The sequence below is a fragment of the Novosphingobium sediminis genome (genome assembly GCF_007991615.1).
In the GTDB taxonomy this organism is placed as follows: Bacteria; Pseudomonadota; Alphaproteobacteria; order Sphingomonadales; family Sphingomonadaceae; genus Novosphingobium; species Novosphingobium sediminis.
Genome location: NZ_BJYR01000030.1, coordinates 1 through 51,303, shown reverse-complemented (window position 1 = coordinate 51,303; position 51,303 = coordinate 1). Strand labels below are relative to the sequence as shown.

Annotated in this window: 41 protein-coding genes and 6 pseudogenes; 25 read left to right on the top strand and 22 right to left on the bottom strand. The window is 62.0% G+C overall.

Annotated features, from left to right (window positions below; translation table 11 throughout):
• From NSE01_RS19310 to NSE01_RS19300, 3 genes are all read right to left on the bottom strand, one after another.
• Window positions 1-693: ArdC family protein (locus tag NSE01_RS19310; RefSeq protein WP_147161234.1), on the bottom strand; the 693-nt coding region annotated here is incomplete at its 3' end.
• A complete protein-coding gene (locus tag NSE01_RS19305; RefSeq protein ID WP_092960232.1) occupies window positions 690-2,354 on the bottom strand; it encodes an ATP-binding protein in 1,665 nt (554 codons plus the stop codon). The genes NSE01_RS19310 and NSE01_RS19305, both read right to left, overlap by 4 nt.
• 77 nt (window positions 2,355-2,431) lie before the next feature.
• The gene (locus tag NSE01_RS19300) at window positions 2,432-4,486 is read right to left on the bottom strand and encodes a ParB/RepB/Spo0J family partition protein (RefSeq protein ID WP_011608097.1); all 2,055 of its coding nucleotides are present in this window, start codon (window positions 4,484-4,486) and stop codon (window positions 2,432-2,434) included.
• A gap of 256 nt (window positions 4,487-4,742) precedes the next feature.
• Here NSE01_RS19300 and NSE01_RS19295 point away from each other — a divergent pair, with 256 nt between their 5' ends.
• Window positions 4,743-5,201, top strand: a complete 459-nt coding sequence (locus NSE01_RS19295; RefSeq protein WP_011608098.1) for a helix-turn-helix domain-containing protein — start codon at window positions 4,743-4,745, stop codon at window positions 5,199-5,201.
• Window positions 5,202-5,220: 19 nt separating this feature from the next.
• Here the strand turns inward: NSE01_RS19295 and NSE01_RS19290 are convergent, their stop codons facing one another.
• The 5 genes from NSE01_RS19290 to NSE01_RS19270 form a co-directional block, all read right to left on the bottom strand.
• On the bottom strand, window positions 5,221-5,607 hold the full coding sequence (locus tag NSE01_RS19290; protein WP_011608099.1) for a type II toxin-antitoxin system VapC family toxin: 387 nt from the start codon (window positions 5,605-5,607) through the stop codon (window positions 5,221-5,223).
• A gap of 3 nt (window positions 5,608-5,610) precedes the next feature.
• Complete coding sequence (locus NSE01_RS19285) at window positions 5,611-5,850, bottom strand: type II toxin-antitoxin system Phd/YefM family antitoxin (protein WP_011608100.1); 240 nt, start codon at window positions 5,848-5,850, stop codon at window positions 5,611-5,613.
• Window positions 5,851-5,872: 22 nt separating this feature from the next.
• On the bottom strand, window positions 5,873-10,153 hold the full coding sequence (locus NSE01_RS19280; RefSeq protein WP_147161233.1) for a strawberry notch-like NTP hydrolase domain-containing protein: 4,281 nt from the start codon (window positions 10,151-10,153) through the stop codon (window positions 5,873-5,875).
• A gap of 58 nt (window positions 10,154-10,211) precedes the next feature.
• Window positions 10,212-10,811, bottom strand: coding sequence for a DUF7146 domain-containing protein (locus tag NSE01_RS21380; RefSeq protein WP_238828878.1), 600 nt, complete (start codon window positions 10,809-10,811; stop codon window positions 10,212-10,214).
• Window positions 10,812-11,130: 319 nt separating this feature from the next.
• Window positions 11,131-12,435: a replication protein RepA gene (locus NSE01_RS19270; protein WP_011608107.1), complete on the bottom strand. Its 1,305-nt coding sequence runs from the start codon at window positions 12,433-12,435 to the stop codon at window positions 11,131-11,133.
• Between the two features lie 554 nt (window positions 12,436-12,989).
• Here NSE01_RS19270 and NSE01_RS19265 point away from each other — a divergent pair.
• From NSE01_RS19265 to NSE01_RS21990, 3 genes are all read left to right on the top strand, one after another.
• Window positions 12,990-14,195: an AAA family ATPase gene (locus NSE01_RS19265; RefSeq protein WP_147161232.1), complete on the top strand. Its 1,206-nt coding sequence runs from the start codon at window positions 12,990-12,992 to the stop codon at window positions 14,193-14,195.
• Between the two features lie 118 nt (window positions 14,196-14,313).
• The gene (locus tag NSE01_RS19260) at window positions 14,314-15,294 is read left to right on the top strand and encodes a ParB/RepB/Spo0J family partition protein (protein ID WP_011608109.1); all 981 of its coding nucleotides are present in this window, start codon (window positions 14,314-14,316) and stop codon (window positions 15,292-15,294) included.
• 4 nt (window positions 15,295-15,298) lie between these two features.
• On the top strand, window positions 15,299-15,487 hold the full coding sequence (locus NSE01_RS21990; protein ID WP_011608110.1) for a WGR domain-containing protein: 189 nt from the start codon (window positions 15,299-15,301) through the stop codon (window positions 15,485-15,487).
• 13 nt (window positions 15,488-15,500) lie between these two features.
• On the opposite strand, the gene NSE01_RS19250 is transcribed toward NSE01_RS21990, so the two are convergent.
• Window positions 15,501-15,980 carry a MarR family transcriptional regulator gene (locus tag NSE01_RS19250; protein ID WP_011608111.1) on the bottom strand — a complete coding sequence of 160 codons (480 nt, stop codon included), beginning with the start codon at window positions 15,978-15,980 and terminating at the stop codon, window positions 15,501-15,503.
• Window positions 15,981-16,312: 332 nt separating this feature from the next.
• Between NSE01_RS19250 and NSE01_RS19245 the strand changes: the two genes are divergently transcribed.
• The 5 genes and pseudogenes from NSE01_RS19245 to NSE01_RS19225 form a co-directional block, all read left to right on the top strand.
• Window positions 16,313-17,986 carry a TnsB C-terminal domain-containing protein gene (locus NSE01_RS19245; RefSeq protein WP_147161231.1) on the top strand — a complete coding sequence of 558 codons (1,674 nt, stop codon included), beginning with the start codon at window positions 16,313-16,315 and terminating at the stop codon, window positions 17,984-17,986.
• Window positions 17,983-18,825, top strand: a complete 843-nt coding sequence (locus NSE01_RS19240; RefSeq protein WP_011608113.1) for a TniB family NTP-binding protein — start codon at window positions 17,983-17,985, stop codon at window positions 18,823-18,825. Before NSE01_RS19245 ends, NSE01_RS19240 begins: the two co-directional genes overlap by 4 nt.
• 8 nt (window positions 18,826-18,833) lie before the next feature.
• A complete protein-coding gene (locus tag NSE01_RS19235; protein WP_092960436.1) occupies window positions 18,834-20,213 on the top strand; it encodes a TniQ family protein in 1,380 nt (459 codons plus the stop codon).
• A gap of 1,155 nt (window positions 20,214-21,368) precedes the next feature.
• Window positions 21,369-22,655 (top strand): site-specific integrase, encoded by a 1,287-nt coding sequence (locus NSE01_RS19230; protein WP_062345282.1) that lies wholly within the window; start codon window positions 21,369-21,371, stop codon window positions 22,653-22,655.
• Between the two features lie 84 nt (window positions 22,656-22,739).
• Window positions 22,740-23,542: pseudogene (locus tag NSE01_RS19225) on the top strand (IS630 family transposase); the annotation flags it as partial.
• Here NSE01_RS19225 and NSE01_RS21985 read toward each other — a convergent pair.
• The 4 genes from NSE01_RS21985 to nadC form a co-directional block, all read right to left on the bottom strand.
• Window positions 23,514-23,741: a flavin reductase gene (locus NSE01_RS21985; RefSeq protein WP_368655946.1), complete on the bottom strand. Its 228-nt coding sequence runs from the start codon at window positions 23,739-23,741 to the stop codon at window positions 23,514-23,516. The pseudogene NSE01_RS19225 and the gene NSE01_RS21985 sit on opposite strands and share 29 nt — an antisense overlap.
• A 137-nt stretch (window positions 23,742-23,878) precedes the next feature.
• Window positions 23,879-24,280: a MarR family winged helix-turn-helix transcriptional regulator gene (locus NSE01_RS19215; protein WP_230461519.1), complete on the bottom strand. Its 402-nt coding sequence runs from the start codon at window positions 24,278-24,280 to the stop codon at window positions 23,879-23,881.
• A 216-nt stretch (window positions 24,281-24,496) separates the two neighbouring features.
• Window positions 24,497-25,825 carry a Rieske 2Fe-2S domain-containing protein gene (locus NSE01_RS19210; protein ID WP_011608120.1) on the bottom strand — a complete coding sequence of 443 codons (1,329 nt, stop codon included), beginning with the start codon at window positions 25,823-25,825 and terminating at the stop codon, window positions 24,497-24,499.
• A gap of 55 nt (window positions 25,826-25,880) precedes the next feature.
• Window positions 25,881-26,738: a carboxylating nicotinate-nucleotide diphosphorylase gene (gene nadC, locus NSE01_RS19205; protein ID WP_147161230.1), complete on the bottom strand. Its 858-nt coding sequence runs from the start codon at window positions 26,736-26,738 to the stop codon at window positions 25,881-25,883.
• A gap of 203 nt (window positions 26,739-26,941) precedes the next feature.
• On the opposite strand from nadC, the gene NSE01_RS19200 reads away from it, so the two are divergent.
• Both NSE01_RS19200 and NSE01_RS19195 read left to right on the top strand, forming a co-directional pair.
• On the top strand, window positions 26,942-28,132 hold the full coding sequence (locus NSE01_RS19200; protein ID WP_281289535.1) for a Gfo/Idh/MocA family protein: 1,191 nt from the start codon (window positions 26,942-26,944) through the stop codon (window positions 28,130-28,132).
• A gap of 14 nt (window positions 28,133-28,146) precedes the next feature.
• A complete protein-coding gene (locus tag NSE01_RS19195) occupies window positions 28,147-29,139 on the top strand; it encodes an ABC transporter substrate-binding protein (protein ID WP_147161228.1) in 993 nt (330 codons plus the stop codon).
• A 105-nt stretch (window positions 29,140-29,244) separates the two neighbouring features.
• Here NSE01_RS19195 and NSE01_RS19190 read toward each other — a convergent pair whose 3' ends face one another.
• Entirely contained in the window at window positions 29,245-30,480 is a 1,236-nt protein-coding gene (locus NSE01_RS19190) for an MFS transporter (protein ID WP_011608124.1), read from the bottom strand.
• Between the two features lie 254 nt (window positions 30,481-30,734).
• Here NSE01_RS19190 and NSE01_RS19185 point away from each other — a divergent pair, with 254 nt between their 5' ends.
• Window positions 30,735-31,496, top strand: a complete 762-nt coding sequence (locus tag NSE01_RS19185) for an IclR family transcriptional regulator (protein ID WP_092959632.1) — start codon at window positions 30,735-30,737, stop codon at window positions 31,494-31,496.
• Between the two features lie 10 nt (window positions 31,497-31,506).
• Here NSE01_RS19185 and NSE01_RS19180 read toward each other — a convergent pair whose 3' ends face one another.
• The gene (locus tag NSE01_RS19180) at window positions 31,507-31,974 is read right to left on the bottom strand and encodes a MarR family winged helix-turn-helix transcriptional regulator (RefSeq protein WP_011608126.1); all 468 of its coding nucleotides are present in this window, start codon (window positions 31,972-31,974) and stop codon (window positions 31,507-31,509) included.
• A 132-nt stretch (window positions 31,975-32,106) separates the two neighbouring features.
• Here NSE01_RS19180 and NSE01_RS19175 point away from each other — a divergent pair, with 132 nt between their 5' ends.
• Together NSE01_RS19175 and NSE01_RS19170 are read left to right on the top strand one after the other, a co-directional pair.
• Window positions 32,107-34,017 carry an FAD-binding monooxygenase gene (locus tag NSE01_RS19175; protein ID WP_011608127.1) on the top strand — a complete coding sequence of 637 codons (1,911 nt, stop codon included), beginning with the start codon at window positions 32,107-32,109 and terminating at the stop codon, window positions 34,015-34,017.
• A 194-nt stretch (window positions 34,018-34,211) separates the two neighbouring features.
• A complete protein-coding gene (locus tag NSE01_RS19170) occupies window positions 34,212-34,814 on the top strand; it encodes a TetR/AcrR family transcriptional regulator (protein WP_011608128.1) in 603 nt (200 codons plus the stop codon).
• A 194-nt stretch (window positions 34,815-35,008) separates the two neighbouring features.
• Here NSE01_RS19170 and NSE01_RS19165 read toward each other — a convergent pair whose 3' ends face one another.
• Entirely contained in the window at window positions 35,009-35,503 is a 495-nt protein-coding gene (locus tag NSE01_RS19165; RefSeq protein ID WP_147161227.1) for a MarR family winged helix-turn-helix transcriptional regulator, read from the bottom strand.
• A gap of 173 nt (window positions 35,504-35,676) precedes the next feature.
• Window positions 35,677-35,865 carry a hypothetical protein gene (locus NSE01_RS21375; RefSeq protein WP_170233911.1) on the bottom strand — a complete coding sequence of 63 codons (189 nt, stop codon included), beginning with the start codon at window positions 35,863-35,865 and terminating at the stop codon, window positions 35,677-35,679.
• A gap of 15 nt (window positions 35,866-35,880) precedes the next feature.
• Between NSE01_RS21375 and NSE01_RS21980 the strand changes: the two are divergent.
• Together NSE01_RS21980 and NSE01_RS19150 are read left to right on the top strand one after the other, a co-directional pair.
• Window positions 35,881-37,893: pseudogene (locus NSE01_RS21980) on the top strand (TonB-dependent receptor).
• A gap of 77 nt (window positions 37,894-37,970) precedes the next feature.
• On the top strand, window positions 37,971-39,293 hold the full coding sequence (locus tag NSE01_RS19150; RefSeq protein WP_170233909.1) for an MFS transporter: 1,323 nt from the start codon (window positions 37,971-37,973) through the stop codon (window positions 39,291-39,293).
• A gap of 30 nt (window positions 39,294-39,323) precedes the next feature.
• On the opposite strand, the gene NSE01_RS19145 is transcribed toward NSE01_RS19150, so the two are convergent.
• Complete coding sequence (locus tag NSE01_RS19145) at window positions 39,324-40,343, bottom strand: MFS transporter (protein WP_281289536.1); 1,020 nt, start codon at window positions 40,341-40,343, stop codon at window positions 39,324-39,326.
• 95 nt (window positions 40,344-40,438) lie between these two features.
• Here NSE01_RS19145 and NSE01_RS19140 point away from each other — a divergent pair.
• The 3 genes and pseudogenes from NSE01_RS19140 to NSE01_RS19130 all read left to right on the top strand — a co-directional run.
• A pseudogene (locus NSE01_RS19140) lies at window positions 40,439-41,259 on the top strand (helix-turn-helix domain-containing protein); the annotation flags it as partial.
• Between the two features lie 651 nt (window positions 41,260-41,910).
• Window positions 41,911-43,425 (top strand): group II intron reverse transcriptase/maturase, encoded by a 1,515-nt coding sequence (gene ltrA / locus NSE01_RS19135; protein ID WP_067734573.1) that lies wholly within the window; start codon window positions 41,911-41,913, stop codon window positions 43,423-43,425.
• Between the two features lie 67 nt (window positions 43,426-43,492).
• Window positions 43,493-44,041 (top strand): annotated as a pseudogene (locus tag NSE01_RS19130) (transposase); the annotation flags it as partial.
• Between the two features lie 338 nt (window positions 44,042-44,379).
• Here NSE01_RS19130 and NSE01_RS19125 read toward each other — a convergent pair.
• A complete protein-coding gene (locus NSE01_RS19125; RefSeq protein ID WP_006953933.1) occupies window positions 44,380-45,246 on the bottom strand; it encodes a recombinase family protein in 867 nt (288 codons plus the stop codon).
• 222 nt (window positions 45,247-45,468) lie between these two features.
• Window positions 45,469-46,872 (bottom strand): DUF4158 domain-containing protein, encoded by a 1,404-nt coding sequence (locus tag NSE01_RS19115; RefSeq protein WP_246135294.1) that lies wholly within the window; start codon window positions 46,870-46,872, stop codon window positions 45,469-45,471.
• A gap of 110 nt (window positions 46,873-46,982) precedes the next feature.
• Here NSE01_RS19115 and NSE01_RS19110 point away from each other — a divergent pair.
• A pseudogene (locus NSE01_RS19110) lies at window positions 46,983-47,249 on the top strand (Tn3 family transposase); the annotation flags it as partial.
• A gap of 138 nt (window positions 47,250-47,387) precedes the next feature.
• Here the strand turns inward: NSE01_RS19110 and NSE01_RS19105 are convergent.
• Together NSE01_RS19105 and NSE01_RS19100 are read right to left on the bottom strand one after the other, a co-directional pair.
• Window positions 47,388-47,909, bottom strand: a complete 522-nt coding sequence (locus NSE01_RS19105) for a hypothetical protein (protein ID WP_011608014.1) — start codon at window positions 47,907-47,909, stop codon at window positions 47,388-47,390.
• Between the two features lie 89 nt (window positions 47,910-47,998).
• Complete coding sequence (locus NSE01_RS19100; RefSeq protein WP_092960355.1) at window positions 47,999-48,358, bottom strand: hypothetical protein; 360 nt, start codon at window positions 48,356-48,358, stop codon at window positions 47,999-48,001.
• Window positions 48,359-48,702: 344 nt separating this feature from the next.
• Here NSE01_RS19100 and NSE01_RS19095 point away from each other — a divergent pair, with 344 nt between their 5' ends.
• From NSE01_RS19095 to NSE01_RS19075, 5 genes and pseudogenes are all read left to right on the top strand, one after another.
• Window positions 48,703-49,017 carry a hypothetical protein gene (locus NSE01_RS19095; protein WP_011608016.1) on the top strand — a complete coding sequence of 105 codons (315 nt, stop codon included), beginning with the start codon at window positions 48,703-48,705 and terminating at the stop codon, window positions 49,015-49,017.
• A 62-nt stretch (window positions 49,018-49,079) separates the two neighbouring features.
• On the top strand, window positions 49,080-49,364 hold the full coding sequence (traL, locus tag NSE01_RS19090) for a type IV conjugative transfer system protein TraL (RefSeq protein WP_011608017.1): 285 nt from the start codon (window positions 49,080-49,082) through the stop codon (window positions 49,362-49,364).
• 1 nt (window position 49,365) lies between these two features.
• On the top strand, window positions 49,366-49,971 hold the full coding sequence (locus tag NSE01_RS19085) for a type IV conjugative transfer system protein TraE (RefSeq protein WP_092960357.1): 606 nt from the start codon (window positions 49,366-49,368) through the stop codon (window positions 49,969-49,971).
• On the top strand, window positions 49,968-50,792 hold the full coding sequence (locus NSE01_RS19080; RefSeq protein ID WP_092960359.1) for a type-F conjugative transfer system secretin TraK: 825 nt from the start codon (window positions 49,968-49,970) through the stop codon (window positions 50,790-50,792). The genes NSE01_RS19085 and NSE01_RS19080 overlap by 4 nt, the downstream gene beginning before the upstream one ends.
• A pseudogene (locus tag NSE01_RS19075) lies at window positions 50,792-51,303 on the top strand (conjugal transfer protein TraB); the annotation flags it as partial. The gene NSE01_RS19080 and the pseudogene NSE01_RS19075, both read left to right, overlap by 1 nt.

The following is a 51,303-nucleotide window of genomic DNA, read 5'->3' as shown; positions in this document are numbered from 1 at the left end:
CGCGACGATTTCTTCGAAGGCATAGGCATCGTCCCCGAAACGCTTGCCGAACTGGCGATTGAGCCGCTTGGCCGACCCTGTGGCGTGGCCAAGCTCGTGGCACCGGGTCGAGAAATACGCCTCGATCGAATGGAACGCGTTTGGCGACGGCAAGGTGACTGTGTCGGTGCTCGGCGTGTAATGCGCACTGTCGCCGCCGTGGACGACGCGGATCGGGATCGCATCGAGGAAGGCCTGAACCTCGGCAGAGAGTTCGCCGATCGACTTGGGGTCCAGCGGCTCGGGGTAGTAGTGCGCCGGCAGCCCCTCGATCTGCGAGGCGTTAAAGACGTGGTTCCACTTCATGAACCGGATCGTCTTTTCGCTCTTTTCACCGGTCTCGCGATCGGTGTCGGTCTTGCGCGCCGAGCTGTAGAACACGCTGAACGAGCCGCTCTCGCCCTTGCGGACATGGGCGCCGAGTTCGAGCGCCTGACGGAAGGTCATCCAGTAGGGGCTGGCGTAGCCCCGGCTCTCGGCGACCGCCCAGAGGAAGAAGGTGTTGATCCCCGAATAGGGGACCCCGTTGTGGCGCAGCGGCCGCGTGCTGGTCGCGGTCCAGGGCTTGAGCCACGGGGCCGTGCCGGCGGCGATCTTCTCGAGGATCAGGTCGGTGATGACCTGCGCGACGTCGGGCTTGGGGTGACGGGTCACTGGACGGGGCCCTCCTGGGCAGGATCGAGCGAGAGGTCGGAGGCGGCGTTCGACCAGGAGAGGCGCAGCGTGCGCCCGTGCGGGATGCGCCAGGCGACCCGGTCGGCGAAGGCCATGCGGATGCCGGCAAGGATCGCGGCGTCCTCGCCTTCGAGGATGGCATGGGCGCGCACCGCCGCATCGTGTCGGAAGCGGGTCTCCTGGGTGTCGTAGCTGTCGGCATCTGAATCGTCGGAAGGGCTGAACACCGCATCGATGATGAGGTCGGTGAGATCGTCGGGCCCCAGCGCGGTGGTCCGGGTCAGCGCAATGTGCGCGCAGTCGGGATCACCCCAGGAATCGGCATCTTCCAGAATCGCAAAGTCGGTCTCGAGATCGAGCCGCCGGTCGTGCTGATCGGTGAGTTCGATCGTGATCGCGTCGGGGCGGACGGTAACGGCACCCTCTTCATCGGTCGGCTTGCCGCCATCGAAGGTGAAGCGCTCGCCGGTACGGACGAAAGCCGGGAGGGCATCGTACCAGGGATAGCCGATGAAGTTGGTGATCGGCTCGTGGAAGGCGCGCGGGTCGGGGCCGCCGAGGCGGTGCATCTCGCCCCCGTTCGAGCGCCGCAGGGCACGGCCGAAGGTGACGGCATCGAAGGAGTCCGTGTCGTCATAGATCGCCGCGCCCGGCTCGAGGTCGGCAAAGCGCGGCACCTCGCGGTAGCTGTCGCGGGCGAGCGTCGGGTACCACAGCGGCAACTGCCGCGCCGCCTGCGGGAAATTGTCGTAATACAGGCTCGCCTCGAGCCAGTCCTCGAAGCTCAGGCGGTGGAACGGTTCCTCGCGGATGACCGAAAAGATCGCCTCGCGGCAGAGTGCCACGAGCCGGTCGAGCGCGGCGTTGCGGTAGATTTCCTTGCGGGCGGGCAGGACCAGGACGAGATCGGGCGCGTCGATCACGTCGACCTGCACGGACCACTGGGTGTGATGGACTTCCTTCACGACCGGGAAAGCGTGTTTGAGGGTGACCCCGTGGAAATTGAGCGTCGCCACGTGCGGCGAGTGCCGGTCGCGGAACACGCCGATCCGGAACCCCTCCCGCTCGATGACCTTGTGCGCGTCGGCGAGGAAATCGGCGCTGGCGAGGTCCTTGCCGTTGTAACTGACGGCAAGCGGCAGAAACCGGGCCGCCGCCTCGACGCAGCGTTCGAGCTTACCGTCAGGCTGCGGATCGAACCGGAAGGCGATTGCCGTGCCGCGCGGCCCGTCGAAGGGCAGCACATCGATGTCGGCCTCGCCGGTCCAGGCATCGCCTGTGATTGCCAGCGAGAACGCACCACCCGCGCTTTGCGAACTGACCACGGTGTCGAGGCCAGCAAGGCTGAAGAAGCCCATGCCCGCCGGGTCCTCGCGGGTTCGACACTCCTCGGACCAGTCGGACTGGCCGAGTGAGAGGAGGTCGACCGGGTCGGCGATCCCGGCGCCGTCATCGCTCACCGTGATGAGGCAGGCATCTGCCATGTGCTCGGCGGTGACGGTGATGCAGGTCGCGCCCGCGCGGCGGGCATTCTGGAAGAGTTCGTTGAAGATGTCGTCGAGGGTCCCGTTGAAAATGCGGGTGACCTTCGAGATCGCGTGCGGTGAGACCCGGGCGCGCAGCTTGGTGATCATGGTCATGGGTTCATGTCCTGGATGGACCGGCACGCTGCCGCAGGTCGCTAGAGAGGTACGGGCAGCGTGCCGGCAGGGCTGTATCAGGCGTCGACGGTCTCGCCGGCTTCGGCGTCCTGCTCGTCGGCAGGTTCGACTTCGCCGGCATCGCTCTCGGGATCGTGCTCTACCGGGCCTTCTTCATCAGGCTCACTCGCAGCCAGCACCCGGAAGCGCATGGCCTCGGGCACCCAGGCGAGTGCAGCCTGCTTGACCTCGGGTGCGACGATGGTCTCGCCGGCGAACAGCTTTTCGCAGGAGGCCGAGAGATCGCCCTTCTTCGAGCCCATGAAGCTCGCCGCCATGGTCGGTCCGCCGACTTCGCTGACGTGGGCGAGCAGCGCCTGCTTGCTGACCCGGTCGAAGTAGTTGGCCGAGGTCGGCCGCCAGTGGCTGGCGACGTTGATCCCCATCAGCGCGGCGAGATGGTCGTGGAGGTCGATCGGCTCAGGGCCGGACTGCCCTGCCTTCCTGTCGATCCCCATGCTGGCCTCGAGCGTCTTTGCCATGCACCAGGCGAGCCAGTTCGCCTTGGCATCGTCGTCGAGCGCGCTGAACGCGGAGAACCGGTCGACCGTGCGGCGGTGCTCGGTCCACGACAGGTCGAGCGTCTCGCGGATATCGGCCATCAGCGTGTGCGCCGGGCTTTCAGGGTAGTTGGCTAGGTAGAGCGAGGGCGACGGGGCGCGGAGCGTCGTGCCCAAGGCCTGCGCACTGTAGAGCGCGCGAGAGTCGGCAATGGCGAAGATCAGGTAATCGAGCGCGATCGCCGGGTTCGAAGCGAGGTTGATCGCGAGAATGTCGCGGCGCTGGACGGCGAGTTCCTCGACCAGCTTTTGCGACAGAGGCTTGGGTGCGGCAGAAGCACTACCGCCCTCCCCTGCTGCCCCGCTGGCGCCGTCTCCCGCTTCGGACCCACGCGCCTTACGGCGTTCGAGCGGCTTGTCGCTGTAGAGGCCGCTCGCAACCACAGGCTGGCCGTCAGCGCCAATGATCACGAAGCAGCCAACATTGGCCTTCATCTCCTCGGGGATCACCGGGGGTTTGTCGTGGAGCGCATCGTAGGCGCTGCTTGCGGCATCCCATCGTGCCTGGAAGTCCGCGGCGGCAGCCTCGTCGTCCTCGTCCAGGGTCTCGCTTTCGGCTTCGAGCACCGAGATCGTCTCGAGCAGCTTGTCGGCCTCGACCTGCTCCTCCTCGGTGAGCGGCGGGGGTTCGAGATGGATCTGGTGGAGGTCTTCGGTTGCGTTGTAGGTGACGCGGGTCTCGAGGATCGGGCGCACCCAGGCATAGCCGGAGGTTTCGGCAATTTCGGCCGCGAAAGCCTGGAGCTTCTCGCCGGCGATGCGCTGGGCGATCTCCGCATCGATCCACGTCTCGCCGCCGTCCTCGGTGAAAAGGTCGCGCTCAATCTTGCCGCCGGCGGCGAGGTAGTCGGCCTCGCTGGCAAGCTTGGCCATCGGCGAGGACGAACGGATCGCGCTGTGCGTCACCATGCGGCGGATCGAGTCCGGATTGTTGCCCTGCCAGGAGTTCGACAGCTCGTTCCAGACCATCATCTGGCGGTCGTGGTTGGGCGTCGTCGCATAAGCCTTGGCGACGTCGAGGGTGATCTTGCCCTCTTCGAGCGCGGCGAAGATCGGATCGGCGAGGTCGGCAAGCCGCAGGCGGCCTTCGATGAACCGGCGGGTGCGGCCGAACCGCTTGGCGATCGCGTCGAGGTCGCTGCCCTCATTGACGAAGTGCTTGTAGGCCCGGATCTCGTCGGTCGGCGTCATGTCGAGCCGGATGACGTTCTCGATCAGCGAGAGTTCGGACTGCTCAGCGGCATCGATGTCGAGGACGCGGCAGGCGACGGGGTGGTCCTTGGGAAGCTTGCCCGCCGTCAGAAGAAAGTTGAGGGCGCGCAGGCGCCGGCCGCCCGCGGTCACATCGAACATGCCGCGCTTCTTGGCGGGCACGACGATCAGGTTCTGGAGGAGGCCCTTGGCCTCGATATTGGCGGCCAGTTCCTCGATGAAGAGGTTGCTGTCGTTCTTGCGGACGTTGGCTTCGGACAGGCGTAGCTTGCCGAGCGGGATCAACTCGATGTCGTTCATGGGAGTGCTCCTGAAGGCCGGATTTGGCCGAGCCCTTCGGCTCACCCCTTCCAGCCCCCCTCCCCTCACGGTTTCAGGATTGCCCGAATTCCCGGGCGCAACCGCGCGTCCCAGGGCGGGCCGCTTGGTGCCATGAGGCATAAATGATCGATTTATGCCTCATGGATCGGACCTGCATCGGAACCTGAGGCGCACAACTTGGTTGCGTTTATTTCGAATATGCGCTTCGGGATATCGCCATCAGCGGAGAGAAACGATGACACTGCCAGCCAATGCCTTGCCCTTCGGCAACAGGCCGCCCTCTGCCGATGATCGGCAGATCGCCAACCAGCTACGGCGTATCCTTGCCTCGCAGAAGCCCGGCGAAGCCAAACTGCACTTGACCGATCCCAAGACCAGGAAGCCGGTAGAAATCTCGCTGACACCGGCGATGTCGGACCTGTTCCTCAAGTTGCTGCGTCACATCGGGAGCGGAGATGCCGTCACGCTCGTGCCGATCCAGCAGATGTTGACGACGCAGCAGGCAGCAGATCTGCTCAACATGTCCCGTCCCTATCTCATCAGGCTTATCGAGAAGGGCGATGTCGCGCACAGCATGGTGGGCCGGCACCGTCGCCTCAAGGCTGAAGACGTGTTCGCGTACAAGGCGGAGCGCGACAAGATTCGTTCGAAAGCGATGGACGACCTGATTGCGGATGGCGCGGGTCGGTATTGATCTGACGCGAGCGGAACAATCAGACCTGTCGGATGGGTCCGGAGTACCGGCAGACTGTTTCGTCTGATGTGAGCAAGGTGATGCCCTCGACGATCGACTGAGCGATCAGCATTCTATCGAATGGGTCCTTGTGAATCGGAGGCAACTGGGAAATTGCAACGGCGTGTTCGCTTGAAATGGCGAGCTCGACGTATCCGTTGTCGATCAACGCCCGGCGCAATACGCGTGCGTCGACTGCGAAGTCTTCCCGCCCGAGCCCGTTCTTGATCGCGATTTCCCAAAGGCTGGCAGCGCTGAAGACCAGTTCGTTGCCCTCATCGTTGATCAGTTTCCGGGCGGCAGGCGTCAATCGTTCCGGAAAGCCCGCTGCCCAGAGGAGGACATGTGTATCAAGGAGAAATTTCATCGCTCAGGCTTCGAACAGCGCTTCAATTTCACCCTCGCCCATACGGTCGAAATCTTCCGGCACGCGCATTTCCCCTTTGAGGAAACCCAGGCGCTTGATCTTGGACGGTGCAGCAGTGTCGATTGGCACCATTTTCGCAATCGGCTTGCCCGACCGGGCGATCACGACCGCATTCCCGCGCAGCACGCGCTCGAGCAAGCGCGACAAATGCGTCTTTGCTTCATGAATGTTGACCGTGTCCATTTCCAGTTACCTTAGCTAAGTTCTATAAACTAAGTCTACCACATCCGTTCGCGTCTGCAAGCTCCTCGCAAGGTGCCTGTCCAATCAGGCTTGCAAGGATTTGGTCGGCCTTGTCCGTCGGCACGAACACCCGCGTCTTGTAGGCAATGATTTCCGTGAAGCAGCCCTTGGCCTTGAGCTCGGGGATGCGCGCGGCTTCGGCATCGACGATCTCGATCCTTCGGGAACCGTTCACGCGTGATGTGCGGATCGTGAAATTGAGCGGATGAGGCGCCTTCCAGGTGCCCCCGCCAAGGATGGCAGCCGCAATCTTGGCAGGATCAGTCTGCGCCTTGCGGGCCACCCCGAGCTTTTCGAGGGTCGCATCGACGTAGAGGTCGTGGACATGGCGGCCGAGCCAGGAAGCACCTGACTTGTCGACGATGCGGTTGACCGTGAGGTCTTCCTTGGGAAGCGCGCCCCAGATCGGCAGGAGCAGCCCGGTCGCGAGACAGACCGTCTCAGTGACGAGCTGGCTTTCGTCGGCGGCGTATTCCTCTTCCCACAGCGCGCTGAACCTGGCCTTGGTCACGGGCTCCCAGGCGGACTCATCGAGCCGGTCAGCGCGCAGGTACTCGCTGCGCAGCGGCCGCACGAGCTCGTAGCGGCGGATCATGTGGCCCTCCTCGTCCATGTGCGAGGGCGCCGCGATGCCAAGCGCGACCTTGCCCGACTTGTCATTGCGCAGGAACAGCGGCTGTTCCTCATAGGATGCCAGCTTGAGCACGCGTTCGAGCGAGAGAACCTTGCGCCGCTGCGTCAGTGACAGCTCAAGCAGGTGCGAGGTCGCGCCCGTCACAGAGTCGGTCCGGATCACAGTGTCGGACAGCACCTCGCAGGCCTCGACCGCCACGGTCTCGACCCCGATATCGAAGGTGCCCGCTTCCTTCGCCGCCGAGACGCGGGTTTCGACAAGGGTGAGGAACTCGTCGAAGATCGCGTTCTGGACGGCGATCTTCATGGCAAGGATGCGGTTGAGCCAGCGCTGGATCGGCGGCAGATCCTCGCGCAGCACCCCGTCCTGGTCGGTGAGTTCGAGCCCGCTCATCCGCTGGAACTCCGACAAGGTCGTGCTCTTGAGCTTGGCCATAGCGAGGAGGCCATACCAGTCGTGGAGCGCGTGCTTGGCGTAGATGCTCTCGAGGTTGTCGCTGGCATCGAACATCCCCTGCCCGCCGGTCTGGCGCTGGCCGCGGGTGAGCGCGCCCAAGGCGTCGAGGCGCCGCGCGATCGTGCTGGTGAAACGGGCCTCGCCCTTGCAGTCGGTGGTGACCGGGCGGAACAGCGGCGGGCAAGCCTGATGGGTGCGGTGGGTGCGCCCAAGTCCCTGGATCGCCCGATCAGCACGCCATCCGGGCTCGAGCAGGAAGTGGACCCGGCGCTGCTGGTTTTTCGCATCGAGGCTCGCGTGATAGCTTCGGCCCGTACCGCCTGCATCGGAGAACACGAGGATGCGCTTGGCCCCGGTCATGAACGCGGTGGTCTCGGCAAGGTTGGTCCGGGGTGAGCGGCTTTCGAGGCGCTGCTGCCCTGAGCCGTCACGGACCAGGCGTTTGCTGCGACCGGTCACCTCGGCGACGGCCGTTACCCCGTAGTGCTCGAGCAGCGCATCGAGCGCGGTCGGGATCGGCGGCATGGCGCAGATATGCTCGATCAGGTCGGCGCGCGCGGCCTCGGCCTGCGGGTTGTGGACCGGATTGCCCGCCTCGTCCCACATCGGCCGCGAGCGCACGTCGCCAAGTTCGTCCGTGTATTCCTCCATTTGCCGGGTCGGGAAGGCGCGGGTCAGATAGTCGACGACGTACTCCTTACAGTCATAGGCTATGTCGAGGGCCTCACGCTCAGCCGGCTCCAGTTCATCGAGCCGCCGGTTGAGGATGGATTCCGCCGTGCTCACCAGTTGGACGACCACGCTATCCCCTTCGCCCAAATGCTCGTCGATCGCGGGGTAGATCGAGGGCAGTTTCAGCGAGAGCAGGACTTGCGCAAAGAAGCGCTGCTTGGTTCCCTCGAACCGACTGCGGGCCGCCGCCTTGGCGCCGCTGTTGAGCGTCCGGTTCTCAAGCCCGTCGACGATGCCGGTGAGTTCAAGCGCGGCTTCGAGGTTCTGGTGAATGATCGTCCAGGCCTCGCAATAGGTGTCGTAGACCGTGATCTGCTCAACCGTCAGGTCATGGCGCAGGATGTCGTATTCGATGCCAGCAAAGCTGAGCGCCCGGGCGAGGTAGAGCCCTGAAGCCTTGAGGTCGCGGGCCACCAATTCCATCGCGGCAATGCCGCCGTCGCGGATCTCGCTGATGAACTGCTCGCGGTTTGCAAACGCCGTGCCCGGCCCCCACAGGCCAAGCCGGACAGCATAGGCGAGGTTGTTGACGTCCGAAGCACCGGTGGCCGATGCATAGAGCACCCGGGCGCGGGGCAGCGTGTTCTGGAGCAGCACGCCGGCGATGCCCTGGAGCGAGCCCTGCTTCTGGCCCCCTGACTTCTGACCAAATCCCCCTTCCCCGCCCGCAACGCCGCCCATTTCGTGGGCCTCGTCGAAGACGATCACGCCTTCGAACTCCTCACCGGCCCAGCGGACGATCTGGTCGAGCCTGGTGTCCTCGACGCGTGAGCTGCGCAGCGTGCCATAGGGAACAAACAGGATGCCTTCGGGCGCGGTGATCTCCTCACCGATCTTCCAGCGGGCAAGGTCGAGAATATCTGACGGCAAGCCGCCGATCGCGGTCCAGTCTCGCTGCGCGTCTTCGAGCAGCGGCGCATTCTTCGAGATCCAGATGTGTCGGCGATTGCCCTTCAGCCACTGGTCGAGAATGCAGGCCGCCGCCTGCCTCCCCTTCCCAGCCCCGGTGCCGTCGCCGAGGAAGAACCCGGTGCGGTAGAGCTTGCCGTCAGGATTCTCCTTGAGCGCCACTTCGCCGGCGGGATGGCTGAACCGGCCGTGAAGATCGCGCGACCAAGCTTCGCCCGCATAGATCACGGTTTCGAGCTGGGCGGCGGATAGCAACCGCGCGGTCACTGTGCGTTCGGGCAGGGAGGGCACGTAGCCGGGTTTGGGCGCCGCGATCGAGGCCATGGCGGCGGATTCGACGAGGTGGGTCGGATGTTCGCCAGCTTCCGCGATCACGACACGCGAGGGCCGGTAGTCGGCATAGACCCCGCGCTGCTCGCCCATCGCGGCGGGTTCGGCCAGCACGTCATAGGCGACCGGGCGGACGTCGTTGGTCTGGGGGGCGCGCACGACCACGGGCCGGGCTGGACCGGTCTTCACCGAGCGGAACAGGCTGAGCTTTGGTCGGGGCGCTACCGCCTGCGTCGGGTCACGCAACGGCGCCCGAAGCGGCACCGTAGGCAGCGCGGCGAAGAGTTCGCCGACCGAACCGCGATTGATGGTCGATACGCCGATCTCGCCTGGCACCTTGTCGATCACCAGCACGCGAACGGCGATCCCGGTGCCGTGCTTGACGTAGCCTCCCTTGTCCAGACGGAGCGACAGCACGACCCGCGCGCCTTCAAGGGTGCACCGGAAGGTTTCCTCATACCTTGCTGAGGGTGAGAACCAGTCCGGCATGATCGCAACGATCCGGCCACCGGGCAGCAGATGGTCGAGGGCGGCCCGCAGGTGCCTGGCGGCGGTGTTTTGATCCTCACCGCGTGATTGCGACACCGAGAACGGCGGGTTCATAACAGCGACGCTTGGACGTTCAGTCCCGGAGAGAACCGCGCTGAGTTTCGCGCCATCGTGGCGATAGACCTTCGTGCCCGGAAACACGGCCTCGAGCAGGTCGGCACGGGATGGTTCGAGTTCGTTGAGAATGAGGCCCTTGACCGCGCCCTTGGCAAGCGAAGCGATGATACCGGTGCCCGCGCTCGGCTCCAGCAACACGTCGTCGCCGGAAAGCCCCGCCAGATGAACAACGAGCCTGGCCAGCACCGGCGGCGTCGAGAACTGCTGGAAATGGATCTGGTCCTCGCTGCGTACCGTGTGGGTCGGCAGTTCGCGCGCCAGCGCCTCCAGCGTGCTGATCGCCGCGCCGACGTCCATGCGGCTGACAAGCTCGGGAATGGCGAGGGAGAGCGCGACTTCCAGCGCTTCGAAACTGTCGCGCTGCTGCCAGGCACCTGCGGCGTCATTGCCGCCTGCACTCTCGGTCATGGCTTCGCTTAGAGCGGCGCGGTCGATCGGAACAGCGAGGAGTAGCTTGGCGGCAAGTGTGCGCGCAGCGCCGAGAATGGCGCTCGCGCGCGGAATTGTTGTGGTCATGCGGAGATCTCCTGAGCTTGTGCCGATCAGCGGCACGCCCGCTCCAGCCCCCCTCCCCTCACCGCTTCAGGAGCTGCGCCCAGTCGTTCATGCGGCCCGGCGGCCATTCGGTCTCGATTGCGAGGCCGGGGCGGCGGTAGGTTTCGGCAGCGCGATCGCGGGCCCGCCTGCCCTCGGCGTCGTTGTCGGCCAGCAGGATGAGGGTTTCGACTGACGCCGGGATGTCGACCTGGTGGAAGCGTTTGGCACCCATCGTCGCCCAGGCCTGGATACCCGTGAGCGACGTATAGGCAGCCGCAGTCTCGAAGCCCTCGCAGATGCCGATGGTCTTGGCTGGCGGGCCATTGGTCCATGCCGCGCCAATAGCCTGTCCCAGGACCAGCTTGTCGGTGTAGGTCGATGTCGCCGGATCGAGGAAAATCCGCTGGATCGCGGCAATAGCGCCCTCCTTGCGCATCGCGACGAGGAGTGCCGGCTCGAAGCTGGCCAGCTTCCCCTGCCCTCGCGCACAACGGGGGTGAAAGCGCAGGTCTTCGAGTGGTGCCCAGATCTGGCGAACCCCGCGCACATATCGCTCCGCCAAAGTCCCTTCGATTGGTCGACCGGCTTGCCAGATTGCGAGGTGAATTCCCGTGTTGCGCTGAAAGCTGGGGGTCATGCCAGAGGCATCGACCGTCGGCAGGTCTGCTATGCGTCGAAGAGCTCTGATTACGTCCCGGCTGTCGCAACCTGCGTGGCAAGTTACGAGAATGGCTCGATCACCTTGGCGGATGGACAGAGATGGGGTTCTGTCGGCATGGCAAGGGCACCGACACATTGCGGTATTACCGGACCACGTGCCACCGAGGCGCCGAACAAGGCTGCGTAGGTCCGGACTGGGATTGTTGTTGACGATGGGCATGACTGCCCAGTTCGACCCTACTCCCCTCCCCCTCGTCCTGCGCTTCAGCTTAACCGAAGTGCTCGGAAATCATCGGTCAGCCAGCATCCGAATTTGCGCGTCGCTCGGCATAACGAATGACAAATGCTTCCCAGACTCTCAGCCACTCCGCATCGGTCCGCTCTTGTTTGATACCGGGAAAGCCGCTGCGGAATGCGTTCGCCATGGTGTCGACGCACCAGGGCTTACCCTTCTCAAGCCCGATTGCTCGGAACTTAGTTTCCCTTTCGCCATAGGTCAGGCTGCCTGCTGGGAAAGGGAATACGGGCTCGGAGACCTTGATGTCCCGGACAGTCGACCGAGGAGCTTTGGTGACCGATGATCTCGGTGCGGTTTCCGTGGCCGGAGCGCCCAGCAACCGCAAGTGCGGGCCAACGAGCTTCCGCTCTAAAGGTGCCGGCGAAGGCCGCAGCACTACTTTCCTGCCGCTGAAATCGACGTCAGCGTTTGGGTAGACAGCGGAGACCAATTGCATTGTTTCGCGTACAGTCTGGCGGAAGCGTTTGCTGTCTGCGTCGTTCCCCAAGTGCTTGGCCAACTGGTCCCACGAGATTACCTGGCCTCGATCGCTGCTGATGCGCGGGAGCCTATACGCGAGGTACGTATAGAGATCGAGCGCTGTGGGCGTGCCCTTGAGCTCACGGATTGCAATCTCGTTCAACGGAACGGCGTGGTCGATAAGGTGACTATAGAACGCCTCAGACATCCGGATTTCGCGAGCAAACGCGCCATTCTTTTCCAGCGATCCGGCGTATTCGTTTGAAATCTTTACGTCTCGCACGGCGAATGCGTTGTCGCCGGCGTCGTTGCCTTCCCAACGAATTTGCCATTCACACGCAAGCAGTCGGTCGACTTGCTCGCGCATCAGATTGGCCGTTCCCCGTGGGCCATAAGAGACGGTCTGGTAGCCAAGTCGGCGCATCCATTCCGTGAAATTACGCCCCAAATAAACGTCTCGCGATCGCTTAGTGACGGCCTGAGAAAGCAGATAGATCAGCGCGACGCGGGGATAAGCTCCATAGGGCACACCAACGCTTCGTAGCACGGGCTTACCGTCCACCGTCTGGAGAACCGGCCGTGGATTGATGGCTAATGCATATTTTCCGTCTTCGCGAAGAATCGGTAGAGTATCGTCTTTCGGACGCTTGGTCGGAAGCGACATGGCGCACAATGCGGAATGCAGAAATGCCGGAACGGGTTCTTCGTCCTGGACGCGAAGGAAGGCATCCATCGTAAGCTGAGTGCCCGCAGACTGCGCTAGAGAGCGGACTCGCTCTTCACCGCCGCCTAGCATTGCTAGGGCGTATTGATGTCCGATTGGACGCAGTGTGTCTCCGCTCATTGAACCGTCCCTTCCCGACTCATTGGAGCCTCGGGTTGGTCGCTAAACAACAGGTTTGAGCTTCGAAAGCAAGGCCATTGGCAGTTTTGACGGGTTTCCGGGCCTAAAACCTCCAAGTTGGCCGATGATCTCGGAGCGGTTTGGCGGGGTGAAACCAAATCCAATCTCAATTTTGAAAAAAGCGATTCGCGAATCGGTTTTTCTAGGAGATTCCTTTAGTAGGTATGGGCTCCGAGATCATCGGTCCAAAGGGAACCGAGATCATCTGGGAAACGCACTGAATTCATCGGCTTGCACCGAGATCATCGGTGATTGTCCACAGCCCGATCAATTCGGCCGTCTGGGCGCCCAACTGACTGTTGGAATGTCGCCTGCTGGCCCCCTTCCCTGGACCCGACATCATCGGTCTGAACCACTACGTGCTGCATATGGCCGACTCCTGATTCGCAAAAGGGCACGGAGATCATCGGTCAATCTGTAAGGTTGGTGGCCGAAGTTTGCTCGAAACTGCCAAGAGTGCTAATTGGCGCCCTCAATCTCACAAAGCGGTGATCATGGCTACCGACGCAGCGCTCGACGCACAACCCGATGAACTCTTGGAAGACGGCCTTGGCAATCTGCACCGCAAGGCCCTCACCATCCTGAAGCGCATTCGTGACGGTGCGCTCGATCCGGAGACCGGGCAAAAGGTTGGCCCATCGTATTCCATTTCGAAAGCAGCCTCCCTTGTGGGGCGAACAGCGTCTGCAATTCGCGAAGCGGAGCGTGATGGTCGCCTCCCCCAGCGCGACCGAACCGCTTCTGGCCACCGGGTCCAGTACTCATTGGAAGAATTGGATCATATGCGTGCCGTATTTGGCACTCGCCCGTGGCGCGCTCCGACGGACACCCCGGCGGTCATCTCCGTCTCGAACTTCAAAGGGGGCGTCGGTAAGTCGACCGTGGCCCTGCATCTCGCACAGCACTTTGCGATTCACGGCTACAGGGTTTTGTTTATCGACTGCGACAGCCAGGCCAGTTCGACAATGATGTTTGGCTATCGGCCGGATGTCGATTTGACCGAGGATGATACCCTCTACGGACACTTCCATAATCCTGAACTGTTGGGCGTTCGCTCGATCATCCGGAAGACGCACTTTTTCGGGCTCGACCTGATCCCCGCCAATCTCAAGCTCTATAATCTAGAATACGAGATCGCGGGCTACTTGGCACAAAATCAGAACTTCGACATCATCGACCTGATTGCCGAAGCCATCGATACGGTCGTCGATGACTACGACATCGTCATCATGGATCCGCCTCCGGCACTTGGCATGGTTTCGATGGCAGTGCTGCAGGCGGCTAATGCGATGGTAATTCCTGTGCCGCCGAGCGTCATCGACTTCGCATCGACCGTGTCGTTTATCGACATGGCGCGTACAACGATGAAGCAGCTCGAGCAGCTCGCGAAGCGGGTGAAGCCTGCCTACAACTTTATCCGCCTCGTTGGCAGCAGGGTGGATGAAAGCAAGTCCATGCACCGCGAAATTCTCTCGATGATGCGGCAGGTCTTCGGGGGTTCGATGGCGACTTCTGTCCTCAAGACCAGCGCAGAAATCGACAATGCCAGCTCGCGCATGAAGACAGTCTTTGAACTTGATCGACCGGTGACGTCCCACGAGGTTCACAACCGGTGCATGAAGTATTTGAGCGACGTTTGCAGAGAAATCGAGGCGGATGTCATTCGGTCCTGGGCGAGCAGGGCAGGGGAGGCGGTCTAGGGCCGTTGCCACGTGGCAACGTACCAAGAAGCAGGGTGAAATCGAGGCACGGATAGGGCTTGTTGCCACGTGGCAACAAGCAGCCGACAAAAGTGATTTGAAAGGTTTGGAGTAGGCGATGGCAAAGGGTAACCGAGGCTTCGGCAGCAGTTTGACAGAGGGGCTCGACGACGAAATCGACGTCGGCAGCCCCGCGCCATCGGAAAGCATTATGGCGAGCCGTAGCCAGAGCCTTGCAAGAATTGCTGCCGGTAAAGTCGTCACGGATCGCACCGAGTGGGTCAACCCGGCTCGTTGTCGTCCCTGGCGTCTGCACAACCGCGATCTGGACCACTTGAACGAAGAGAGTTGCCGCGATCTCATTGATGCATTCCTCTCCGCTAAGAAGCAGCGCATTCCTGCGATCGTGCGCCGACTCAAGGATGACCCAGACTACGATTTCGAAATTATCGCGGGCGTAAGGCGATGGTGGACCGTTCAATGGCTCCGTGAGCATCATCATCCGGAATATGAATACCTCGTCACGATCCAAAACGTTTCCGACGAGGAAGCGTTCAGGGTTTCGGACATCGAGAACCGGTCGCGCAAAGATATCTCAGACTGGGAGCGGGCGAAGGAGTATTCACGGGCGCTGGAGGAGTTCTACGATTCCAACCAGAGTGAAATGGCAGAGCATCTGAAGATTTCGCGCTCATGGCTCAGCCGCCTGCTCGATGTGGCGCGGTTGCCAGCCGAGATAGTGAATGCCTTTCCCGACACGCATGGCATCACCGTCCGCATCGCAAGAGACATTAAGCCACTCACTTCAGAGAAGCGCACTCTGGACTTGATGGTCGCAGAAAGCAGGGCAATTGTTGCTGAGCGCGACGATCTGGGAACGGCTTTGCCCGCTCCGGAAGTCGCAAAGCGCCTTATTCGGGCAACTGTCGTTCCTGCAAAGCCTGCTGGCGGCGAGGTCGAAGTGAAGGGTGCCGCTGGCAAAGTGATCTTGCGCTATGCCCATTCTGCAAGAAGCGGATATACCTTCAAGGTGCCTGCGCGTAGCGGCGCTTCGGCAACTGAAGTCTTGAAGGCCATCGAGGCTATCCTGACGTCCTGACCTTTTGGGGGGCGTCATCGGGTCCGTTAGTCGCGTCACAAATCGCCTGGGGCGGATCGGTTCGCACTGCCAGGGGAGGGCGGTCTCGTTTGCGAGCGAGGACGAGGCGTCGCGCTTTGCGCTCCAGTTGCTGCGCCGCCGGGCGTCCGCGCCCAAGCGGATCGGGGTGGCGCACCGCGAAGTCTCGTTCTAGCCGCGGGAAGCCCTCAGGAGGCCATTCTGGGGCGTTTGGGGGCCAGCGCATGGTCTCCGGGGCGCAAGGCGGCCAGATCAGCCTTCTCGAGCGCCTGGGCGGCTTGTGAGGCGGTGCGGCGGGTCACGCCGAGCGCTCGCGCCAGTTCGGCGCGGGTGAGGGGACCCAGCCCGCCAATCAGCTGCCACATCGCCGGCGCCTGCGACGAGGCGTAGAGGCCCGCGAGGCATTCTTCCCCGCGCGCAACCATGGCCGTGACGGCGGCTAGGTCCGTGGCGACGTCGCTCGCTGCAGCGCCGATTGAACCCGCCAGCAGGGCGGGGAGGGGGCGTTCGGGCTCGGCGCGGAAGAGGTTGCGCGGGGCGAGCCCGGCAAGCGCCAGCGGCGCCGCGCCCAGCGCGAACAGCTGCGGGCGCATCGCGGCCGCGAGCGAGGCGGCCCAGGCACTCCCGCGCTGCGCGAACCGCTGGAACACGCGGCCCTCGATCAGCACTTCTTCGCTGCCGCCCTCGAGGAAGTCGACTTCGTGCTCACGCAGCTGGTGGAGCCATTCGGTCAGGGCTGCCAGGGGCTCGCGCGCCGGGAGTAGGGCATCGAGCCGGTCCAGCGCCCGGTCGGCGGCCGCAAATGTCGATGAGAAGCTCTCGCGCGCGTCCTTGTGTCAGCCGACATAATAGACCGCAGTTCGTCTAAACGGCGATAAATCAGATACATAGATCATAGTTTCTGCAGGACACTCTGTCCGAGCCCGATTCCACCATCGCGGTAGCAGCCAGATTGAGCTACATTCCCGCGCGCAGGGGAAGTTGTCGTGGAGCCAATCCTATGATTGAGCGAAAGCCTTCTCCTGCGCCCAGACGCAGCCTCAAATCTCTGGAGGCGGGATTGGCCCTTTTCCCGCATTTCCGGGAACACATTTCACAGTCTGGGCCGGTGACGAGCGCTCAGGTCGCAGCAATTTCCGAGGCTACCGGTCTCAAGGAACGGCAGATTCGGACGCTGGCCGCGCGCTACCGGGACCATCCCGTGGCCGAATCGCTTGCGCCGAAGCCGCGAGGGCCGGTTGTTGGCTCACACCGGATAGATCCCGAAGTCAGAGGTGCTATTGACGCACTGATCGATGAGATCGCGCTCAAGATGGTGCCTCCCTCGCGTGCGGAAGCGGCGCGGCAGATTTGGGGACTGCTCCATGCCGACAACGGAGAACATCGGTTTTCCGCCGATCTGATCCCGAGCGAGAAGACCATCGAGCGGCTGCTGGCCGAGATTGCGAGCAGTGTGTGGGCCAAGGCCAGCATGGGCTCCAAGACCCGCAGCGCGCAGGAAGCGCATCCTGGGGAATACCACAGCGATGGTTTCCTCGATCTTGTCCAGATGGACCATACCAGGGGTGACGTCATCCTGGTCGATAGCCTGAGGCGGGAAGAGCTCGGACGGCTGTGGATCACGTTCCTGATTGAAATCTGGACCCGTTCGATTCTCGGCTACTATGTCAGCTTCGGCGATCCCTCGATTTTCCGGTGTGGCAGGGCCGTTGCGAGCGCGCTGCTGCCCAAGCAGCCTGTTCTCGCGCATCTGGGCGTCGATGTCAGCTACCCGATGTTCGGCCTGTTCCGGCGCCTGCATGCCGATCAGGCCAAGCCGCATCGCTCGGAGTCGTTCCGGCGGGCCTGCGTGCGCAATGGCATCGACCCGGATGTCCGCAAACCCGGCCCGGCCCATCTGGGCGGCCATATCGAGCGGCTGATCGGAACAATGGTCGGAAAACTGCGGCTTTTACCGGGTGCGACGGGATCGAACGTGTCGGCACGCGATGGCTACGATGCCGAAGCCGACGCGGCGATGACCCTGGCAGAATTCGAGCGCTGGCTGCTGTGCCAGATCGCGGTTTATCATCACGCGCCGCATTCCGCGCTTGGCGGCCTGTGCCCGGTGCAGGTGTGGGAACGCGAGGCGGCGCGACATGGCCCCTTGCTTCCGGTTTCGTGCAATACTGATGAGCTTTTCCGCCAATTTCTGCCGTCGAAATCGCTGACGGTCCATTCCCGGGGGATCCAGATCAAACACCGCCATTACTGGCACCCGGCGCTTGGCCAGCGAATCGGCCAGAAGATCGAGGTCAGCTGGGACGAGCGGACGATCCAGCATGTCTATGCCGAGCTCGATGGCAGTTTCGTGCAACTGGCGGTTATCGGTCAATATCCCGATGTCTGGGAGGCGGACTGGGAAGCTGCCAGAGCCAGGGTGAGGGCCATGGGCCGGGCTTACCAGGCCGATGGCGGGCGGACGGCGACGGCCCGCGCGATTGCTGCCGCCAACCAGGAAATCCATCAGGCTCGCCTGCGCACCAAGGAGGCCCGGCGCCGGGCGAAACGGCGGGAAGGGGAGGGGACGACGCTCGCGGATCTGCGGTCACCCGAAAGGCCTGAAAAGCCGCCCGTTCAGTGGAGACCGGTCGCGGAACTTGGCGAGGATTCCTGGTTGAAGGTGCAATCGTGAGCACCGCGGCGCTGACGCGATTACCGGTCCAGGCAGCCTCATTCTGGATCGATTTCAAGGAAGCGCGCAACGCCGTCGAAACCATCGTCGAGGTCGCGCATGACGATCCGGAAGAGCGACCGACCTGCATCGTGCTCACAGGCCAGTCCGGCATGGGCAAGACCTCGATCCTGCGCGAAGCGCAGCGGCGTCTGACCGAGGCTTTCCCCGAACCTGCCGATTGGGGCGAAGCCCGCTACCAACCGGTCCTGCGCACGGTCATTCCCTCGAGCCCGACCTCGCTCAAGATCAACCTGGCCCTGCTCTGGCAGCAGGGCTGGCCGATCCGGGCCAACACGCACAAAACCGCCGATTTCAAGGTTGTCGATCTGTTGGCCGCGCAGGGGACGAGGCTGGTCGCGATCGACAATGTCCATGTGATCCTGACCGCGAGCGGGGTCGCGCGGCGCGACACGCTCGATGCCTTGCGCTTCCTGATGAGCGCAGGCAATGTGCCGCTGGTCGTGGCCGGGCTGGATGTCGCCCGTCAGATATTCGCCGACGATGTCGAGCTGGCCTATCGTTCGATCATGCTCAAATTGCCCCTGTGGGAGCCGGGCGAGCCCTCGCAGCGGCTGATCAGGGCACTGGCGCGCGGAATGGGGATGGCGGTGCCCGAGCATCTCGCCGCGCCCGCATTTGCCGAGCGGATTTGGCGCGAAAGCGGCGGGGTAACCGGCAATTTCAAGCGGATCCTGCACTGGTCGGCCAAGGTTGCGAAACGGCACGATCGGGCGCTGGTGACGCATGACGATATCAGCCAGGCCTTGCAGCTCTTTACCCCCTATAGCCCGGATTGAGTGCCGGGATGAGCGCTGGAGCGGGAAGGAGCGAGATAGAGCCGCTGGCCTACCGGGTCAGGCCGATGGCCGGGGAATGCTTCGAATCCTGGCTGCAGCGCCTCGCCGCGCGGCACGAAACGACGCGCAAGGCGCTGTTCGCGCATCTCGGCATCGAGACAGTGCTGGCCGCCTGCGATCTGGCCTCGTCAGCCTATGGCACCGCGCAGCGGCACCGGGTCATGGTCGAGCGGTTGGCCTGGGCGACGGCCCTGCCCGAGAAGGCGATTTCGAGGACTTTGGTGGGCTGCACACGCGGTGACCTGCTGCCGCCGGCGCTGCGCTCGATCGGGTGCCCGCAATGTTGGCTCGACTGGCTGGAAAGCGGCGCGCCGTGGCGGATCGAACGCAACTGGATCCTGCGGGTTGCCCTGCGCTGCGAGCACCACGATCTGCTGCTGACCGACCTTCGCAGCATCGTGGTGCTGGGGCGCACGATGGCGGCGAAGCGGCTGCTGGAGGAGACGGTGGACCGGACAGGCGAGCAGATGGCGCGGTTTACCCTGGTCGCCACGCGCCTCGCCTGGAATCGCGTCATTTCCCGTGCCCACCTGCGCGGCAGTGAGCCCAACTCCTACGCGTTTTCAAGGCGATACATGGCGGCGTTGGTCGGCAACCGGTTTCATTTTGCGCCGTCGCGCCACCTCTTGCTGGCGGCGCTGCACAGCAGCAATGTGGAACAAGCCGAACGGGTGGAGCGACTATTCCGCTTCGATGCGCAGCCGGTGTATAGTCCGGCGAGGCGTGGCTCCAGCGGCTCCGTGCCCGGGCTAGCGGATCTCGCGGCTGCGATCACAGCGGTGGGCCTGCGTCAGCTTGGCCGCAAGCGCCACGTGCTGGAAGTAGCCGGACAGAAGCTTGAGCAGGCCTGGCGGAACTACCCTGCGGTGCATGCGGCGCAAATGCTACGCCGACGGCGCGCGGTGCTGGCGAGCGAGGTGCGCCGCCGCTATGCGGCCGAGATTGTCGGTGCTGCGAAATCCCCGCTGACCTGCTTACGCGGGTTCCAGGATGCGCTGTTTTTCCTGAAACAGTGCGGAATGGCGGATGATGCCGTTCCCCCGGCGACCGGGCGCCCCGATCCTTGGGAGGATTGCCTGGGAAATCCGAGACTGTTGCACGAGCGGTTGAGCCGGCGCTTCGCCCATCCCGCGTTTCGCACTGTTCTCGACCTGCCGGGTCACTCGTTCGATGGCGACGCATTCGAGCGCGCGAGCAGCCGGTCGATGGCGGCCATCGCTGCATCAAATTCGGCGAGGCTTTCGGCCGAGAGCACGGGAGACGGGCCCGGTCCAGGACCGGACTCGCTCGCCTTGCCGTCAGCCAAGCTCGCACGGATCAGAATCTGACCACGATGCCGCTCGATATCGGCAAGACTAGCGGATTTCAGCGATTTGACCAGTTCGCGCACGCCGTTCTTGGACAGGTGCAGCGCGCGTTCGATCTGGCCCGGACGCAAGGGCCCGAACCCGGCGAGCAGGGTGTAGAGCAGGGGCGCGCGCGAATTCGAGCGCAGGGCGGCGAGCGCGCGGGTCATGTGGGAATGGCGCGTCCGGGCCTGTTCGACCAGCTTGGCGAGCCGGTCGGCGCAGGCCGTGAGCGCGTCGGCCACCAGAATGTCGCGCTCGCGCGGCCAGAGCCAGGGCGCCAGTGCCTCGGCGCGCAGCGCGCCGGGGCAGGGGAGGGGGACCATCCCGGGGGTGGCGGCGGATAGGGCCTGGCCTGCCGCAAGATCGATTGCCCAGAGCGGCGGTCTGGCGCGCGGCTGCGCGAAGGCCATCGGCCCGCCCGGAAACTCGAGCAGCCGGTGCTCGGGTTCGGCGGGGGCGAAGTGGGCCGATGCCGCAGCCTGCGTATGGAGGTCGTCGATGGCCGCAAGCGGCCAGGTGCTTTCGCCGTGCTGTTCCGCAACGCTCGCCAGCTGGCCGGCGAGCGCGATCGCCTCGCGCGGCGAGAGCGCGTCAGCGGGGCCGACGATCCCGTGATCTGAGCCGGCTGCCGCCCGCAGTTGCTGCGCGACCCGCGCGACCGGCTCCCAGCGGGCCAGCGACAGTTCGGCGAGGATCGCATCGGCGATTCCCCACGGCCTCGCGAACACGTGCGGGCCTTCTGTTGGCGCTGCGGCTAGGCAGCAAAACCAGAGATCGAACTGCGCGGCGGCACCGGCATGACCCGCCTGGAGCAGGGCTTCACACAGCTGTGCATGAATGACGCTGGCGGCGAGCAGATGGGCGACGCCGGGCTCGAGATGTGCTACCAGCCCCTGCAGTCGGCCCCATGAAAGCGCGGCGCGCGAACGGGCCAGCATGAGCGCTTCGGGCGAGGCGTCTTCGTCCGACTGGAGCGGATGGAATCCGGTAAAATGGGCTTCGAAATTCGCCATTTCAGGAAGTCTAGCAAACAGGACTTAACTGCACCATCCTTGGCATGGTCTTTTTACGCACTAATGATAATGGTATCTTATCGGTAGTGACATTGCCAATTTGCGCGGCTATTCCCGGGAAATGAGCCGCGCAGCGTCGCCAAGGAAAGTCAAAACACTCCCCACCGCTATTGTTCCAGCGGCGAGCGCCGAAATTGTCACGGTGCTCGCCTCGGGCGAAGGCATTCTGCCGCAACGCCGCCGGTCAACGAAGCCGACGCACAAAGAACGCCTTGTCGCGGTCCTCGGATCCTTGCTGGGGGAGGGGACCCAGGTCGCCGAGCTTAACTTCACCACCGCGCTCGCCGCACGCAGCAGCGCGACACTGCGCGCTTTGGCTGCCGATCTTGAATGCTACAGCGGGTTTTGCCTCGATCATCCTCGGCCAGGACTCCCGGCTTCGCCCGAGCGCTTGACCGGGTACATCGGCCATCTCGAGGCCAGGCGGCAAAGTCCTGCAACGATTTCGCGCAAAGTTGCCTCGCTGGGCGCGGTGCACCGTATCCTCGATCTGCCATCGGCGACTGCGGCACCGCTGGTGCGCGATGCCTTGCGCGGCATGCGCAAGCGACAGGGCGTGGCGCAGCGCCAGGCGGGCCCCTTGCGGTTCGGCGCCGAGATCGGCCGCGAGCCAGCCAAAGGCTTGACTCTCACCGCGCTGCTCGATGCCTGTGGCGGCGATCCGCCGGGCTTGCGCGATGCGGCGTTGCTGTCGCTTGGCTATGATGCCGGGCTCAGGGTGTCCGAGCTGGTCGCGGCTACTTGCGAAAGTGTCCAGCTTCAGGACGATGGCTCGGGCCTGCTTCATATCGAGCGATCCAAAACCGACCAGCTGGGGGAGGGGAGCTATGTCTGGGTCTCGCCAGACACCATGCGGCGGATTGCGTTATGGCGCGATGTGAGCGCAATTAGCGCAGGCCCGCTGTTTTGCCGGATCGCCGTGCGGCGACGCAAAGTAGTTCTCGCGCGCCGGGCGCTGACCATGGCCGATCTTGCGCCTAATGCGAAGGTGGACCGGGAGCGAATGGCCGCCGTGCAAGCACGCGATCCCGGAGTCACCTATGCGATCGGGTCGGCAGCGCTCACGCCCACTGCTGTGCGGCATATTATCAAGCGCCGCGCCCGCGCCGCAGCCGATGCGGGTCTGGTGACGCTGATGGGCAAGAAGCTCGATCGCGCTATAGCTGCGCTCAGTACGCATTCGTTGAGGGTCGGGCTGACACAGGATCTATTTGCCAGCGGGGCCGATGCAGGCCCTGTTGCCCAGGCGCTGCGCTGGACATCGACATCGACCGCGCTGCGCTATGGACGCAAGCTCGCCCCTGCCTCGAATGCCGCAGCGGCTATGCTGGGGAAGGTGAGAAGGTGACAAGTGAAGCCGAACGGAAATGTAGCCGTGGCCACTGCAGGTAATTTTGTCGGTCCTTGGGGCGCTTCAAAATCGGCTCGTTGCAGTCAATTCCGTCCGCTCACAGGTGGCGACCGTCATTCGGGCAGGATCGAAGCGCACGGTGACTTCATTCGGGAACTGATCGCCGAGCAGGGCGACATGACCCTGGTCGAGGTTCAGGCGCGGCTGATCGAGCGCGGCACCTTGGTTGGGATCGGCACCGTGCATCGCTTTTTCGTCCGTCACGGGATCACGCGCAAAAAAAGACCGGGCACGCGATCGAGCAAGATCGTCCCGACGTCCTGAGGCAACGCCAGCGCTGGTTCGACGGACAGATCGACCTCGAACCCGAACGCCTCGTTTTCATCGACGAGACCTGGACCGCCACCAACATGACCCGCAGCCACGGCCGTTGCGCCAAGGGTGAGCGGCTGCGGATGGGCTACCCGCATGGTCATCGCAAGACCACCACGCTGGTGGCCGGCCTGCGAATGACCGGCATGGTCGCGCCGATGGTGCTCGATGGTCCGATCAACGGCGACTGGTTCGAAGCCTATGTGGCGCAGGTTTTGGTGCCAGAGTTGCGGCCCGGCGACGTCGTCATCATGGACAACCTTTCAAGCCACAAGCGGGCCGCCGTGAAAGAACGGATCGAAGCGGCGGGAGCAACCCTGCGCTTCCTCCCGCCCTACAGCCCCGACTTCAATCCTATAGAAAAAGCATTCTCTCGCCTGAAAGCCATGCTGCGCAAGGCGGGCGAACGAACCGTCAGCGGGCTGTGGGGGCTGATCGGCAGGCTCGTCGACATCTTCCAACCCGCCGAATGCGCAAACTACTTCAGCTCGTGCGGGTATGAACCGGAATGAGTGGAAACCGCTCTAATATGTTCAGCCCGAACCTTGTGCATCCGGCAAACTCATCATGCAGGAAAGCGGACTTGTTGATGCACGCCAGAATGCTTGGCGGTTCAAGCGCCAGCGAGCAAACCGCGGTTGCAACCATTCCGAATGGTTGACCTTCAAGCTCCAGCGTCAGGACGGTCACAGTTGCGGCTAGCCGCCGCATTGCCAGACGAAATTCGGCTTGGTTCGCGCTCGTTGTCATTCCTACATGGTAAGGTCTGGCTTGACTCCGAACGACCAAAGAATACTGAGCCTTCCACCGACTATTTGGCTGTCCACCGCATCAGACTGCTCATCTCATCAATCGTCGCAAGCGACTGCTTCGGTCCGCAATCGGAGTTCGGCAGCCAGGTTTCTCGAAACTCTTGCGAGTACCGATAGGCAGATTGCCACTTCATCTGCCGGAATATCGGCTGACGCCAAGCCATTGATGCTGGTGGCATGATGCATCAGCCTGGTTTCCAGCTCGCGACCGGGCTCTGTCAGCACGATGTTCTGTTTGCGCCGGTCGCCAAGCTGTTGCCTGCGCTCGACCAGACCATCCGCAACCATGCCGTTGATCATTACAACGGTTGTGTTTTCAGCGACATTTGTCCGATCGCTGAGTTGTTTTTGAGTCAGACCGTCCTCTAACCACAAGGCTCGCAGATAATACCAATACCCTGCCTTCAGCCCCTCGCGCGCCAAGACCGAATTGAGCAACCTGTCAAACCTGCGGTGACAGCGCCGGACCTGGTAGCCAAGACTCTCTTCGGGCTGGAGCGTTTGCGGTCTCGGGTTCGGCAACGCGGATTCTCCCAGATCTCAAGATGACGGCCGCGCCGGGTGCGTGACCGTGTACGAAAAAAATGTCGAACACGGCCGCACTATCAATTTTCTACGCGCAAGCGAAGTGGGGCGTGACCACTTTGCCGCGCCTCAGCCGGCCAGATCTTCGACAAGATCTCCCTTGTCCTCCGCCGCGCTCGAAAGTCGGCGTTCCTCATCGGAGACATTGAGAAGGCGCCAGTCGTCGCCCTTGGGCACCATGCCCTCAAAGGACATCAGCTTGGCATGGGGAATGCGCGACTCCCCTGTCCCGATCGCGGGCTCGCCGCGTTCCACGGCTTGGGCCGCACGATACATCAGCGTCCGGAACGTGAAGATAGCCTTGTCGCTCGATCCTAGGCGATCCTCGCTGCGGTCCGCGATCGGACCCATCGATTCCCACATGGCCATGTCCTGTGCCGGAATGCCGTAGATGCCGGTGAAGTCCCCGGCCTTCATCGCGGCGCGATCCTGCAGATAGTTGTTTTCGGCGTTACGGATCTTCTTGAACGTGACCGGCTCGACATCCTGGCCGAGTTCGGCACCGCAGAACTTCCGCCAGGCATCCTGCGAAATCCCTTTCTCGGGGTGCCAGGCAATCCAGTAGAACATGGTGTTCTCGTCATCGACCGGCACCAGCATCTGGCTAAGGTGGTATTGGTCGTTCGACGGAATGTGGACCGTGTAAGGGGCGACAAACAGCGTCATCCGCACATAGTCCTGCTTGTCGGGTTCGACGATCGGCTTGCGGATTGCAACATAACGGAAGCCGAACGGGGTCTTCTGAACCTCGATACGTGGCGCCTTGTCGGCCGATGGGCGCAGCCAGGCGCTGTCGGTCGCGGTCGATCCGCTCACTTCGGTTGCCGTGGGCATGTTGGTGGAATGCAGGCTCGAACTGTGCGCAGAATCGATCGATCCTTCAAGTATCTGAGCCCAGTTGCAGGCTCCATGCATCTTCACGATGCTGATCTTGTCTGCCGGAGCGGCAGTCCAGTTGGGCGGATCGAAAGGCAGCACATTGTCGGTATCACCCATCCAGACCCAGACAAATCCCCCCGCTTCACGAACCGGATAGGCCTTGGTCTTCATCGTCTCGCGCAGCTTGGCGTCGGCGGGCTCGGAGGACATGTCGAGGGCGTTGCCGTTCACGTCGAACTTCCAGCCATGGTAGAGACAGCGCAATCCGCATTCTTCGTTGCGGCCAAAGGCCAGCGAGGCGCGGCGATGCGGGCAAAGTTCGTCGAGTGCGCCGATCCTGCCTTCGCTGTCCCGGAACACCACCATGTTTTCGCCGAGCAAGCGAACGCGCAGTGGAGTGCCGTCGGGTTCGGCGACTTCCTCGATCATGCAGGCCGGAAGCCAATGCTGGCGCATCAGGCGGCCCATCGGGGCATTGCCTTCAACGCGGCAAAGCAGGTCATTCTGTTCAGGTGTCATTGTGTTTCTCCCTAGCGACTTTTCTATGGGGTGGGTCGGTCCTCTCCGGGATTGATCAGGCCGGGCTGTAGTCCAGCCCGATGTCGGCAGCGGGGGCGCTCTGCGTGATCCGCCCGACCGAGACGAAGTCCACGCCGGTCTCCGCGATCTCCCGGATGGTGTCGAGCCTGACGCCGCCGGAAGCTTCGATCGGAACCCTGCCGCCGACGATCTTCACGGCTTCGCGCAGCATCGCGGCAGACATGTTGTCGCACAGCAGCCGCTCCGCCCCCGCCGCCAGCGCGAGTTCGATCTGCTCCAGCAGGTCGACCTCGACCTGGATTTCGTGTTCAGATGCCTTGGCGAGGCCAACTGCCCGTTCGACACCACCGCACAGCGCGATATGATTGTCCTTGATCAGGACTCCATCATCGAGCCGCATGCGGTGATTGGTGGCACCGCCCATGCGGGCTGCATATTTCTCGATGACCCTGAGGCCGGGAATCGTCTTGCGGGTGTCGAGCAAGGTGCATCCGGTTCCGGCGATCTTGTCCGCATATTCGCGGGTGAGCGTGGCTATGCCTGACAGGTGCTGCAGGCTGTTGAGCGCCGATCGTTCGGCCGAAAGCATGGCGCGACCATTGCCCTCCAGGCGCATCAACACGTCTCCCCGTGCGGCGCGTTCGCCGTCGCTCTTCAGAAGTTCGATCTTGATGCCAGGATCCAGCTGGCGGAAAAATGCGACTCCCAGCTCCAGGCCCGCCACCACGATATCCTGTCGGGTAGCGATGACTGCGCTGAGGCGAAGGCCATCTCCAATCGTCAGATTGGTGGTAACGTCGCCGCCGGTGCCCAGATCCTCGGCAAGCACGGCAGTCACGAAGCTCGCGAGTTCCTGGCGACCAAGTCCGGCAACCGTTTCAGGCTTGGACATTGGCCCGATCCTCCGGTTGCTTCGTTTCGAATACTCTGCGCATCGTGTTTCCCTTGTTTCATTGCATGCATGGAGATTGGCTTCGCCGCCGACGGTCAAATTTGGCTTGCCGGCGGTGCATGTCCGCACTCTGAGTAGCTTGCATATGCTTCTATATAGAACTATCGGGAATTCAAGCGGGGCCGCCCAATTCAGTTCCCCAATTGTGCGAAAGGTTAGCGTTGAAACACATACGCCTCGGAATCGTGGGTCTCGGACGAGGTTTCATGTTGACCTTGCCTGCCCTTCGTGCCCATCCTGCGGTGCAGCTGAGCGCGGCCCACGACCTGCGCGATGAGGCCCTCGTCCGGTTCGAGTCGCAGTTTGGTGCGACGGTGCACCGCACGTATGAGGCATTGCTGGCAGATTCGGGCGTGGATGCGGTCTACATCGCCACACCGCACGAGCTGCACGCCGCTCAGGCCATTGCTGCGCTCGAGGCGGGCAAGCATGTGCTGGTCGAGAAGCCAATGGCGACTTCGGTCGGCGATTGCGCTGCGATGGCAAGGGCGGCGGAGAAGGCCGGCAGGGTGCTCATGGTCGGCCCGAGCCACGCCTTCGACGAGCCGGTTCGCGTTGCGGCGGAACTCGTGGCATCGGGGCGCTATGGCAAGGTGCGTCTGGTCAACGCCTTCAACTACACCGATTTCATGTATCGTCCGCGACGGCCCGAGGAACTGGACAGCGAGCGCGGCGGCGGCGTGGTCTACAGCCAGGCGGCGCACCAGATCGATGTGGTGCGGCGCATCGTGCGTCAGCCAGTGGAATCGATCCGCGCGGTTGCAGCTAACTGGGATGCATTGCGGCCAAGCGAAGGGGCTTACTCCGCGCTCATGACGTTTGCATCCGGCACCGTGGCCACGCTCACTTACAGCGGCTATGCCCACTATGACAGCGACGAGTTGCTCGGCTGGATTTCGGAGCTGGGCCGGCCGAAGGATCCTGTGTGCTATGGGGAAGCCCGGAAAGCACTGAAGCAGCTTTCGCAGCAGGACGAAATCAATGCCAAGCTGGCCCGGACGTTCGGATCGGCCTCTGCGGGCGATCCGGCCAGCGCGCCTCACCACGAACATTTTGGATTCGTCCTCGTGAGCTGTGAGCGGGCCGACCTCAAGCTGCTGCCGGCCTCGATCGAGGTCTTTGGCGATGAACGACGCGAGACCATTCCGATCGCCGCGCCGACGTTGCCCCGAGCCAATGTGATCGAGGACTTCGTCGCCTCGATCGTCGGCGCGAGGCCACCAGTCCACGATGGCTGGTGGGGTCTCGAAACCATGGCCTGCTGCGCCGCACTGCTGGAATCCAGCCGCATCGCGGCCGACGTCAAGCCCCAGACCATCATTCAAGAGTCATAAGGAAACACCATCCAATGAGCCGTCTCAATCTATCTTTCGCCTGCTGGGGATATGACCGGACCGAAGCACTCCAGACCGGCCAGGTTCGGCCCGACGGGATCGATCTCAATTTCCAAGTTCTGGATGTCGAAGAGACGTTCTTCCGCATGATCCGCAACCGCGAGTTTGACGTGGCCGAAATGTCGATGTCGTCCTATTGCGTCACGCTGGGGCGCGAGGATCCAGGTTTCATCGCCATCCCGGTCTTTCCTTCGCGCTTCTTCCGGCATGCTGGCATCTTCGTTTCGGCGAAAAGCGGGATCGAAAAGCCTTCGGATCTTGTCGGCAAGCGGATCGGCGTGCCGGAGTATCAGCTTACCGCGCCGGTGTGGATCCGCGGTATCCTGCAGGATGAATACGGCGTCGATCCGTCCTCGGTGACCTATTTCTTCGGCGGGGAAGAGGAACCGGGCCGAGAGGAAAAGCTCAAGATCAATCTCCCCGAGAAGTTCAAGGTCATTCCGATCGGACCTGAGCAGACCATTTCGCGAATGATCGCCGATGGCGAGCTTGACGCGGTCTATGCGCCCCGCGCGCCTTCGACCTTCTATTCCGAACCCGATAAGGTCCGGCGCCTGTTTCCGGACTTCGTCGCGGTCGAGAAGGCCTATTTCGCGAAGACGGGCATATTCCCGATCATGCATGTCGTCGCGATTCGTCGCGATGTCTACGAGAAGAACCGTTGGGTCGCCCAGGCCCTGTACAAGGCGTTTGTCGAGGCTCAGAAGCTTGTCTACGAACAACTGATGGTCTCGGCGTCACTCAAGACAATGCTGCCCTGGCAGATCGCTGCGGTCGAGGACACGATCGCAACCATGGGCAAGGAATGGTGGCCCTACGGCATCGATCGCAATCGGCACGTCATAGAGACGTTCACGCGCTACCACCATGAGCAGGGTCTTTCGCCCCGGCAGTTGACGGTCGAGGACATGTTCGCACCGGAAACGTTCTCCGAATTCCGAATCTGACGACTGCCGTGGGGTGTTGCGCGCTTCGCGGGGGCAGGGCTCCTGTCCCCGCGAATGTGGGGTGCGCGCGCGCCCTTGCCGATCCGTCCTGCCGGCGCGGTAGGCTCACACTGCCCGTTGCGCGGAGTTGTAGCGAGGCAGAAAGAGGATGGCGATCATCAGCACCGCGATCGACGACCAGCACATGGTTAGGGCCAGATCGTAGTTGCCGGTCCTGCTCGCTAGTGCGGCAAAGACGATTGGCCCTCCGGTGGCTCCGAGCGAATAGGATGCAAACATCAGCGAGAACATCGTCGTAAACACCGACCGGTCGAAGTACTTGCTGATCATGAACCCGAGGAAATCGACCTCGGCCCCGATGCTCAGGCCGATGCCGAGCGCGGCCACGGCAAACGCGAACGAAGAACTGCCGAACTGGAGCGTCAAGAGCCCGCCGGCGGTTATCAGGAGAATGGTGGCCATAACCCTGGGCGCGAAAATCCGGTCGAATGCCGCGCCGCCGGCCAAGCGGCCGACCAGGATGGCCGCGCCAAGGAGGGACTGATAGGTGGCGGCGTCGGTCAGGCTCAGGTTGCGGGCCATCAGAAGGGGTACGAAGTTGGCGACGCAGGAAACCAGCACGGCGCCGGTGAAGAACGCAAAGGCCAGCATGAGCCAAGTCCGGGGGGTACGAAAGGCGGACCAATCGAACCTCGATCCCGCGGCCCGGCCATTCGCTGGGGCGGCCATGGGCTCTGAAAACGGTCGCAGGAAGACTATCGCAATTGGCAGGGCGACGGCAAAGACCATGCCGGCAAAGGACAGTGCGGTAATCCGCCAGCCGAAATGTTCGGTTATCTGTGCTGCCAGGATGGGGAAAACGGCCGCGCCGACCCCGACGCCCAGCATGGTCGCGCCAAGGGCGAGGCCGCGGAACCGGTCAAACCAGCCCACCACGATGCTGGCGAAGGCGGGCGGCAAGGTCCCGCCGGCCAGAATGCCGACCGCAAGAAATGCCAGGCCCGCAACCACCGGGTCACGCGGAACCGCTGCAATCGCGACGAAGCAGATGCTCAGCATGACAGTCGAAAAAATGATAATTCGCCGAGCCCCGATGCGATCGGCTGCGACCCCCCACAATGGGCCGAACAGAGCAGACCCAAGACTATACGAAACAAATATCATGTTTCTATCGACGACATCCCATCCCAAATCGGACGCCATTGCCGTAGCCAATACGCCATACGTATAAATGACTAGGACGCCTACGCTAAGCATCATTCCAATAAACGCAGAAAACACAACAACCCAACCTGCGCGGGAATCCTTTTCTCTTGAAATGTAGGTCATTTCAGTGGCCATTTCTAATCCCTTGGTATCGCATATTTCAATATGGGCAGGATTGTCCTAGCCCTGCAATTCCGTATTCGGCACGGTGGCCAGATTGCGAGCAGTTTGCAATTCCAATTATCACATGGCAAGAAGCGGGAATGAATTTTGCTCCCGCAGGCATGCGGTTAGGGTTGAAGTCGTTTGGTGCCGTATCAGGGGGCTGACCTCATGTTGCGATCGCCAGCCGGCTCGATAGAATGGGCTGTCCATCGTGAGGAGCAGGTGTGGGTACAGTTGATAAGGCATTGGGGTTATTGGGACTGTTCTCGATAGAGGAGCCGCAATGGACCGTCGAAGCAGCGGCTAGCCGCACTGGAATCCCGACGAGCACGGCCTATCGGTATTTTCGCAGCTTGAACGAAGCTGGTCTGATCACGGATTTCTCCGCCGGTCGTTATGTGATTGGTCCAGCGGTCATTCATCTGGACAGGGTCGCACGGGGGACCGACCCGCTTGTGCTGGCAGCCCAGGATGCGATGGACAATCTGATCAATCGTGGGCCGGACAGGAGTGTGGTCATTCTTGCAAGAATTTTCGACCGCCGTGTCATGTGTGTCGATCAACGACGCAAAGGCTACCATCCGCTAACGATCAGCTATGAACGGGGGCGGCCGATGCCGCTTTACCGCGGTTCGGTGTCCAAGATTATCCTGGCCCACTTGTCTCCACGACTGATTGTTCGCTGCTTTCATGACGATCGGATTGATATTGAGGAGGCTGGCCTCGGATCGGACCTCAAGTCGTTCCGCCGGAATCTGCGGCTGATACGGCGCGCCGGCTACAGCGTCACCCACGGTGAGGTCGACAAGGGAGTGATCGGTATTGCCGCGCCGATCCTGTCGCCCAATGGCGACGTGTTCGCGTGCCTGTCACTGGTCGTGGCGGAAGAGACCACGCCGGAGGGCAGCATCGAGAAGCTCGTGGCTCTGGTACGCAAGGAAGCTTTGGCAGTGACCGCTTCGCTTGGCCTGATGTCAGACAACTGAAGGGTCGATCTCAGATCCGTTGCGGCGCACGGCTGAGGTCATTGGCTCCGTCAACCGCTTTGCGCAGGAGGCGCAGGAGCTCGTTCGCCTCTTGTGCGCTCAGCCCTCGGGTCATGAGCCGTTGGGCTGCTTCCACGCCCGGGCGGACCAGCTCAAGAGTCGATCGTCCTTCCGCAGTAACAGCCAAGGCGCGCGCGCGCCTGTCGTTCTTGCTGATGCTCCGCTCAATGAGGCCTTTGCTTTGCAATCTGTCGACGACGCCTGTGATCGTAGTGCGATCAAGGGCGATCTCCTTTGCCAGGCTTGCCTGGTCGAGACCTGGACAGGTATTTATCGCGGCAAGCGCGGCGTATTGAACGGGCGTTATGTCGCATCCGATCGCATCCATCTCGGATTGGAACACTGCAACGGCGATCTGCTGGAAGCGGCGGGCAAGATGGCCCGGTTTGTTTTGGTAATCGCGGTCGGTCGTGCCCATGGGACCCCTCGGATAACACAAATGGTATTGTCAGTACACTGAGGATCAGTATACTGAGTTGCTCCCGATGTCCAACAGCCAATTTGGCCAACAGGGCGGAGGACTCAGCGCATCGGAACCGGAGGACGGCAAATGCAATATCATCTGAACGGATTTCATCCCGGAGATCCCGACATTTCCCCAGCCGCAGCAAACACCACAATTGAACGAGCCCGGCTTCCTCGGGAGGTGGATGTTGTCATTGCCGGATGTGGCCCTGCTGGGCTTTGCCTTGCCGCGCAGCTATCGCGCATCGCCGAGATTTCGACTTTGATTGTCGAGCCCAAGGCGGGGCCCATGGAGCGCGGACAGGCCGATGGTATCAATGTGCGTTCCATGGAGATGTTTCAAGCTTTCGGGTTTGCCGAGAAGATCAAGCGCGAGTCGGTCTGGATCAATGAAACCACCTTCTGGAATCCGGATCCTGCCGATCCTGCAAGGATTCGCCGCGTAGGCCGGGTGCAGGATGTCGCAGACGGGCTCAGCGAGATGCCGCACATCCTGATCAACCAGGCGCGTGTGCATGATATGTATCTCGACATCATGCGCAACTCTCCGACTCGGCTTGAGCCGGAGTACGATCTCAAGGTGGCAACCCTTTCGGTCGATCACGATGCCGCCGACTATCCGGTGACCGTAACTCTCGAACACACTTCACCCGAACGTCTGGGACAGACCGAAACGGTCCGGGCCCGCTACGTCGTCGGTTGCGATGGTGCCCGCTCGAACGTGCGCAATGCCATCGGCGGGGCACTCCATGGTGACGCAGCGCACCAGGCCTGGGGAGTCATGGACGTACTGGCGACGACCGACTTCCCTGACTACCGCATGAAGGCAATCATCCAGTCGGAAAGCATGGGTTCGATCCTCGTTCTTCCGCGCGAAGGCGGCTATCTCGTCCGGCTCTACGTTGAACTGGACAAGCTGAATGAGGACGAGCGGGTCGCCGACCGCGGGTTGGGCATCGATGACGTAATCGCCAAGTGCAAGCGCATTCTCCATCCTTACACAATCGATGTGAAGGAAGTGGTGTGGTGGTCGATTTACGAAATCGGCCATCGACTGACCGACACTTTCGACGACGTGCCCAAGGCGCTGGTTGGCAAACGCACGCCCCGGGTTATGCTCGCGGGGGACGCCTGTCATACGCACAGTCCCAAAGCAGGTCAGGGCATGAACGTCTCAATGGGCGATACTTTCAACCTGGGCTGGAAGCTGATTTCTGTTCTCACTGGACGATCCGGCCCCGAACTTCTGCAGACCTACTCGGCCGAGCGCTGGGCCGCCGCAAAGGGCTTGGTTGATTTCGACCACCGATGGGCGCGGGTCGTCGGCACGCGATCCGAAGTCGATGCCAACGACGCGATGCCGCGATTCCAGCGTGAATTCATCAACAATGGCGAATTCACGGCAGGCCTTACAGTTCGCTACGAACCATCGGTCCTGACCGGAACCGACAGCTGGCAGGAACTTGCCACAGGCTTTCCGATTGGCATGCGTTTCCATTCCGCGCCGGTCATCCGCCTTGCCGACGCCAAGCCCATGCACCTGGGCCATGCGATCGATGCGGATAACCGCTGGCGGATATTCACGTTCGCGCCACAAGACGACAGCGGCCAGGCCGGAGGCGCGATCGATTCGCTCTGCGCCTTCCTTGAAAGCGCGCCGGACTCCCCGGTACGCAAGCATACCCGCTCCGGAGAGGATATCGATGCGGTGATCGATGTCCGGGCTGTTTTCCAGCAGGGATTCCGCGATCTGGAGCATTCGGCGATGCCGGCCCTGTTGCGGCCTGTCAAAGGCATCTATGGTCTGTGCGACTACGAAAAGGTCTTCTGTGCTGACCTGAAGAGTGGCGACGACATCTTCGACATGCGAGGCGTCGACCGGCGGAAGGGATGCGTCGTCGTTGTACGCCCTGACCAGTACGTGGCGCAGGTCTTGCCGATCGACGCCTACAGCACACTTGCACAGTTCTTTGCCGGATTCCTCCTGCCAGTGTGAAAAGCTTGGCGCCCTGCTCCTTCCGGTGGTCCAGATGGAACAGGGCACCCTTTCCACTGCGCTGGCTGCAGTTCCCCAGAAATAATGCCTTTGCCAGCACCGCTGGAATGAATAGTATCGATCGAGCCCATCGTATGAGGCACGGCGCGTCCGGCAAACTGGGCGGGATTTCTCCAATCTTCGGGAAGGTGAGAGTGTCTGTTCCGGCCAGAGCCCTGAGAAAGGAGCAAAAGGACCTTACCCGTGAGCGGATACTCGAGGCCGCGACCCGCTTGCTGGCAGACAGCGGTTATGCTTCGCTACGTGTGGCCGCCGTTGCGAAGGAAGCAGGCGTGTCGCTCGGCGGACAACTTCACCACTTTCCCACCAAGGACGACCTGGTCCTTGCCGTGCTGGAGCGGTTGTCCATTCAGATCATTGAGCTGGCTCGGACCGATGCATCGCAAGCCGACGGGAATCCGGACGTGTTCGGGCTAATCGCCGAAAGTGCCCGCCGTTTTTATGCAACCGAGGAATTTCTGATATTCCTCGACATATTCCTGTCGGTTCGTCGGCATAGCCTGTTTGGCGACGCGGCCAAGTCTCTGATATCACGCGAACGAACTGCAGTCGAACAGGTCTGGAAACCCCATCTCGTCAAGAGGGGAGTGGATGGCGACCGGGCATTGGCCATTATTCGCGCCATTTGGGCGCTTGCTCGCGGCCAGGCGATTTCATCGTCTGAGGAGCACCGGGCCGCCAACGAAACCGTCATGTCTCTCGTCATCGAGGCTCTGAAGGCGGAGTTGAACGGGTGATTCCGCCCGCGGGGGCGCGTGGCATGCAGACTTCGGGTTGGCTCCCGAGCAAACAATGTCGCTCTTCTATCGATCAATAGGCGCGCAGGTGCATGATCAAGGCCGGACCCGCCGGTGGCGAGCTTGGCGACACCAGTGGCCCGGGCAGGGCGGCATGACGCCGGCGCCGGTGCTTCCCCCCGGTCGAACAAGCGTCAAGGGGCGAGTACCGACTCCAGCGAACTGCGAATGCGCGCCACCATGCGGCCGAATTCCTCTTTCTCCTGATCGCTCAGGCACCCGACTGCGAGCGCCTCGACATCCACGGCGCTCGCTCTCGCCAGCGCCTCGACCTCGACCCCGCGCGCCGTCAGCTTGTAGCGGGTCTTGCGGGCATCCACGCGATCCTTGTACCGTTCAACCAGCCGCTTTTCTTCGAGTATCCTGAGTGCCGATACGGTAGTCGGCGAGCGAACGCTGAAGTATTCGCTCATTTCCTTGGGTGTAATCCCCGCATGCATGCCGATGACTGCGAGGTAGCGGCAGGCATTGGTCGACAGACCGAAGCGACGAACCCGCTCGTCGATCGCCTGATTGAACAAGCGATACAGATCGCGCGCCAACAATCCAATATCGGTCTTGACGGGGTTGAAAGCGAGCTGGCTTGGCAATTCCTGCCCTTCATCGGATGGGAGGCTGATCTCGTCCATGATCTTCAATCCTTAGGCGAAAGAGCGGCATCGTCAACACCCCTGGCAGGGACGAACGAACATAAATAGATACTCTTCCTATTGACAGTGTGAATCGACTTTGTATGGTTCGTCACAAGCCAACAAGCCGTGGCAATAGGGGAGGGAGAAATGCGTCGTACCGCGATGGCCGACTACCGGGTGGCCTTGCTCATTGCCGCGGCAGGATATTGCGCGCCGGCCTGGGCGCAGGCAAATGCGGAGCGCCCTGAACACCGGCCCTGGCCGGCGCCGACGAGGAAGCCATCCGCGCCACCGGGCGGCCCGGCGCGTCGGGCGACGAGATCGTTGTCACCGCGTCGCGGCGCGAACAGCGCCTTCAAGATACCGCCCTCACCGTGAACGCGGTCAGCGCGGATCGCCTCGATGCGGCCAACGTGACCGACACCGCGGGGTTGCAGACCACCGTGCCTTCGCTCAACATCGCCACCAGTGCCGGATCGAGCTTCGTCTACGTGCGCGGTGTCGGCAGCAACGTGTTCGGATCGTTCACGGATAACAGTGTTGCAACCTACGTGGACGGGGTCTACATCCCGCGCAACACTTACGCGATCCAGGAACTGTTCGACGTCGACCGCGTGGAAGTGCTGCGCGGTCCGCAAGCGACGCTCTACGGGCGGAACGCGACCGGTGGCGTCATCCTCATCTCCACCGCGGCGCCTACCGATACCGTGAAGGCATCCGCCGATTTCCAGGTCGGAAACCATGACAGCCTGCGCGCCCGGGGCATGATCTCGGGGCCGCTGGTCGACGGTCTGCTGTCGGCCCGCTTCAGCGCGGTTCGCAGCAAGCACGCCGGCTATTCCAAGGACCTGGGGACCGGCCAACGCTACGACGACAAGGATTTCTGGGCTGTCCGGGGCGCGCTGCGGGCCACGCCGGCGCCCAATCTCACCATCACCCTCTCCGGCAACTATAGCAAGGAGAACGGGGCGCCGGGGACGATCAAGGCGATCGATCCCAATGCCTTTCCATTCGTGACCACCCCGGCAGGCCCCGGGGCCCCCTTCTCGGCTGATCCCCGTGCATCGTATCACAGCGTCGTCGACAGCAATCCGATGAAGAGCTACGGCGGCAACCTTCGCATTGTCCTGGACACGAGCATCGGCGTTCTGCAGACGAACACCGCCTACAACCGCTACAGGCTTGGTCCGACGGTCCTCGATCTGGACGATTCCATCGTGCCGCTGCTGGAATATCGCGGCCAGCTCAGCACGACCGATTTCTTCTATCAGGACATCACCCTGACATCGAAGCCCGGGGATTCCCGTTTCGACTGGCTGCTTGGTTTTACCTATGCGGATGAGGATACCGGCGGACTGCTGCCGGTGCTGACCCCCGGCGGCCTCAGTTCCACGATCTCGGGCACGAAGGTCAAATCCTACGCCGGGTATGCCGAACTCGGTTTCAGGATTTCCCGGCAGCTGAGGATCGTCGGCGGGCTGCGCTACAGTTCCGAGGAGCGCTTCGGCACTTCGGCCCGGACGATCGCGGGCGCCACGGCGACCGGAACCAATCGGAAGAAATGGACCGACTGGTAGCCCAGGGCGTCGCTCGAGTTTCGACCCGCCGATGACATTCTTGTTTATGCGAGCGCGACGCGGGGGTTCAAGAGCGGGGCATTCGATCCGCAGAACGTGGCGAGTGCGGCCAATCCCGAATCGATCTGGAACTATGAGCTTGGCCTGCGCACCCAGTTCTTCGACCGGCGGTTGACGTTGAACGCCACGGCCTTCCATTACGACTATCGCGATCTCCAGATATTCAATGGCCTCCTGCAGGGAACCCAGGTCCTGACCTTCCTGCAGAACGCCGGTCGCGCCAAGGTGGACGGACTGGAACTGGAAGGTTCGTTCCTTGCGGTCGAAGGCGTGCGGATCGGCGGAACGCTATCTTTCCTCAATGGGCGCTATTCGCAAGGCACCGTCCTCGCTGATCTTGCCAACGCCATTCCCGGCCGTCCGCCGGCGACACCGGCGATCGTCCAGTATCTCGATGTCGGCGGCAACCGGATGATCCAGTCGCCGCGCTTCACCGGAACCGCCTTTGTCGAGATCGAGGTGCCGCTCGGATCGGTGGGAAGGCTGCAATTCTATGCCGACTATTTCCGTCAGTCGCGGCGGTACTTCACGGCCTTCGAGGACCCGACGATGTCCGCGCCGGCCTACGACACGATCAATGCCAGGCTGACCTATCACCTGCCGGGTGACAACATCTATATTGCCGCCTACGTGCGCAACGCGGGCAATACGCTGGTCACCAGCATCATGTCGCGACAGCCGCCGTTCGGCACCACAGAGACCTATGCGCCGCCGCGCCTGACAGGCATCGAGGTCGGATTCCGCTTCTAGTTTGGGCGTCGGACAGGCGCGCGGGCGGTTCGCGCGGCTTGTCCGCCGGCTGCCTGCAAATGCGAGGATGGCCTCATATGTCGCAGAATGGCAAGAGCGATGCTTCCGATGGCAGTTCGGCAATCGGCAAGATCAATCTTCGTATCCTGCCGTTTCTGTTCTTCGTGATTTTCGCCGCCTTCGTCGATCGGACGAACGTAAGCTACGCCGCCCTGCCGATGTCCTCGCACCTTGGCCTGACGGCGAGCATGTTCGGCTTCGGCGCGGGCATATTCTTCCTGGGCGAGGCGCTCTTCTCGGTTCCCAGCACGATGGCCGCCCGCCGGGCGGGAGTGCACAAGTGGATTCCGCTGTTGATGGTGGGTTGGGGGACTTGCGCCAGTGCGATGGCTTTCGTGACCCGCCCTGTCGCATTCTATGTGCTGAGATTCCTGCTCGGGGTCGCAGAAGCCGGCGTGATGCCGTCCATGATCCTCGCCGCCGCGCTGTGGTGGCCAGAATCGCATCGGGCGCGGGTCATCACCGGGATTACCTCGGGCACCGGCGTCGCGATGGTCGTCGGCGCGCCATTGGCCGCCGTGCTCATTGAGATCGAGGGGGCGCTGGACCTGGCCGGCTGGCGCTGGCTGTTCCTGTTGGAGGGGCTGCCGGTGATTGCAGTCGGGTTGGTTGCGCTGTTGGTGTTTCCGGCCGACCCCCAGTCCGCGCGATGGCTCAGCCAGAGCCAAAAGCACTGGCTGGCCAGGCAGATGCAAGGCGACGCGGCTCGACGGTCAGAGCCCGGCGACGATGCGCCCCTGCCGCTTTCGTCCCATCTCGATCTGCTGCTGGTCGCGGCCCTGCTCAATTTCTCGGCGGCCGGCGCAATCGCGACGCTCGGGTTCTGGTTGCCTCAGATCGGTCAGCAATCGCTCGGCTACTCGCTGGGCGACGTCGGACGGCTGCTCGCGCCGCTCTACTTCGTCGGCATAGGCCTGGCCTATGTCGTGAGCCATGTCAGCGATCGAAGGCGGAGCCGCTACCCCATCGTCGCGGGCTGCTCCGTGGGAACGGCAGCGATCATCGCGGTATCGACAAGCCTCGGCACGACCGTGACGGCCTTCGTCCTGCTGGTGATCGCTTCGCTGGTGGCACGGTGCATGGGCGGCGTGTTCATGGCGGCGATCTCGGAAGACATGACCGGAAGAATTGCCGGCAAGGGCCTTGGCATCGTGATGATCTCGGCCGCGATCGGCATGTTCTGCGGCAACTGGGTGTTCGGCGTCCTGCGCGATGTCAGCGACGGCTTCGGCGCGGGGCTGGGGGCGCTGATGACCGTCGCCTGCCTGTGCGCGCTCTATCTCGAGCGCCGCCGGGCTCGGTCCCAAAAATGGCATTTTCGACCGCCTGTTGTTGATTGAGCGGGGCAGTGCCGCGCGTACTATGCAGGGTCACGCCTTTCGCAATTGTAAATTCCTCAAGAGCCCGATCCCTGCGGCAATCGCGGCAAGTACCGCAGCCACAGCGATTACCCGGTGCGATTCTTCCCCCGCCAACTGAAAAAGCATGGCGACAAGTGCCGTTCCGGAGATCAGACCGGAAAGGCGGGCAAGCGCCTGCATGCCTGCCGCTCCGCCGCTCCTTTCAGGCGGACCGGATGTCAAGGAGGTACGGTTGTTGGGTGTCTGGAACAATCCAAAGCCGATACCGCACGTCAGCGAACAGATGGATAGCACGACCAGAGATGTCGAGCCTAGGGCCAGGGTGAATCCGATCAGGCCAAGGGCAAGCACGGCTGCTCCCAAGGCCTCGAGTTGACCAGGATTATGCTCGGTTCGGTGGCCGGCGACGATTGCACCTATTGCTGTCGCGATAGCCCAAGGCGTGAGCACAATACCAATCTTGAACGTGTCGAGTCTGAAGTGGGTGTGCAGGATGAAGGGCAGGGACACCATTGCCATCATCTGCGCGGCATAGACGAAGAAAGAGGAAGAATAGGCGATTTTCAACGGACGGATACGCAACAGATCGACCGGGAGGATGGGGGTGCTTTGGTGTCTTGAGATCGCGACAAGTCCGCTCAACGCGATGATTCCCATTCCTGTTTGCAAGACTACGGGCCAACCGAACTCACCATGCGCGAACTGGACAAGGCCGAGTGAAGACAGTCCCAGAGCAAGAATGTACAAGGCCGTAGAACGCATGTCGAAGCCTGGCGAATTTCCTCGCTGCCTTGGGAAAGTGAACGCTCCGACCGCGAATGCGGCGACGCCGAGCGGAACGTTGAGCGCGAATAACCACGGCCAATCCAGAAATCTAAGGATCACTGCGGCGATGCCCGGCCCAGCCGCCGACCCGATGGCGATCACCAGGGCGTTGTATCCGATTCCACGCCCTAACAGTTCTTTCGGATATATGAATCGGACGAGTGCCCCGTTGACCGCTATCATTCCTGCCGCCCCAAGACCCAGGAAGAACCGCTGTTCCCCGTCAGCGCCAATGGCACAGATTTGAGGTTGTGAATTAAGGAGTGTTGGGGCTTCGTCGTAGTGACGAAGGAACGAAGATGAAGCCCCAACACTCCTTGAAAAAATCGCCTGCCAAGGCCCCTGCTGAGCGTGTGGTGAAGGACATCCGGCGGCAGACCCGGCGGCATTTTTCGGCCGAAGACAAGATCCGCATTGTGCTCGATGGGCTGCGTGGCGAAGACAGCATTGCCGAACTATGCCGCAAGGAAGGCATTGCCCAGAGCCTGTATTACACCTGGTCGAAGGAGTTCATGGAAGCGGGCAAGCGGCGCCTGGCGGGTGACACGGCTCGTGCCGCGACCAGCGGCGAGGTGCAGGACCTGCGCCGCGAAGCCCGTGCCCTGAAGGAATGCGTGGCCGACCTGACGCTCGAAAACCGTCTGCTCAAAAAAAGCATGATCGCGGATGGGGGCGACGACGAATGAGATATCCCGCATCCGAGAAGCTCGAGATCATCCGGATCGTCGAGCAGTCGCATCTGCCGGCGAAGCTCACCCTCGACAAGCTGGGGATCGCACGCCGGACGTTCTACCGCTGGTACGACCGGTTCCTCGAAGGCGGACCGGAGGCGTTGGAAGATCGGCCATCGGCACCGAGCCGCGTGTGGAACCGGATCCCGCCTGACATCCATGATCAGATCATCGAACTGGCACTGGAGCAGTCCGAGCTGAGCCCACGGGAGCTGGCGGTGCGCTTTACCGACGAAAGGCGTTACTTCGTGTCGGAAGCCACGGTTTACCGCCTTCTGAAGGCCCATGACCTGATCACCAGCCCGGCCTATGTGGTGATCAAGGCCGCCGATCAGTTCCACACCAAGACCACCCGGCCGAACGAGATGTGGCAGACCGACTTCACATACTGTGCGCCTCGTCCCGGATGGTCCGGGAGGCGTATGTTGGAATGCAAAGGAGAAAGGAGGAATTGAACGAATGCCTTGCCCTCTGCTGTGAGGGGGCATGAGCCCAAGCGGCGGTGACCTGCTGTCAACTGGCAGGGTGACGTAGCCCGCAGGTAAAGGGGATTGAGGCGAAGCCGTTACGCCGAGATGGTCCCCGAGGCTGTAGCGCTGGAAGGTTGAGGAACACGAACCGGTTAATCCGCATCCGAGGGCTGAAATGTCGCCTTCGCCTACACGGCTTAACAGGCGGAATGCTGATGATGGCGCCGGAGACGTATGTCGGCGGCATCCGAATGCGGGCGTACATGTAGGTCGCCCGCAGGGAGCCATGGAGAGAATGCAGCCAGACCATGGCATCGGCATCGACTTGCGGGACGCAAGGACAAGGACTGCGACCGGCAGCCTCCCCAGCGCGCGAAAGTCCAGCATATGAACGAGGGAAGGCATGATGGAATGCCAAGGGAGTTGGCCCCGATGTCCACCATGCTGGCGGAGTCCCCGTAGTAGTCCGCGACAGGGAAAGCCTGTCACATGGCGAAGGGGGACAGTTCAATCTGCTTGAAGTGCAAACTACCTGACCAAACGAGGTGAAGACCTTTGATAATCAGTGAAATGCAGCACAAGCTCGCGACATGGGCCGAGAGCGATCCGAACCGCAGGTTCGACCGCCTACTCCGGCTCATTGCTGACAGGGCGTGGCTTGCCGAGGCGGCCCGGATCGTGCTGGCGTCTAGCGGCGCCAAAACCCCGGGCATCGACGGAATGGACAAGCAACGGATGCAGGCTGGACTGGCAGAACATCTGGCCAGTCTGCGGACGGATTTGCTGACGGGGAATTACGCCCCGCAGCCGGTCAGGCGAATCTATATCCCGAAAGCCAATGGCAAGAAACGTCCACTGGGTATCCCGACCCTGACAGACCGCATCGTCCAACGTGCGATGCTGATGGCCATGGAACCGATCTGGGAGAGCGACTTCCATCGCCTCTCCTACGGCTTCCGGCCGGAGCGCAGCGTGCATCACGCTGTCCGGACAGTGAAGATACAGTTGCAGGATACTGGCGCCGGAACGCGGGGCCGCTGGATCATCGAAGGTGATCTGGCGAGCTACTTCGATACCGTCCACCACCGGCTTCTGCTTCGCTGCGTCCGGCAGCGTATCCGGGATGATCGGTTCGTCGATCTGCTCTGGCGGTTCCTGAAGGCAGGCCACATTGACCGTGGCCTGTTTGTCGCCTCAAGTGAAGGTGTTCCGCAAGGCGGCGTGCTGTCGCCGCTCCTGTCCAACATCATGCTCCATGAGTTTGATGCGTGGCTGGAGGCGAAATACCTGAGCGCCAAGGCGCGAAAGGATCGCTGGGCATGGAACTTCGGCATCCAGCAGGGACGCCCCATCACGGTTCGCGAGAACCGGCAATGGAAACCTGCTGTCGCCTACTGCCGCTACGCCGACGACTTCGTCGTCATCGTCAAGGGCACCAAGGCACATGCCGAGGCCATCCGCGAGGAATGCCGGGCCTTTCTGGAAGACGGCCTGAAGCTGACGTTGAATATGGACAAGACCCATATCACCCACGTCAACGACGGGTTCGTGTTCCTCGGGCACCGGATTATCCGCAGGCGGGGATCGAGCGGACGCATGTCCGTGGTCTCGACGATACCCAAGGAGAAAGCCAAGACCTTCGCTCGCCGACTGGTCGAGGCGCTCTCCGGCAATCATGAGGTTGCCGCGGTGGACATGATCGACAGCCTGAACCGCCAACTGGTGGGCTGGGCTGCGTTCTATAAGTTCACCGACTTCACGGCGCGCACATTCCGGCGCATCGACACCGTCGTGTTCTGGAAAATGGCGCACTGGTTGGCGCAGAAGTACCGATCCCGTATCAAGCCCTTGATGCGCAAATGGTACCGCGTGCCGGCAATCGGCCAAGCAAAGACGTGGCTGATTTACGACCGGAGCAATCAGGGCAATGCCGTCGGCAAGGCGCTGCGACGACTGGTCACCAGCCAGAAGATGCAGTTCCGGTGGCGGAACCCGGAGCGAAATCCCTACATCTTCAGGGACGAACTCCGAAACACCGTCACTTCTCGCTATCATGATGTCGCCATGGCCATGGGCCAAGGTTGAATGGAGAGCCGTATGCGCTGAAAGGTGCACGTACGGTTCGGGGAGGGGAAGCGCTTATGCGCTTCCTACTCCACTCAAGATTATCGGGTGGGGCTGGATGTACCTGTCGACCGTGCTCGACGACTTCTCACGCTACATCATCGCCTGGAAGCTGTGCACCAACATGCGCGCCGAGGACGTGACCGACACGCTGGACATGGCACTGGCCGCATCGGGCTGCGACAGCGCCACGGTGCTGCACAAGCCAAGGCTGCTGTCGGACAATGGCCCCAGCTACATCGCCGGCGAACTGGCGGAATACATCGAGGCCCAGAAGATGAGCCATGTGCGCGGTGCCCCGCTACACCCGCAGACCCAGGGCAAGATCGAGCGCTGGCATCAGACCCTGAAAAACCGCATCCTGCTGGAAAACTACTTCCTGCCCGGCGACCTCGAGGCCCGGATCGAGGCCTTCGTCGAGCACTACAACCACCAGCGTTACCACGAGAGCCTCAGCAACGTGACGCCCGCCGATGCCTACTTCGGCAGGGCACCGGCAATCATCAAACTGCGCGAAAGGATCAAGCGACAGACCATCGAACATCGGCGCTTGCAGCACCGCAAGTTCGCCGCCTAACATCAACCCCCTGACGAGGTCCGCACTCCGCTAATCTACGCCGCGAGTTGTGCCGAATGTTCTGACGACGGACAGGCTATACCCTATATTGACAATTATAGACTTGTGGCCCGAGCAAGGCTGTCAAGTGCTGGTCGATGGTTTCTAGTATCAATTTACGTCGAGGTAGCCCCCGTCATCAACGTAAGCATTCGGGAAGGCGCAGTTCGGGCGGCTTGGCATTGACCTGCTTGTTTCTTATTCATGCTTGCTGTCTCGGCCTGATCTGATAGGCCCAGTCGGCCCGAAGCTGCGATTTTGGCCAGGTTGAAGAACGAACACTGAACGCTTGATTGATTCTACCAGGACCGTTGCTGACCACCGACCTCGTAGATATCGGCTTCCATGGAGCAATTGTAGCTCTCTGCGATGTTGAACATCTCGGAGAGGAGGCTTTGGATTTCCTCATCAAGGGAAATGCCATCCGGATCGGGGTCATAGGCGACGGTCAGTTTGTAATCACAATTGCCGTTTTTTACCATGGCGTAGTCGCGTTCCAGCATCGCCTCAATCCGCTCCCGAGCGGGTTTTCTACCTCTTCCACGCTTGTTGAAGTTCTCGATAATCAGATGCAGGGCGATGCTGGCAGTGGGCGGCTTTTCCGGCAGTTTGGTCTGTGACGGAATAATGTCGAGCGCCCGATAGACGGTCATTCGTGAGACCTTCAGGTCGCGGGCAACGCGGGCCTTGCTGGCGCCGGCGGCAAGGCGACGGCGGATTTCATCGTCATCGACGTTCTTCTTCCGGCCTTTGTAAACGCCTTCGGCGCGCGCCGCTTCGATCCCGGCGCGCTGACGATCCTTGATGAACTTCAGCTCCATATCGGCGACCATGCCGAGTATGGTGATGACCATTCGCCCCATGTCGCCCGCCGTCGTCACCTCTGGCTCAAGGATGCGCAGCGAAGCTCCCTTTTCATCAAGCTCATGCACCAGGTTCAGGACATCGCGCGTGGAGCGGCCGAGCCGGTCGAGCCGCAGCACGACCAGCTCGTCGCCGGTGTGCATAAACTGCATGATCGTTTCCAGTTCCGTGCGCCCGCTCCGCGAGGCCCCCGATCCGGTCTCGGAACGGATAATTTCGCAACCTGCATTCTTGAGGCGGCCAATCTGGATATCCAGATCCTGGTCCGTGGTGCTGACGCGGGCATATCCGATACGAGCCAAGTGCAAAATCCGTCACATTAGGGTGGCTCTTGCAGTGTATCGTCACATTGAGCGCAAACCCACCCTTTTGTGACAGACGAATGGTGTCACTCGGCCCTATCACTCTGGGGTGTACCCAAATGTTATAGGCCGATCAGCCGCCTCACGCTGCAAGCCGTCCAAAATCAATCCGGTCGTTCAGGTCGAGGTCGAAGCGGCCATAAGGGTTCACATGACTGTAGATCAACGGCGATCCGCCCCGACCACCCAGATTTCTTTGGAGCGGATGCGGTCGCGCAGTTGCGTCAGGACGCAAAGCTCATAGCTGATCCGGTTTACCCGCCCATCGTCATCAATGACGGAACTGCGCCATCGCGCTGGAATCACCTCATCGATCGGAACATCCTGCAATGGCACGAAGCGGCATCCGCCATCCACCTTGCTCCTGATCCAGTCGAGGGCCGCCAGGACCGGCCGCCACACCGCGTTGTTCGACCGGAACTCAAGTACGGAAAGCAGGCTTGGCAGCATGCGCCGGTAATGATTGGCCCAGGAACCACGCATCACCTTGTAGATGCGCCGGTCCAGAGCGCCCTTCGCATGGCTCTCCTTGACGATCGCCGCCAGCTTGGCCTTACCGGCGATCGGGAAAATGACATCGCAGATGCGCCCCGATGGTTCATTGATCGAGGCGCTGGCGATCTCGACCAGCAGGCGCTCCTTTCCATAGACCCGCTCGATGTCTTTCGCGATATCGCCCACCACCTTGCGTTTCGAGCGCGTTCCGATCTTGTGAACGGTTTCGATCAGCAGGTCGATCATCGCGTCAGTGAGTTGCGCCTCCCGCGACATTAGATAAATCGCATAAAGGCCGAGCTGTCGCGCCGGCGCATGCCGGCGCATCTCCGAGGCCTTTTCACCGGCAACGCGGCGAACAATCTGATCGACCCATGGCTTGCCCGTAGCCGTCAGGAGATCATGGGGAAGATCAAGTCTCTGGATAAAGGCGAGTTTCTCGGTCACGTCGAGAATGTTGTCGAGCGTTGCCTGTCCGGCGTCACCCTTCATCCTGTTGAATCCGGTCGAGCTGTCCGGATCGGCAAGCGAGGCTTCCAATAACGCCACCGCATCTGACGAAAGCCGATCACTGGTTCCGATCAGCCAGGTGTCCAGATAATCTTGCCGTTGTGAGCGAACGACACGTTCAAGCTCCTTGCGCGACGGCCCATAAATACGCCGGTCCCGGCACCACAGGAAAACATGCTCAAGCATGGCATTGATCGACTGGCCGCCCGGGCACAGCTCGCCAGCAATCCATTCCGTCAATTGCGCGCGATCCACCCGCTTCATGCGGTGATATCCAAGATGGATCAGGATCTCCGCACAATGCCGTCGTGCTGTCCGACTGGAAAAGTCATAACCGGCTATCTCGCCAGCCTCGACACCGAGTTGCTCGGCCAGATACGAGAGGCCATCGGTAGGGATTGAGCCGGGATCGATCGCGAAAAACCCCAGGGAAGCGAAGAATTTCAGCTGCGCGGCGAGGCCAAGGCGCGTCAGGGCCGGCTTCGAATTTACAAAATCAATATCGGCAAAGCTCAGGCTCCATCGTCCGATCAAATCCCCGCCCGGAATACTCCGATCCATCAACCCACTCCCTATGATGGAGCGAACTGTCCTCTTCTATGATCTCCATCGTCAATACCGAATGCCACGTTCCCAAAACGTTCTCCGACTTGGCCAAAATCGCAGCTTGGGGCCGACTGGGCCAGCTTGGAGCGCTCGGCCTGGTCGTCAATCTCGTCGTGCTCTGGAATACGATCTACATGGACGCCGCCATCAACCAGCTCGTCACTGAAGGCTACGACGCCAAGCCGGAGGATGTCGCGCGTCTCTCGCCGCTCGGCTTCGGCCACGTCAACATGCTCGGCCGATACGCCTTCACACTCCCGGAATTCGTCGCTCGCGGTGAACTCAGGCCGCTACGTGATCCGAAAACCGCCGATCCGGACGAAGAGCCTTGAAATCCTTATGTAGGTTTTCTGTTCCGTTGCTACTCAGACCCCAGATTCCGGCGAGCAGGCCAACGGCGGCATAGAGCTGGGTCCAGGCCGCGAGCGCTTCAGGGCGCATGACACTCTGCTGCGCGAGCCCTCCTCACATCACGCCTGCAACGTCCGGTCGTGCTCCATCACCCGCTCTTGGTGGGAGAGGAGCATGTCATAGGCCCGGCCCAGCGCTTCATGGATGATGGGTGGGCGCAGGGTCACCTGGATTTCGCCGCGCCGGCGCGTCAGGATTTCGCAGTAGAACCCTTTCATCGCCTCGCAGATGAGGAAGACCTCGGGGTCGTCATAGGCGGTGTGATCGTGCAAAAAGGTCACGCAAAACTTGGCGCGCACGCAATCGATATCGAGAGCCTCGAACAGGCGGTCGCGCAGGTCATCTTTGAGCGCCACCTTCTTGCGGATCACCTTGTGAAGACGCGGGCGAGCGATCTCGAGGCGATCGGCCAGATGAGCAAGAGGCAAGCCCTGCTTGCCCGCTTCGGCATCGATCAGACGCTTGTATTGCTCCTGCTCGGAGAGGCGCGGCGCAGCCTGTCCAAAGCAGAATACCGAGTCGCCCAAGGATGCTGGCTTCGGGCAGAAAACGGTCTCGGGTGTGACAGTGCTGTGCGGCATGGCTCGCCCCTTTCGGGACAATCGCTCTATGGGATACCATAGAGTGTCAAGTGTTTGCATTGCCGATTAAGGCAATTCCCATAGCGTTTTCAGATCAAGTGTCCGGGCTTTGTCAGGTGCACAATAAAGGGAATGACAGCCTTGTCCTTCACTGGCTTGCCGCTGATCTGCGCGATTCTTCGGCGCACGGCGTTATAATCGTCAAGCCACTCGGGACCCACTTCAAGCCAAACCTTGATTTGCCCGTCGATTGGATGCTGAGCGAGGAATCCGTCCAGGTCTTCGCGCGCGATCTCCATCGAACTGGCGCGCGAGCAGGCGTGCTGGACAGTTGCACGCAAGCTCTGGAATTTAGCGGTTTTCTTGGAAAAGTCACACATGGCGTCGGCCAGAAGTGCGAAGCAATTCTGGCTTATGAGCATCCGGATATTGCGTGTTCCGCTAGCCATCGAGTTTGCGCCGGGTGTTCCATGATCTGCGCGATCATGACCCAGAATCGTTAATTTTCCGAATCGCGAGGTGACTGGCCGATTCGCGCGGGCTAGTTTCGATCCAGGCAATGGCGGTTGCCTGCCCAGGTGACAGCTGCACGCAAGTGGAACTTCGGTATTCCGAAATGGAACCTCTCGATTTCCCAAATGGAAAACCAATAGCCGTCCCGAATCCATCTAGAGGAATGATGACGATTCGCGCATCGGAAGAAACCCTTCCTTAATTGCGACCAGATGCTCGCCCCTGTTCTTTGAACCTGCCCGGGGATGACGTGGGCGGTTTCAAAGAAGGAAGCATTGCGATGAAAAATTGGTTCAAGGGGAAGGGCGCAGGTATCGCCCAGGGCGCGGCGGTGGCGGCGCTGGGTCTGGCCTTCGGCAGCGAGGTGGCGATGGCCGGCGCCGACACCACGTTCAATACCGCGCTCACCGCGTTCACCGGCTTTCTCGAAGGCTCGGGCGGCAAGATCATCACCGTTCTCAGCCTCGCGGGCGGCATCGTCGGTCTCGCCTCGGGCCGCTTCAGCCTGGCCCAGGTCGCGATCCCCGTCGGGGTCGGGGTGGGGGCCGGCACCGGCGTTCCCATCGTCACCGCCGCGGTCACTGCGACCATCTGACCATTCGTTTGTCCGGCGCAGGCCTCGGCGTCTGACCGGATCCTTGGAGGGTGGTGTCTGCCATGCAGCGATACACGGTCCCGGCGCATCTCGATGATCCTGAACTGATCGGCTTTTGGACGCTCGATGAGTTCATCGCGATGATCGTGCCCTTCGCCTGGGGCGTCCTGTCTCAACATATTCTGATTGGGCTCTTAACAAGCGTGCTGGCCTGGTGGGGATTGCGCAAGTTGAAGGCGGGACGCGCGGTCTCGTGGATCATCCACACGGCCTACTGGTATCTGCCGGGCTCGTTCATGGGCCTCAAGGCGACGCCGCCCTCCCACCTTCGCGTGATGGCGGGCTGACATGGATCTCTCGATTTCGCATGCCCAGGCGCAGCGACTCTTGAAACAGCGCAACCTGCTGGCGATCGGCTGCGCCACGCTGTTCGGGGTTTCGGTGCTCCTTACGCTGACCGCGGCAAGCCGCGATCGCGAGGTGGTGCTGCAGCCGGTGCTGGCAAGGCCGCTGACGCTTTCCTCCTCGCACATCGACAAGGACTATCTCGAGCTCGTTACCCGCGATGCGGCGCTGCTCACGCTCAACCGCTCGCCGTCGAACCTCCAGTACTGGATGGATTCGATCCTCGAGATCACCGACCCCAGGACCCACGGCCGCATGAAGGCCGAGCTGATGAAGGTGTTCAGCGAACAGAACGGCTCGAACGTCTCGCAATACTTCACCATCGAAAAACTCACCGTCGATCCGGAAGGGCTGACCAGCGAGGTCAACGGCATCCTCCATACCGTCGTCGGATCGAAGGAAGTGACCGCCGAGGCGCGGACCTTCCGCTTCGTGTGGTCCTACTCGGGCGTGAGCCTGAAGCTCGCCGGGTTTGGCCAGGTCACTGGCAAAGGCGCGAATGGCAAGGACGCGGATCGCCAGAACACCACAGGGAGGGAAGACGCATGACGATAGCTCTCGCCCTGAGCCTGCCGGCCTGCGCGATGGGCGCGGGCGCCATGCTCGCCGGACGACCTTTCGCCACCCTTGGCAGACCCATCGGCGCCGCGCTGATCGCCCTGGGAGCGCTCGGCCTCGCATCGCCAGCTTTGGCCGATCAGAATGTCATGGCGGCCGACAACGGCACGGTCCAGTGCGTCGCCTCGGCCAGGGACCTCACCCGGATCAGCCTTGCGGGCGACCAGTTCGCCTCGGTCTCGAAAATCACTACCGGCAACCCGGCCGAAGATTTCAAGATCGTCAACGAGCCAGTGCGCGGCGACATCTATATCTCGGTGCCCGACGGCTTCCCGAAGGCGTCGCTCTCGTTCTTCGGCACGACCCGCAAGGGCTTCGTCTACAAGTTCGTCTGCCAGGTACGCGGCACCGAGGCCGAGCAGGTGTTCATCGCCAATGCCGCGATTACCAGCGATCGCGCCCGCGACTGGGAGGTGCAGAGCTCGCCCGAGGATGCCGCAGTGCGGCTTGCCCAGGCGATGTACCGCGGCGAAGCGATCGACGGCTTCGACATGCGCTCGACGGTTCTCGAACCGGTCATGGTCGGACGCCTCCAGGTCCAGCAGGTCGGCGAGTATCGCGGCGCGGAGATGAAGGGGCTGGTCCTGCGCGTGCGCAACACCGGGCGGCAGGCGCAAAGTCTTGATGAGAACATGCTCGCCGCACGCGGCGCGCTCGCCTTCATGGCGCCGGTGAGCGAACTCGCCTCCGGCCAGGAAGCCGCCGTCTACCTCATCCAGTCCAGTGCCAACACTTTGACAGGGGCGCGGTGATGGACTTGGCCAAGTTATTCCAGAAGAAGCCCAAGGCGCTCGATGCCGGCGAGGGCGCGGACGGTTCGCCGCTCGGCGATGCCATGGCGACCAACGAGGCGGTGAAGCGCAAGCAGATGCTGCTGCTTGGCGGCGCGGGCGCGGCCGCGCTTGTCGCCGGCTCGTTCTACATCTTCGACGACAAGCCGGGCAAAAGCGGCAAGGCGCTCGAGGAGGAAGTCGAGGGCGTCTCGGTCGACGAGATGGTCAACAAGAACATGGCCGAGAAGGAATGGCGCGCCCAGTCCGAAGCGCAGATCTCGGCGATGGACACCAACATGCGCGCACTCGCGGCGCGCGCCGAACGTGCCGACCAGCTCGAAGCCCAGCTCGCCCAGCAGTCGGGCGCCGGCATGCCGCCCGAGACCGAGCGCGTGCTCTCCGCCTACCAGAGCGAGAACGAGCAGCTGCGCGCCGCGCTCGCCGCCGCGCGCCAGTCGCCGGTGGGTTCCAGTGCGGGTATCAATTCCGG

What these genes read in the sequence shown, in the direction of transcription:
- NSE01_RS19305 (WP_092960232.1), bottom strand. Translation starts at nt 2,354, where the DNA reads ATGACCATGATCACCAAGCTGCGCGCCCGGGTCTCACCGCACGCGATC.
- NSE01_RS19300 (WP_011608097.1), bottom strand. Translation starts at nt 4,486, where the DNA reads ATGAACGACATCGAGTTGATCCCGCTCGGCAAGCTACGCCTGTCCGAA.
- NSE01_RS19295 (WP_011608098.1), top strand. Translation starts at nt 4,743, where the DNA reads ATGACACTGCCAGCCAATGCCTTGCCCTTCGGCAACAGGCCGCCCTCT.
- NSE01_RS19290 (WP_011608099.1), bottom strand. Translation starts at nt 5,607, where the DNA reads ATGAAATTTCTCCTTGATACACATGTCCTCCTCTGGGCAGCGGGCTTT.
- NSE01_RS19285 (WP_011608100.1), bottom strand. Translation starts at nt 5,850, where the DNA reads ATGGACACGGTCAACATTCATGAAGCAAAGACGCATTTGTCGCGCTTG.
- NSE01_RS19280 (WP_147161233.1), bottom strand. Translation starts at nt 10,153, where the DNA reads ATGACCACAACAATTCCGCGCGCGAGCGCCATTCTCGGCGCTGCGCGC.
- NSE01_RS21380 (WP_238828878.1), bottom strand. Translation starts at nt 10,811, where the DNA reads ATGACCCCCAGCTTTCAGCGCAACACGGGAATTCACCTCGCAATCTGG.
- NSE01_RS19270 (WP_011608107.1), bottom strand. Translation starts at nt 12,435, where the DNA reads ATGAGCGGAGACACACTGCGTCCAATCGGACATCAATACGCCCTAGCA.
- NSE01_RS19265 (WP_147161232.1), top strand. Translation starts at nt 12,990, where the DNA reads ATGGCTACCGACGCAGCGCTCGACGCACAACCCGATGAACTCTTGGAA.
- NSE01_RS19260 (WP_011608109.1), top strand. Translation starts at nt 14,314, where the DNA reads ATGGCAAAGGGTAACCGAGGCTTCGGCAGCAGTTTGACAGAGGGGCTC.
- NSE01_RS19245 (WP_147161231.1), top strand. Translation starts at nt 16,313, where the DNA reads ATGATTGAGCGAAAGCCTTCTCCTGCGCCCAGACGCAGCCTCAAATCT.
- NSE01_RS19235 (WP_092960436.1), top strand. Translation starts at nt 18,834, where the DNA reads ATGAGCGCTGGAGCGGGAAGGAGCGAGATAGAGCCGCTGGCCTACCGG.
- NSE01_RS19230 (WP_062345282.1), top strand. Translation starts at nt 21,369, where the DNA reads ATGAGCCGCGCAGCGTCGCCAAGGAAAGTCAAAACACTCCCCACCGCT.
- NSE01_RS21985 (WP_368655946.1), bottom strand. Translation starts at nt 23,741, where the DNA reads ATGCGGCGGCTAGCCGCAACTGTGACCGTCCTGACGCTGGAGCTTGAA.
- NSE01_RS19210 (WP_011608120.1), bottom strand. Translation starts at nt 25,825, where the DNA reads ATGACACCTGAACAGAATGACCTGCTTTGCCGCGTTGAAGGCAATGCC.
- nadC (WP_147161230.1), bottom strand. Translation starts at nt 26,738, where the DNA reads ATGTCCAAGCCTGAAACGGTTGCCGGACTTGGTCGCCAGGAACTCGCG.
- NSE01_RS19195 (WP_147161228.1), top strand. Translation starts at nt 28,147, where the DNA reads ATGAGCCGTCTCAATCTATCTTTCGCCTGCTGGGGATATGACCGGACC.
- NSE01_RS19190 (WP_011608124.1), bottom strand. Translation starts at nt 30,480, where the DNA reads ATGGCCACTGAAATGACCTACATTTCAAGAGAAAAGGATTCCCGCGCA.
- NSE01_RS19180 (WP_011608126.1), bottom strand. Translation starts at nt 31,974, where the DNA reads ATGGGCACGACCGACCGCGATTACCAAAACAAACCGGGCCATCTTGCC.
- NSE01_RS19175 (WP_011608127.1), top strand. Translation starts at nt 32,107, where the DNA reads ATGCAATATCATCTGAACGGATTTCATCCCGGAGATCCCGACATTTCC.
- NSE01_RS19165 (WP_147161227.1), bottom strand. Translation starts at nt 35,503, where the DNA reads ATGGACGAGATCAGCCTCCCATCCGATGAAGGGCAGGAATTGCCAAGC.
- NSE01_RS19150 (WP_170233909.1), top strand. Translation starts at nt 37,971, where the DNA reads ATGTCGCAGAATGGCAAGAGCGATGCTTCCGATGGCAGTTCGGCAATC.
- ltrA (WP_067734573.1), top strand. Translation starts at nt 41,911, where the DNA reads ATGCAGCACAAGCTCGCGACATGGGCCGAGAGCGATCCGAACCGCAGG.
- NSE01_RS19115 (WP_246135294.1), bottom strand. Translation starts at nt 46,872, where the DNA reads ATGGATCGGAGTATTCCGGGCGGGGATTTGATCGGACGATGGAGCCTG.
- NSE01_RS19105 (WP_011608014.1), bottom strand. Translation starts at nt 47,909, where the DNA reads ATGCCGCACAGCACTGTCACACCCGAGACCGTTTTCTGCCCGAAGCCA.
- NSE01_RS19100 (WP_092960355.1), bottom strand. Translation starts at nt 48,358, where the DNA reads ATGGCTAGCGGAACACGCAATATCCGGATGCTCATAAGCCAGAATTGC.
- NSE01_RS19095 (WP_011608016.1), top strand. Translation starts at nt 48,703, where the DNA reads ATGAAAAATTGGTTCAAGGGGAAGGGCGCAGGTATCGCCCAGGGCGCG.
- traL (WP_011608017.1), top strand. Translation starts at nt 49,080, where the DNA reads ATGCAGCGATACACGGTCCCGGCGCATCTCGATGATCCTGAACTGATC.
- NSE01_RS19085 (WP_092960357.1), top strand. Translation starts at nt 49,366, where the DNA reads ATGGATCTCTCGATTTCGCATGCCCAGGCGCAGCGACTCTTGAAACAG.
- NSE01_RS19080 (WP_092960359.1), top strand. Translation starts at nt 49,968, where the DNA reads ATGACGATAGCTCTCGCCCTGAGCCTGCCGGCCTGCGCGATGGGCGCG.